The sequence below is a fragment of the Streptomyces sp. NPDC002817 genome (genome assembly GCF_053592055.1).
Genome location: NZ_JBSFUY010000001.1, coordinates 453919 through 511589, shown reverse-complemented (window position 1 = coordinate 511589; position 57671 = coordinate 453919). Strand labels below are relative to the sequence as shown.

Annotated in this window: 48 protein-coding genes and 1 pseudogene (2 of these 49 only partly in view); 23 read left to right on the top strand and 26 right to left on the bottom strand. The window is 71.2% G+C overall.

The features are described 5' to 3' along the window. Nucleotides 1–715: the beginning of an FGGY-family carbohydrate kinase gene (locus ACWD3I_RS02255; RefSeq protein ID WP_365394379.1), read on the bottom strand. 719 nt of this gene lie to the left of the window's left edge; 715 of the gene's 1434 nt are visible here — the first part of the coding sequence; its start codon is at nt 713–715; its stop codon lies off the left edge, out of view. A 164-nt stretch (nt 716–879) separates the two neighbouring features. Between ACWD3I_RS02255 and ACWD3I_RS02250 the strand changes: the two genes are divergently transcribed. The 11 genes from ACWD3I_RS02250 (at nt 880) to ACWD3I_RS02200 (ending at nt 11035) form a co-directional block, all read left to right on the top strand. Then, nucleotides 880–2301 carry an ABC transporter substrate-binding protein gene (locus ACWD3I_RS02250; RefSeq protein WP_365394378.1) on the top strand — a complete coding sequence of 474 codons (1422 nt, stop codon included), beginning with the start codon at nt 880–882 and terminating at the stop codon, nt 2299–2301. Between the two features lie 2 nt (nt 2302–2303). Beyond that, entirely contained in the window at nt 2304–3182 is an 879-nt protein-coding gene (locus tag ACWD3I_RS02245) for a carbohydrate ABC transporter permease (RefSeq protein ID WP_365394377.1), read from the top strand. Further along, entirely contained in the window at nt 3179–4009 is an 831-nt protein-coding gene (locus tag ACWD3I_RS02240; protein WP_365394376.1) for a carbohydrate ABC transporter permease, read from the top strand. Before ACWD3I_RS02245 ends, ACWD3I_RS02240 begins: the two co-directional genes overlap by 4 nt. Beyond that, entirely contained in the window at nt 4006–5091 is a 1086-nt protein-coding gene (locus ACWD3I_RS02235; RefSeq protein ID WP_365394375.1) for an ABC transporter ATP-binding protein, read from the top strand. Before ACWD3I_RS02240 ends, ACWD3I_RS02235 begins: the two co-directional genes overlap by 4 nt. Further along, nucleotides 5088–5918: a DeoR/GlpR family DNA-binding transcription regulator gene (locus ACWD3I_RS02230; RefSeq protein ID WP_365394374.1), complete on the top strand. Its 831-nt coding sequence runs from the start codon at nt 5088–5090 to the stop codon at nt 5916–5918. Before ACWD3I_RS02235 ends, ACWD3I_RS02230 begins: the two co-directional genes overlap by 4 nt. After that, nucleotides 5896–6969, top strand: a complete 1074-nt coding sequence (locus tag ACWD3I_RS02225; protein ID WP_365394373.1) for an ABC transporter ATP-binding protein — start codon at nt 5896–5898, stop codon at nt 6967–6969. The genes ACWD3I_RS02230 and ACWD3I_RS02225 overlap by 23 nt, the downstream gene beginning before the upstream one ends. Continuing rightward, nucleotides 6966–7997, top strand: coding sequence for a 2-hydroxyacid dehydrogenase (locus ACWD3I_RS02220; RefSeq protein ID WP_365394372.1), 1032 nt, complete (start codon nt 6966–6968; stop codon nt 7995–7997). Before ACWD3I_RS02225 ends, ACWD3I_RS02220 begins: the two co-directional genes overlap by 4 nt. 17 nt (nt 7998–8014) lie before the next feature. Beyond that, entirely contained in the window at nt 8015–9442 is a 1428-nt protein-coding gene (locus ACWD3I_RS02215) for an FGGY-family carbohydrate kinase (RefSeq protein WP_365394371.1), read from the top strand. A gap of 26 nt (nt 9443–9468) precedes the next feature. Further along, entirely contained in the window at nt 9469–10515 is a 1047-nt protein-coding gene (locus tag ACWD3I_RS02210) for a glycerophosphodiester phosphodiesterase family protein (protein ID WP_365394370.1), read from the top strand. Beyond that, entirely contained in the window at nt 10515–10745 is a 231-nt protein-coding gene (locus ACWD3I_RS02205; RefSeq protein ID WP_365394369.1) for a hypothetical protein, read from the top strand. The genes ACWD3I_RS02210 and ACWD3I_RS02205 overlap by 1 nt, the downstream gene beginning before the upstream one ends. A 68-nt stretch (nt 10746–10813) precedes the next feature. Beyond that, entirely contained in the window at nt 10814–11035 is a 222-nt protein-coding gene (locus ACWD3I_RS02200) for a hypothetical protein (protein ID WP_327717117.1), read from the top strand. 9 nt (nt 11036–11044) lie between these two features. Here ACWD3I_RS02200 and ACWD3I_RS02195 read toward each other — a convergent pair whose 3' ends face one another. Beyond that, nucleotides 11045–11701 (bottom strand): mycothiol-dependent nitroreductase Rv2466c family protein, encoded by a 657-nt coding sequence (locus ACWD3I_RS02195; RefSeq protein ID WP_365394368.1) that lies wholly within the window; start codon nt 11699–11701, stop codon nt 11045–11047. A 157-nt stretch (nt 11702–11858) separates the two neighbouring features. Between ACWD3I_RS02195 and pepN (ACWD3I_RS02190) the strand changes: the two genes are divergently transcribed. Together pepN (ACWD3I_RS02190) and ACWD3I_RS02185 are read left to right on the top strand one after the other, a co-directional pair. Next, complete coding sequence (gene pepN / locus ACWD3I_RS02190) at nt 11859–14432, top strand: aminopeptidase N (RefSeq protein WP_365394367.1); 2574 nt, start codon at nt 11859–11861, stop codon at nt 14430–14432. 235 nt (nt 14433–14667) lie between these two features. Continuing rightward, nucleotides 14668–15714 (top strand): hypothetical protein, encoded by a 1047-nt coding sequence (locus ACWD3I_RS02185; protein ID WP_266892365.1) that lies wholly within the window; start codon nt 14668–14670, stop codon nt 15712–15714. A gap of 93 nt (nt 15715–15807) precedes the next feature. Here the strand turns inward: ACWD3I_RS02185 and ACWD3I_RS02180 are convergent, their stop codons facing one another. The 6 genes from ACWD3I_RS02180 to ACWD3I_RS02155 form a co-directional block, all read right to left on the bottom strand. After that, nucleotides 15808–16284, bottom strand: a complete 477-nt coding sequence (locus tag ACWD3I_RS02180) for a hypothetical protein (protein ID WP_451084009.1) — start codon at nt 16282–16284, stop codon at nt 15808–15810. A 99-nt stretch (nt 16285–16383) separates the two neighbouring features. Then, the gene (locus ACWD3I_RS02175) at nt 16384–17529 is read right to left on the bottom strand and encodes a serine hydrolase domain-containing protein (RefSeq protein WP_365394365.1); all 1146 of its coding nucleotides are present in this window, start codon (nt 17527–17529) and stop codon (nt 16384–16386) included. Nucleotides 17530–17624: 95 nt separating this feature from the next. After that, complete coding sequence (locus ACWD3I_RS02170; RefSeq protein ID WP_365394364.1) at nt 17625–19388, bottom strand: TIGR03767 family metallophosphoesterase; 1764 nt, start codon at nt 19386–19388, stop codon at nt 17625–17627. A gap of 232 nt (nt 19389–19620) precedes the next feature. After that, entirely contained in the window at nt 19621–20067 is a 447-nt protein-coding gene (locus tag ACWD3I_RS02165; protein WP_365394363.1) for an NUDIX hydrolase, read from the bottom strand. Nucleotides 20068–20076: 9 nt separating this feature from the next. After that, complete coding sequence (locus ACWD3I_RS02160) at nt 20077–20973, bottom strand: pyridoxamine 5'-phosphate oxidase family protein (RefSeq protein WP_365394362.1); 897 nt, start codon at nt 20971–20973, stop codon at nt 20077–20079. Nucleotides 20974–20975: 2 nt separating this feature from the next. Further along, nucleotides 20976–21419 (bottom strand): VOC family protein, encoded by a 444-nt coding sequence (locus tag ACWD3I_RS02155; RefSeq protein WP_365394361.1) that lies wholly within the window; start codon nt 21417–21419, stop codon nt 20976–20978. A 108-nt stretch (nt 21420–21527) separates the two neighbouring features. Here ACWD3I_RS02155 and ACWD3I_RS02150 point away from each other — a divergent pair, with 108 nt between their 5' ends. Continuing rightward, the gene (locus ACWD3I_RS02150; RefSeq protein WP_365394360.1) at nt 21528–22055 is read left to right on the top strand and encodes a CGNR zinc finger domain-containing protein; all 528 of its coding nucleotides are present in this window, start codon (nt 21528–21530) and stop codon (nt 22053–22055) included. A gap of 239 nt (nt 22056–22294) precedes the next feature. Further along, the gene (locus ACWD3I_RS02145; protein ID WP_365394359.1) at nt 22295–25612 is read left to right on the top strand and encodes a S8 family serine peptidase; all 3318 of its coding nucleotides are present in this window, start codon (nt 22295–22297) and stop codon (nt 25610–25612) included. A gap of 68 nt (nt 25613–25680) precedes the next feature. Here the strand turns inward: ACWD3I_RS02145 and ACWD3I_RS02140 are convergent, their stop codons facing one another. Beyond that, nucleotides 25681–26427 (bottom strand): hypothetical protein, encoded by a 747-nt coding sequence (locus tag ACWD3I_RS02140; RefSeq protein ID WP_365394358.1) that lies wholly within the window; start codon nt 26425–26427, stop codon nt 25681–25683. 1 nt (nt 26428) lies between these two features. After that, nucleotides 26429–26974 carry a sigma-70 family RNA polymerase sigma factor gene (locus ACWD3I_RS02135; RefSeq protein ID WP_266892345.1) on the bottom strand — a complete coding sequence of 182 codons (546 nt, stop codon included), beginning with the start codon at nt 26972–26974 and terminating at the stop codon, nt 26429–26431. A 106-nt stretch (nt 26975–27080) separates the two neighbouring features. On the opposite strand from ACWD3I_RS02135, the gene ACWD3I_RS02130 reads away from it, so the two are divergent. Both ACWD3I_RS02130 and ACWD3I_RS02125 read left to right on the top strand, forming a co-directional pair. Continuing rightward, nucleotides 27081–29141, top strand: coding sequence for a TerD family protein (locus ACWD3I_RS02130; protein ID WP_365394357.1), 2061 nt, complete (start codon nt 27081–27083; stop codon nt 29139–29141). Between the two features lie 106 nt (nt 29142–29247). Beyond that, nucleotides 29248–30264: an aspartate-semialdehyde dehydrogenase gene (locus ACWD3I_RS02125; protein WP_365394356.1), complete on the top strand. Its 1017-nt coding sequence runs from the start codon at nt 29248–29250 to the stop codon at nt 30262–30264. Here ACWD3I_RS02125 and ACWD3I_RS02120 read toward each other — a convergent pair. Next, nucleotides 30261–30737, bottom strand: a complete 477-nt coding sequence (locus ACWD3I_RS02120) for a DUF1203 domain-containing protein (protein WP_365394355.1) — start codon at nt 30735–30737, stop codon at nt 30261–30263. The genes ACWD3I_RS02125 and ACWD3I_RS02120 overlap by 4 nt on opposite strands. Nucleotides 30738–30858: 121 nt before the next feature. Between ACWD3I_RS02120 and pepN (ACWD3I_RS02115) the strand changes: the two genes are divergently transcribed. Continuing rightward, complete coding sequence (pepN, locus tag ACWD3I_RS02115; RefSeq protein ID WP_365394354.1) at nt 30859–33432, top strand: aminopeptidase N; 2574 nt, start codon at nt 30859–30861, stop codon at nt 33430–33432. A 198-nt stretch (nt 33433–33630) separates the two neighbouring features. Here pepN (ACWD3I_RS02115) and ACWD3I_RS02110 read toward each other — a convergent pair whose 3' ends face one another. From ACWD3I_RS02110 to ACWD3I_RS02095, 4 genes are all read right to left on the bottom strand, one after another. Then, nucleotides 33631–34539 (bottom strand): LysR family transcriptional regulator, encoded by a 909-nt coding sequence (locus ACWD3I_RS02110; RefSeq protein WP_365394353.1) that lies wholly within the window; start codon nt 34537–34539, stop codon nt 33631–33633. A gap of 10 nt (nt 34540–34549) precedes the next feature. Beyond that, the gene (locus ACWD3I_RS02105; protein ID WP_365394352.1) at nt 34550–35449 is read right to left on the bottom strand and encodes a DMT family transporter; all 900 of its coding nucleotides are present in this window, start codon (nt 35447–35449) and stop codon (nt 34550–34552) included. A 35-nt stretch (nt 35450–35484) separates the two neighbouring features. Further along, nucleotides 35485–36426 carry an EamA family transporter gene (locus ACWD3I_RS02100; protein WP_365394351.1) on the bottom strand — a complete coding sequence of 314 codons (942 nt, stop codon included), beginning with the start codon at nt 36424–36426 and terminating at the stop codon, nt 35485–35487. A gap of 85 nt (nt 36427–36511) precedes the next feature. After that, on the bottom strand, nt 36512–37822 hold the full coding sequence (locus ACWD3I_RS02095) for an MFS transporter (RefSeq protein WP_365394350.1): 1311 nt from the start codon (nt 37820–37822) through the stop codon (nt 36512–36514). A gap of 145 nt (nt 37823–37967) precedes the next feature. Between ACWD3I_RS02095 and ACWD3I_RS02090 the strand changes: the two genes are divergently transcribed. Next, entirely contained in the window at nt 37968–38489 is a 522-nt protein-coding gene (locus tag ACWD3I_RS02090) for a MarR family winged helix-turn-helix transcriptional regulator (protein WP_365394349.1), read from the top strand. A gap of 147 nt (nt 38490–38636) precedes the next feature. Here the strand turns inward: ACWD3I_RS02090 and ACWD3I_RS02085 are convergent, their stop codons facing one another. After that, on the bottom strand, nt 38637–40088 hold the full coding sequence (locus ACWD3I_RS02085) for an FAD-dependent monooxygenase (protein WP_365394348.1): 1452 nt from the start codon (nt 40086–40088) through the stop codon (nt 38637–38639). A gap of 141 nt (nt 40089–40229) precedes the next feature. On the opposite strand from ACWD3I_RS02085, the gene ACWD3I_RS02080 reads away from it, so the two are divergent. Continuing rightward, nucleotides 40230–40838, top strand: a complete 609-nt coding sequence (locus ACWD3I_RS02080) for a TetR/AcrR family transcriptional regulator (protein ID WP_365394347.1) — start codon at nt 40230–40232, stop codon at nt 40836–40838. Nucleotides 40839–40972: 134 nt separating this feature from the next. On the opposite strand, the gene ACWD3I_RS02075 is transcribed toward ACWD3I_RS02080, so the two are convergent. From ACWD3I_RS02075 to ACWD3I_RS02030, 10 genes and pseudogenes are all read right to left on the bottom strand, one after another. Then, nucleotides 40973–41248: a hypothetical protein gene (locus tag ACWD3I_RS02075; protein WP_365394346.1), complete on the bottom strand. Its 276-nt coding sequence runs from the start codon at nt 41246–41248 to the stop codon at nt 40973–40975. 98 nt (nt 41249–41346) lie between these two features. Continuing rightward, nucleotides 41347–43434 carry a 4-alpha-glucanotransferase gene (gene malQ / locus ACWD3I_RS02070; protein WP_365394345.1) on the bottom strand — a complete coding sequence of 696 codons (2088 nt, stop codon included), beginning with the start codon at nt 43432–43434 and terminating at the stop codon, nt 41347–41349. After that, entirely contained in the window at nt 43435–43632 is a 198-nt protein-coding gene (locus tag ACWD3I_RS02065; protein WP_365394401.1) for a hypothetical protein, read from the bottom strand. Nucleotides 43633–43861: 229 nt separating this feature from the next. Next, the gene (locus tag ACWD3I_RS02060) at nt 43862–45133 is read right to left on the bottom strand and encodes an MFS transporter (RefSeq protein WP_365394344.1); all 1272 of its coding nucleotides are present in this window, start codon (nt 45131–45133) and stop codon (nt 43862–43864) included. A 29-nt stretch (nt 45134–45162) separates the two neighbouring features. After that, the gene (locus ACWD3I_RS02055; protein ID WP_365394343.1) at nt 45163–46422 is read right to left on the bottom strand and encodes an ATP-grasp domain-containing protein; all 1260 of its coding nucleotides are present in this window, start codon (nt 46420–46422) and stop codon (nt 45163–45165) included. Between the two features lie 63 nt (nt 46423–46485). Then, nucleotides 46486–47754 carry an ATP-grasp domain-containing protein gene (locus ACWD3I_RS02050; protein ID WP_365394342.1) on the bottom strand — a complete coding sequence of 423 codons (1269 nt, stop codon included), beginning with the start codon at nt 47752–47754 and terminating at the stop codon, nt 46486–46488. After that, nucleotides 47751–48992 (bottom strand): cysteine synthase, encoded by a 1242-nt coding sequence (locus ACWD3I_RS02045; protein ID WP_451084023.1) that lies wholly within the window; start codon nt 48990–48992, stop codon nt 47751–47753. Before ACWD3I_RS02045 ends, ACWD3I_RS02050 begins: the two co-directional genes overlap by 4 nt. Nucleotides 48993–48995: 3 nt before the next feature. Beyond that, nucleotides 48996–49619: pseudogene (locus tag ACWD3I_RS02040) on the bottom strand (ATP-grasp domain-containing protein); the annotation flags it as partial. Nucleotides 49620–50073: 454 nt separating this feature from the next. Next, complete coding sequence (gene epsC / locus ACWD3I_RS02035) at nt 50074–50682, bottom strand: serine O-acetyltransferase EpsC (protein WP_266892313.1); 609 nt, start codon at nt 50680–50682, stop codon at nt 50074–50076. A gap of 61 nt (nt 50683–50743) precedes the next feature. Next, nucleotides 50744–54772 carry an amino acid adenylation domain-containing protein gene (locus tag ACWD3I_RS02030; RefSeq protein WP_365394341.1) on the bottom strand — a complete coding sequence of 1343 codons (4029 nt, stop codon included), beginning with the start codon at nt 54770–54772 and terminating at the stop codon, nt 50744–50746. Nucleotides 54773–55422: 650 nt separating this feature from the next. On the opposite strand from ACWD3I_RS02030, the gene ACWD3I_RS02025 reads away from it, so the two are divergent. The 3 genes from ACWD3I_RS02025 to ACWD3I_RS02015 form a co-directional block, all read left to right on the top strand. Beyond that, on the top strand, nt 55423–55956 hold the full coding sequence (locus ACWD3I_RS02025) for a PadR family transcriptional regulator (RefSeq protein WP_365394340.1): 534 nt from the start codon (nt 55423–55425) through the stop codon (nt 55954–55956). Next, nucleotides 55953–56639, top strand: a complete 687-nt coding sequence (locus ACWD3I_RS02020) for an ABC transporter ATP-binding protein (RefSeq protein WP_365394339.1) — start codon at nt 55953–55955, stop codon at nt 56637–56639. Before ACWD3I_RS02025 ends, ACWD3I_RS02020 begins: the two co-directional genes overlap by 4 nt. A gap of 173 nt (nt 56640–56812) precedes the next feature. Continuing rightward, nucleotides 56813–57671, top strand: the 5' portion of a protein-coding gene (locus ACWD3I_RS02015) for an ABC transporter permease (RefSeq protein WP_365394338.1). Its footprint extends 563 nt past the window's final position; only the first 859 of its 1422 coding nucleotides appear in the window; it begins with the start codon at nt 56813–56815; its stop codon lies beyond the right edge, outside the window.

Genomic DNA, 57671 nt, shown 5'->3' with positions numbered 1-57671 from the left:
TGCCGAGCACGGAGTTCCAGGAGCCCTCGCGCAGGGCGCCGGACGCGATCTGGGCCGCGCAGCCGTCGGTCATGCCGGCGATCACGGGGGTACCGGCGGGGATGCCGGTGACCTCCGCGGCTGCCGGACAGACCTCGCCGAGCAGGGTGCCGGGGCGGACGACGTCCGGCAGTCCGGGGGCGCCGGGGACGTCGGGCCAGGCGTCGGCCGCCACGTCGTAGGCCGTCTTGAGGGCGTGGCTGGAGTCGGTGGGGACGGGGTGGCCGATCAGGCGGGCGGTGATGAGGTCGGGCTGGTGGGTGACGGTTCCCCGCCCGTGGGTGCGGGCCAGCCACAGCGCCTTCGGCAGCCCCCAGCTGTTCTGCACCGCGAGGCCCGCCGACCGCAGCCGCTCCGCCTCCGCCCAGGCCCGGCCGTCGTCGTACATCAGCGCGGGGGTCACGGGCCGCCCGGCGGGGTCCGTCAGCAGTACGGTCCCGGAAGTGCCGCACACCGCGAGGCCCGCGATGCGCCGAGAGCCGTTCCCGAGCGCCGCACCGGACGCCGTGCACACCGCCGCCCACCACTCCCCCGGATCCTGCTCGTGCCGCGGCCCGTCGCGCCGGCTTTCCAGCGGGGCCGTACCACCGCCCAGGACCGCTCCGTCGGCGCCGACGACCAGGACCCGCACGCTCTGCGTACCGAGGTCGATCCCGAGCCATGCCTCCTGCGACATCCCGGCCTCCCGCACATCGCAAACCGTGAACTTCTCACTCTGCCCTGAGATTTACCCGTGCGCGAGGGATTGACGGCCATCTTCCGCCGTTACACCCTCTGTTATCGAGTCGACTCGACGTGTGAGCAGAGCACACCGGACCCAGCCCCACCTGGAGGTCACGGATGGACACGCACGCGCACGACCGCCGACGTTTCCTCGCGCTCGGCGCCGCCCTGGCCGCCGCCCCCGTCCTGTCCGCCTGCGGTGCCGGTTTCGGCGGGGACGACGACAAGGGGGACGGCTCGGCCGCGGACGACGTCACCGGCTCCTTCGACTGGAAGCGCGAGAAGGACACGACCGTCAAGGCACTGCTCAACAAGCACCCGTACACGGACGCGCTCATCGCCGACCTCAAGGCCTTCACCGAGAAGACCGGCATCAAGGTCGAGTACGACGTCTTCCCCGAGGACAACTACTTCGACAAGCTCACCGTGGACCTGTCCGCCGGCCGCGCCTCGTACGACGTCTTCATGCTCGGCGCGTACATGGTGTGGCAGTACGGGCCACCGGGCTGGCTGGAGGATCTCGGGCCCTGGATGCGCAACTCCGCGGCCACCGGCACCGAATGGGACCAGGCCGACTTCTTCCCCAACCTGCTCCAGGCCGACCAGTGGTCGCTGAAGGCCGGTGCTCCGCTCGGGCAGGGCGGGCAGTACGCGCTGCCGTGGGGGTGGGAGACGAACGTCGTCGCCTACAACACCGAGGTGTTCAAGAAGCTCGGCCTGCGACCCGCCGAGACCTTCGACGAGCTGCGCGAGACGGCACAGGCCATCAAGGACAGGGCGCCCGGCGCCGGGTTCGACGGCATGTACGGGATCGCCGTACGCGGCTCCCGCAGCTGGGCCACCATCCACCCCGGCTTCATGACCATGTACGCCCGCAACGGCCTGCACGACTTCACGGTCAGCGGTGAGAAGCTCACGCCCGCCATGAACAGCCCGAAGGCGATCGCGTTCACCGAGGACTGGGCCGGCATGGTCAAGCAGGGCGGTCCGCCGTCCTGGACCTCGTACACCTGGTACCAGTGCTCCAGCGACCTCGGTGCGAAGAAGGCCGGGATGCTGTTCGACGCGGACACGGCCGCGTACTTCCAGGCCGTGAAGGGCGCCAGCCCGGCCTCCGGGAAGATCGCCTTCCATCCGGGACCGAAGGGGCCGGGCGGCTCCCTCGCCACCAACATGTGGATCTGGTCGCTCGGTATGAACGCCAAGAGCAAGAAGAAGAGCGCCAGTTGGCTCTTCCTCCAGTGGGCCACCGGCAAGGAACACCTGCGCAGGAGCGCGATCACGCACAACCACATCGACCCGGTACGGAAGTCGGTCGCCGACGACGCCGCGTACAAGGACAAGATGAAGAGCCTGCCCGGCTTCATCGAGACCTTCGAGACCGTGGTCGACCAGACGAAGATCCAGTTCACTCCGCAGGCGCAGTTCTTCGACGCCACCACCAGCTGGGCCGCGGCCCTCCAGGAGATCTACGGCGGCAAGAACGCCGAGTCGGTGCTGAACGGTCTGGCGGGCGACCTCGCCGACAAGGTGGACTAGCCATGCGGCTCGCCCTGCGCCCGTACTTTCTGATCGTCCCCGCCCTGCTTCTGACCTGCGGGATCCTCTATCCCTTCGGACTCGGGCTGTACTACACGCTCTTCGACTTCTCGGCGAGCAAACCCCAGCCCGACATGGTGCGGTTCGAGAACTACCAGACCGTCTTCACCCAGGACGCCTTCTGGAACTCGGCCTGGGTGACCGTGCTGTACGCGGTCGGCGCGGCCGCCGCCGAGACGTTCCTCGGGGTCGCCGTCGCCCTGCTGCTGCACCGCTCGTCGCTCGTCGGCCGGGTGCTGGAGAAGATCCTGATCCTGCCCCTGATGATCGCCCCCGTGATCGCGGCGATCATCTGGAAGCTGATGCTGCAACCGTCGGTGGGGGTGATCAACTACCTGCTGAAACCGGTGGGGTTGGGCGGAGTGCAGTGGACGGACACCCCGACCGGCGCGCTGCTGTCGTCGATCGCCGTGGACGTGTGGGTCTACACCCCGTTCGTCGCGATCCTCGCCCTCGCCGGGCTGCGGTCGCTGCCGGCCTCCCCCTTCGAGGCGGCGGCCGTCGACGGGGCGAGCTGGTGGTACACCTTCCGCCGGCTCACCCTGCCGATGCTGTGGCCGTACGTCCTGGTCGCGGTGATCTTCCGGTTCATGGACTCGCTGAAGGTGTTCGACATCATCTACGCCCTCACCGAGGGCGGCCCGGGCGACTCGACGGTCGTCCTGCAGATCAGGGCGTATCTGGAGGCGATCCGCTTCCAGCGGTACTCCTTCGGGATCAGCTACACGATCGTGCTGTGGGCCGTGGTGTACCTGGCCGCGATGGTGCTCGTGCGCCATCTCGGGAAGATCCAGCGGAAGGCGGCGGAGGTCCACAAATGACCGTGCGCAAGCGCCTGTCGGGCTGGCTGGCGGATGCCACCCTCATCCTCTACTTCGTCTTCGCGCTCTTCCCGATCGCCTGGATGCTGATCCTGTCGCTGAAGCCCACGAACGAGCTCTTCAGCACCTACTTCTCCTTCTCCCCCACCCTCGACGGCTACCGCACGGTCCTCGGCGACAGCGAGGGCATCCCGTTCGTGCGGTTCTTCGTCAACAGCCTGGTGGTGTCGCTGGGGGCGGTGCTGCTGTCGCTGCTGGTCGGACTCCCGGCGGCGTACGCGTCGGCGCGGTGGCGGTTCAAGGGCTCCGAGAACCTGATGTTCACCCTGCTGTCGTTCCGGTTCGCACCCGAACTGACCGTGATCATCCCGCTGTTCGTGCTGTACCAGAAGCTCGGGCTCTTCGACACGTACGTCGGCATGATCTGGGTGCTCCAACTGGTCACCCTCCCTCTGATCGTGTGGATCATGCGGTCCTACTTCGCCGATCTCACCCCGGAGCTGGAACAGGCGGCCCTGCTGGACGGCTACACCCGCAAACAGGCCTTCTTCAAGGTGGCGCTCCCCCTGGTCAAGCCGGGGGTGGCGGCCGTGTCGCTGCTCGCCTTCATCTTCGCCTGGAACAACTTCGTCTTCCCACTGATCCTCACCTCCAACGAGGCCCAGACGGTGACCGTCGGCGCCCTGTCCTTCCTCGGCGGCGACCGTCCCAAGTACAACCTCACGGCAGCGGCGGCCCTGGTCTCCGTCGTACCGCCGCTGCTGCTCGCCCTGACCATCCAGCGGTATCTGGTGCGGGGGCTGTCGTTCGGGGCGGTGAAGTCTTGATCGGGCTGCGGGGGATCAGGAAGACGTACGGGAAGGTCACGGCGCTCGACGGGCTCGAACTGGAGGTCCGGGAGGGCGAGTTCTTCTGCCTGCTCGGTCCGTCGGGGGCCGGGAAGACCACGACGTTGAAGACCGTCGCGGGGTTGGAGTTCCCCGACGCCGGGACGGTCGACATCGACGGCAAGGACATGCGGGACGTCGAGCCGTACGACCGTGGTGTCGCGATGTGCTTCGAGAGCTACGCCCTCTATCCGCACAAGTCGGCGTACGACAACCTCGCCTCCCCGCTCCGCTCGCCCCGACACCGGCTGCCGGCCGCCGAGGCCCGCGAGCGGATCGGTGCGATCGCCGAACTCCTGGGGATCAGTGGCCTATTGGATCGACCAGTCGGCCAGTTGTCCAATGGTCAGCGACAGCGCGTCGCCCTCGGTCGCGTGCTGGTCCGGCCCGCACGCGCCTTCCTGTTGGATGAGCCACTCAGCCACCTCGACGCCAAACTCCGCCAGCAGATGCGGGCCGAGCTGAAGGCCATCGGGGCGGTGCAGCGCACGACCACCCTCTACGTCACCCACGACTCCGTCGAAGCCCTGGCGCTCGGGGACCGGATCGGGGTGATCCGGGAGGGGCGGATCGTGCAGACGGGGACGAGGGAGGAGATCTGGTACCGGCCCCACGACACGGAGGTGGCGCGGGCGTTCGGGCGGCCCCGGATCAATCTGCTGCCGGGGACCGTGACCGAGGACGGGGGTTTCCGGTCGGCGGACGGGAAGGTCGAGCTGCCGCTGTCGGCGAAGGCCCCGGCGGGGACCGACGTCCTCGTCGGCGTCCGCCCCAGGGACATCGCCCTGAACGGCCAGGGCCTCGAACTCACCGGCACCGTCTACGTCACCGAGGTTCTCGGCCGGGCCGTCGAGGTCACCGTCCGCCTCGGCGAGCAGTACGTGTCTCTGGTGGCGCCCCGGGCCGACACCACCGGACTGCGTCCCGACGATCCGGTACGGCTGACGGTCCGGCCTGAGAACCTGCTGCTGTTCGAGGCCGACCGGCCGGAACGCCCAGGACGACGGATCGGGAAACGATGAGTGCCGGCAACACACAGCAGGGCCCCGCGGCCCGCCAGTCCGCCATGGCCGAGCAGGTCCTCGCCGACGGCTCGGCGACCGCGGCGGAGCTCGCCGAGCGGTTCGGGGTGAGTCTGATGACGATCCACCGGGACCTCGACGAGCTCGAACGGCAGGGGATCGTCCGGAAGTTCAGGGGTGGTGTGACCGCTCAGCCGTCCGGGGTCTTCGAGTCCAACGTGCAGTACCGCCTGAAGACCATGCGGGCGGAGAAGGCCGCCGTCGCCGACCACGCGCACAAGCTGATAGAGCCCGGCATGGCGATCATGCTGGACGACTCCACCTCCACCCTGGAGATAGCCCGCAGACTCCGCCTGGGCGAGATCACCCCGCTCACCGTCGTCACCAACTTCCTGGAGGCGCTCAACCTCCTGTCCGACCAGCGCGGTATCCATCTGATGGCCCTCGGCGGCGACTACGACCCCCTGCACTCCTCCTTCCTCGGCGTCTCCTGCGTCGAGGCGGTCCAGTCCCTGCGCGTGGACGTCTGCTTCGCGTCCACGTCGGCCGTGCACGGGGGGTACGCCTACCACCAGGAGCAGCACATCGTGTCGGTGAAGCGGGCGATGCTCGACTCGGCCGCCCGCAACGTCCTGCTGATCGACCACACCAAGCTCGCCCGGACCGCCCTGCACCGCGTCGCCCCCCTCTCCCGCTTCGACCTGGTGCTGGTCGACGACGGGGCGCCGGCGGACGCGCTGCGGGACCTGGACGAGCACAAGGTCCGGTACGAGGTCTGTGCGACGAACGCGACGAGGGGCGGCGATGACCCAGCTGGAGCTACGTGAGCTGCGCAAGACGTACCGTTCACGGGGACGCCCGGCCGTGGACGCCGTACGGGGCATCGATCTCGCCCTGCGGTCCGGGGAGTTGCTCGGGCTGCTGGGCCCGTCCGGGTGCGGCAAGTCCACCACGCTGCGGATGATCGCCGGTCTGGAGACGGTGACCGGCGGGGACATCCTGGTGGACGGGCGGTCGGTGATCCAGAGCCCCGCGCAGGCCCGCAACATGGGCGTCGCCTTCGAGAACTACGCGCTGTATCCGCCGCTGACGGTGGCGGAGAACCTGGCGTTCGGGCTGAAGGCGCGGCGCCGCGCCGCCCGCGGGGACGTCTCCCGGAAGGTGGCGGACATCGCCGAACGGGTCGGCCTGACCGGCCTTCTCGACGCCCGCCCGGCCGGCCTGTCCAGCGGCCAGAAGCAGCGCGTGTCCCTCGCCCGCGCCCTGATCCGCGAACCGGACGTCCTGCTCCTGGACGAGCCTCTCTCCCATCTGGACGCGGCCCAGCGCGACACCACGCGCCGTGAACTCAAGCGCATCCAGCGGGACCTGGGCCATACGACCATCCTCGTCACCCACGACCAGGAGGAGGCCCTCTCGCTCGCCGACCGGATCGCCGTGATGAGGGACGGTGTGATCCGGCAGCTGGGCACGCCGTACGAGATCTACGACAGCCCCGCCAACGTCTTCGTGGCCGACTTCGTCGGCGAGCCCGCGATCAACCTGCTGAAGGGCGTCGCGACCGACGACGGCCGGGCCCGTCTCTCGGAGTCGGTGCGGATCGCGCTCCCGGTGCCGGTGGCGGCGGGCCGGGAGGTGGTGGTCGGGATCCGCCCGGAGGATCTGCGGCTGACCGGGGGCGAGGGCCTGTCCGCGCGGGTCGTGGCCCATGAGCCCCTTCTGGAGTCGGGCATCGCGACGCTGGCCCTGGAGGGCGTGGAGCTGGTCGTCCTCACCGACCCGGAGGTGCGGCTGGCCCACGGCGACGACGTCCGTGTCACCGCCGACCCGGACCTCACCCATGTCTTCGACGCCAAGACGGGAGACTCCCTGCGATGAGCGAGATCCTGCGGATCACGGCAGCCGGCGACCACTTCGTCCTGCCGGGCCTGATCGCCCGCGCGGTGACCGACGAGGTCGGCGAACAGTCCGTGGAGATACGTGAGTTGACACTCGGCTGGCCTCGGGAGCCGTTCGGGCCGGTCGCGGAGGTCATGGAGGCGAGCGACGCCGAGGAGGAGCTGATCGAGGCGCTGTCCGGTGCGGAGGTGCTGGTCACGCAGATGGGCCCGGTCACCGAACGGGTCCTGGCCGCCTCGCCCTCACTGCGCCTGGTGGTCGTCTGCCGGGGCGGTCCGGTCAACGTCAACCTGGAGGCGGCCAAGGCGTACGACGTCCGCGTCTGCTTCACCCCCGGGCGCAACGCCGCCGCCACCGCGGAGTTCACCGTGGGCCTGCTGCTGGCCGCCCTCCGGCGTATCCCCCAGGCCCACCACCTCCTGGCTGGGCAAGGGAGTTGGGAGGGGTCGACGTACTACACCTACGAGAACAGCGGACTGGAACTGGAGGACCTCCCCGTCGGGCTCGTCGGCTACGGCGCGGTGGGCAGCCGGGTCGCCCGGGTGCTCTGCGCCTTCGGCGCGCAGGTCATGGTCCACGACCCCTACGTCCGCGGCGAGATCCACGGTCTGCGGGTGCCGTCCCTCGACGAACTCCTGCGCAGGTCCCGCGTGATCACCCTGCACGCCCGTCTGACCGAGGAGACCCGGGGCCTGATCGGGGCCCGTGAACTGGCCCTGCTCCCGCCGGGCGCGGTCGTGGTCAACGCGGCCCGCGGGCCCCTCCTGGACGAGGAGGCGCTGTGCGACGCGCTGGAGAGCGGGCGGTTGTCGGCGGCGGCGCTGGACACGTACGCGAGGGAACCGGTGCCGCCCGACTCACGGCTGCTGGGGCTGGCGGACCGGGTGGTGATGACCCCGCATCTGGGCGGGGCCTCGCGCGCGGTGGCGGAGAAGGCGGCACGGATCGCCGCGGAGGAAGTGGGCCGCTGGCTGCGCGGGGAACCACCGGCGCACTGTCTGACCTGAGGCACGAGGAGGCGCTCATGTACGTGGGTATCGATGTGGGCACGTCCATGGTGAAGGCCGCCGCCTTCGACGGCTCGGGACGTGAACTGGCCGTCGCCGCACGCCCGGTGGGCCTCGCGCTGCACGGCGGTTTCGTCGAGCAGGACATGGACGAGGTGTACGGGGCGGTCGTCGCCGTCCTGGAGGAGGTGACCTCGCGCGCGCCCGGGCCCGTGGAGCTGGCCGGGCTCACCGGGCAGGGCGACGGGGTGTGGCTGGTCGACGCGGAGGGCCGTCCGGTGCGGTCGGCGGCGTCCTGGATGGACGGCCGGGCCCACGAGCTGGTCGACCGGTGGCTGGCTGACGGCACGTTCGAGACGGTGTTCCGGCGGACGGGCAGCGCCATGTTCCCGGGCTGTCCGGGCCCACTGCTGGCCTGGCTGGACAGCCACGACCCGAAGTCGCTGGACGCGGCGTCGGCGGCCGTCTACTGCAAGGACATGGTGTTCCAGCGGCTGACGGGGGAGGCCCGGGCGACGACGGACGTGTCGGACGCGTCGATGCCCTTCCTGGACCCTCGCTCGCGCACCTACGACAACCGGGTCGTGGAGCTGCTGGGCCTGACCCACCGGCGCGGTCTGCTGGCCCCGGTCAGCGACCCGGTCGCCACGGCCGAGGCGCGCGGCGAGGGCCTGCCGGCCGGCACCCGTGTCGCCGACGGCCCCTACGACCTGCCCGCCTGCGCACTGGGCGCCGGCGTGACCGCACCCGGCGACGGTCTGCTGATCGTGGGCACGTGTCTGGCCAGCCTCGTCGCCACCGGCGACGTGGACCTGACCGGTGAGCCGGCCGGTCTGTACATCTGCACCGACCGCCCGGGCCACTGGCTGCGCGCCATGCCGGCGATGGTCGGCACGGCGGCCCTGGACTGGGTGCTGTCGACGACGGGCGTCCGGCACGAGGAGGTCGACGGCCTGCTCGCACAGACGCCGCCGGGCGCGAACGGGGTCCGTGTCCTGCCGTACTTCGCTCCCTCGGGCGAGCGCGCGCCCTTCGTCGAACCCCGGCTGCGTGCCGAACTCACCGGTGTCTCCCTGGAGTCGACGCGAGCCGACCTGATCCGGGCCACCTGTGAGGGCATCGGTTACGCGGCCCGGCACTGTCTGGAGGCGGCGGGTCTGACCGGTTCCCTCGCCGTGTGCGGCGGCGGCACCCGCAGCCCCGCCTGGATGCGGCTGCTGTCCGACGTACTGGGCCGCCCGCTGCGGGTCGTCGAGGGCGAGGTGGGGGCGCGGGGCGCGGTGCTCGCGGCTGCCGAGCGGTACGGGGTGGAGCTGGACACGGAGGTGTGGACCCGGCCGACGTCGGTGGTGGAGCCGGACGCCGAGCGGGTGGCGTTCTACGCGAAGGGGCACGAGGAGCATCTGGCGCGGCTGACGGCGGCCCGCGATCGGGCGCGCCACTGAATCGCCGTACGGGAATGGGGAGTTGCATGACCGACATAAGACGTCGATCCGTCCTGCTCGCGGCCGCCGCCACCCCGGTGGCCGCGGCCGTGCCCGCACACGCGGCGGTTCCCGAAAGGGGGCGGCCCCTGGTGATCGGGCACCGGGGAGCCGCCGGCTGGCGCCCCGAACACACCGCCGCCTCCTACACGTACGCGGTCCGGGCCGGTGCCGACTGGATCGAACCGGACCTGGTGCCGACGAAGGACCATGTGCTGGTGGTCCGGCACGAGAACGAGATCTCGCAGACGACGGACGTGGCCTCGCACCCGGAGTTCGGGGACCGTCGTACGACGAAGACGGTGGACGGGCGGTCGGTGACCGGCTGGTTCACCGAGGACTTCACGCTGGCCGAGCTGAAGACGCTGTGGGCGGTGGAGCGTCTGCCGCTGGTCCGCAACCGCAACACGGTCTTCGACGGCCGGGAGCGGATCCTCACCTTTCAGGAGGTGGTGGACCTGGCGCGGAAGCTGTCGCGGTCGTCCGGCCGCACGGTCGCCGTCTTCCCCGAGACCAAGCACCCGACGTACTTCCGCTCGATCGGACTGGAGCTGGAGCCGCGGCTGGCGGCCCTGATCCGCCGCAACCGCCTCGGGCCGCGCGAGTGCGTCGTCCAGTCCTTCGAGCCGACGAGCCTGCGGCGGATGACGGGGCTCGGCGTGCCGCTGTGGCAGGCGCTGGGGACGACGGGAGGGCCCTACGACCTGGTCTCGGCCGGTGATCCGACGACGTACGCGGACATGATGACCCCGGCGGGGCTGGCACGGATCGCGCGGTACGCGGCGTGGATCGGGCCGGACAAGTCGTCGGTCGCCGCGTCGGCGCTGCTGGCGGACGCGCACGCGGCGGGGCTGAGGGTGGGGCCGTACACCTTCCGCGCGGAGAACCAGTTCCTGCCCGCGGCCTTCCGGCGCGGAAGCGGAGCGAACGATTTCGGGGACGCGTTCGCGGAGTACGCGCTGTACTACGGGCTGGGAGTCGACGCCGTGGTGACGGACTTCCCGGATCTGGCGGTGATCGCGAGGAGGGGTTGATGGGGACACGCAAGTTGGCCTGCCCGACCTGCGGGACCATGGAGGACTTCCGGCTTCTCACCGAGGCGGAGAGGACGGCGGTGCGCGAGGACAAGGGCGCCCGGTACCGGGTGGACAACCTGTGGCGCTGCACCGCCGAGGGCTGTCTGTCGTACTACCGCCACCTCAACAAGAACGACGGCGGCCGCCTCCCCGAGAAGTTCCGCGAGGAGAAGGCCGCCGAGGACTGACGGATTCCGGGCTCACGCCCCCCGGGGCGGCGGGCCTACGCTCCCCTTCCGACCAGGGGGAGGTCCGTATGTCCGACTACATCCACTGCCCCACATGCCCCAAGGGCAAGGCGTATTCGTTCCGCAAGGTCAACAAGGCGGAGGAGAAGTACATCGAGTCGCTGCGCGGGAAGAAGGAGGCCCCCGGCTACTTCCGGTGCGAGGGCGGCACCGCGGCGGGGCAGTGCCGGTGGGTCCAGCCGCGGTGGAACCAGTCGAAGGGCTTCAGTCTTCCCGCGAGTTTCGGCTGACCGCGCCGGTCACAGGTTGCTGAAGTCCGGGCCCTTGGTCCGCGTGCGCTTGATCTCGTAGAAGCCCGGCACCGACGCGACCGCGAGCGTGCCGTCCCAGAGCCTCGCCGCGTCGTCGCCCTTGGGGGCCGGGGTGACGACCGGGCCGAAGAAGGCGATCTGCTCGCCGTCGGGGCCCGGGACGGCGATGACCGGGGTGCCGACCTCCTGGCCGACCTTGTCGATGCCCTCCTTGTGGGAGGCGCGCAGCTCGGCGTCGAACTCGAAGTCCTCCTGGTCGGCGTAGTCGATCAGGTCGGCGGGCAGACCGGCGTCCGCCAGTGCGCCGGCTATGGCCTCGAGGGTCGGGCCCTCGCCGTTGTTGTGGAAGCGGGTGCCGAGCGCGGTGTAGAGCGGGCCGAGGACGTCCGCGCCGTGCTTCTGCCAGGCCGCGGTCGCCACCCGTACCGGCTTCCACGCCTTGGTCGCCAGCATCTCCCGGTACTCCTCGGGCAGCTGGTCGATCTTGTCCTCGTTCAGCACGGCCAGGCTCATGATGTGCCAGCGCACCTCGATGTCCCGGACCTTCTCCACCTCCAGGACCCAGCGGGAGGTCATCCAGGCCCAGGGGCACAGGGGGTCGAACCAGAAGTCGACGGGCGTCTTCGCGGAGCTGGTCTCGGACATGCGTCTCCTAAGGAAAGTGTTCGAACGAAGAGGGAACGCCGTCCGTATCCCGCCCCATTCCCGCTGCCGCCCGTCATTCCCCGCTGCCGCGCGTCAGGGGCACATGGCAGGATCGGTGCTGTCCACATACCGAACACCACCCGAGGGAGTACCGCCCGTGCCCGGTGAGAATCTGTCCCGTGACGAGGCCCGGGAGCGGGCCGCCCTGCTGTCCGTCGACGGGTACGACGTGTCCCTCGACGTCCGCTCCGCCGTGGGCGGCGAGGACGAGGCGCCGCGCACCTTCCGGTCCGTGACCACGATCCGCTTCCGGTGCAGCGAGCCCGGCGCGACCGGCTTCGCGGACCTGATCGCGCCGAGTGTGACGGCCGTCTCACTCAACGGCAAGGACCTGGACCCGAGCGAGGTCTTCGACGGCTCCCGGATCGCCCTGGAGGACCTGGCCGCCGACAACGAGCTGATCGTCGACGCCCAGTGCGCCTACTCCCGCACCGGCGAAGGCCTGCACCGCTTCGTCGACCCCGAGGACGGCGAGGTCTACCTCTACACGCAGTACGAGCCGGCCGACTCCCGCCGCGTCTTCGCCAACTTCGAGCAGCCGGACCTCAAGGCCCCCTTCCGCTTCGAGGTGCGGGCGCCGGAGGCCTGGACGGTGTGGAGCAACGGGGCCGGGGAGCTGTCCGAGGGCGTGTGGCGCTTCGCGGAGACGAAGCCGATCTCGACGTACATCACCTGTGTCGTGGCGGGTCCGTACCACTACGTGACGGACTCCTACTCCCGCGAACTGGGCGACGGTACGACGCTGGAGATCCCCCTCGGCGCCCTGTGCCGCAAGGGACTGGCGAAGCACTTCGACGCCGACGACGTCTTCCTGATCACCAAGCAGGGCCTGGACTTCTTCCACGAGCACTTCGACTACCCGTACCCCTTCGGGAAGTACGACCAGGCGTTCGTGCCCGAGTACAACCTGGGCGCGATGGAGAACCCGGGCCTGGTGACCTTCCGCGAGGAGTACATCTTCCGCGGCAAGGTGACGCGGGCGTCCTACGAGGCGCGGGCCAACGTCATCCTGCACGAGATGGCGCACATGTGGTTCGGCGACCTCGTCACCATGGTGTGGTGGGACGACCTGTGGCTGAAGGAGTCCTTCGCGGACTTCATGGGCACGTTCGCCAACGTCGGCGCGACCCGCTTCGAGGACGCCTGGATCACCTTCGCCAACCGCCGCAAGGCCTGGGCGTACCGCGCCGACCAGCTGCCGTCGACGCATCCGATCACGGCGGACATCCGCGACCTCCAGGACGCCAAGCTCAACTTCGACGGCATCACCTACGCCAAGGGCGCCTCGGTCCTGAAGCAGCTCGGGGCGTACGTCGGCCAGGACGCGTTCCTCGAGGGCGCGCGGCGCTACTTCAAGCGGCACGCGTACGGCAACACCCGCCTCGGTGACCTGCTGTCGGTCCTCGAGGAGACCAGTGGCCGGGACATGGCGGCGTGGTCGCGGTCGTGGCTCCAGACGGCCGGGGTCAACTCACTGACCCCGCAGGTGCTGTTGAACCCCGAGGGCCTGGTGGACGAGGTCGCCGTGGTCCAGGAGGCTGCCGAGTCCCACCCCGAACTGCGCCCGCACCGGGTGGCGGTGGGTCTGTACCGCAAGGGCGCGGACGGGGCGGTCGAGCGGTACGCGCGCGTGGAGGTGGACGTAGAGGGTCCGAGGACGGTCGTGGCGGAGCTGGCGGGTGCGCAGGCGCCGGAGCTCGTGCTGGTCAACGACGACGACCTGACGTACTGCAAGACGCGGTTCGACTCGGGCTCCCTGGAGACCCTCAAGGGGCATCTGGGGAACATCGCCGACCCTCTCGCCCGGGCCCTGTGCTGGTCGGCGCTGTGGAACATGACGAGGGACGCGCTGCTGCCCGCCCGGGACTTCGTGGACCTGGTGCTGCGGTTCGCGGGCCGGGAGTCGGACATCGGTGTGCTGCAGATGCTGCACGCGTGGGCGAACTCCTCGCTGGTCAACTACGTGGCCCCGGAGTGGGGTCCGACGGGCGAGCGGCTGCTGGCCGAGGGCGCGCTGAAGGAGTTGCGGCTGGCGGAGCCGGGCAGTGAGCACCAGTTGGCGTGGGCGCGGTTCTTCGCGACGGCGGCGTCCGGTGCGGCCGATCTCCAGCTGCTCCAGGGTCTGCTGGAGGGAACGGCGAAGATCGACGGCCTGGAGGTGGACCAGGAGCTGCGCTGGGCGTTCCTGGAGCCGCTGGCCGCGCACGGGGTGGCGGACGAGTCGGCGCTCGCGGCCGAACTGGCCCGCGACGACACGGCGTCGGGCAAGCGCCACCAGGTCCGCTGTCTGGCGGCCCGCCCGTCGGCCGCGGTGAAGGCGCAGGCGTGGGCGCAGGTGGTCGAGTCCGACGCCCTCTCGAACGCACTGGTCGGGGCCACGATCTCGGGCTGGAACCAGTCCTCGCAGCGGGAGTTGCTGGCGCCGTACGCGTCGAAGTACTTCGAGGTGATCGAGCGGGTGTGGACGGACCGCTCGATCCAGATCGCCATGGACGTGGTCGGCGGCCTGTTCCCGTCGCTCCAGCAGTCGCAGGCGACGGTGGAGGCGACGGACGCATGGCTGGCGGCGCACGAGGAAGCCGCCCCGGCCCTTCGCCGTCTGGTGCTGGAGGCGAGGGACGACCTGGCACGGGCGTTGCGCGGGCAGGAGTGCGACGCGACGGCGGGCTGAACCGTCGCGCTGCCGCCGATCCCTACCGATCTCTGCCCTGAGCTTGGGCTCTTGGTAGCCGTTACGAAATTCAGGCAATAGCGGCCGTAACCCCTGGTCCAACCCATTCGGACCAGGGGTTTTCGCTGCCTACTCGGCACCCGAACACCCGTCCTTTAGTACCGCCTTGTCCGCATTCGTCGACAGGCACGTAACAGGGGTTAGGAATCAGATCAACGGCGGGAATCCCCGCTGCATGAACCACAACACCCCGGTCCCCCCGCTCTCCCCCCGCCCGGTCCGCCACCTCTCGGAGGTGCACCGCCGGGTGATGACGGCCGCGCAGTTGAGGTCGCACGGCGTCTCGTCGTCCGAGACGAACGAGCAGTGCCGCCCCGGCGGCCCCTGGCAGCAGCTCCTGCCGGGCGTGATCCTGCTCCACCCGGGCCCGCCGACCAGCGAGGAGCGCCTGCACGCGGTCCTGATGTACACGGCGAAGGAGCGCCCGGCGGGGGTCCCGGCCCAGCCCGGAGCCGAGCAGCCGCACGCCCCGACGTACGCGGAGGCGATGCTCACCGGCCTCGCGGCCCTGACGCTGCACGGCTTCACGTCGGCGCCCCCGCTGATGTCGCTGGACAAGCTGGACGTCCTGGTCCCGCGCCTGCGCCGACTGCGCTCGACGGGCTGCGCCCGCATCGTCCGTACGACGTCCATGCCGGCCCCGCAACAGGTCACGGGCCTCCCGGTGGCCCCGGTGCCCCGCGCCCTGGCCGACGCGGTGGCGGAACTGTCGGACGCGGGAGTGGTACGCCGTCTGCTCACGGAAGCGGTCCGGGGCGGCCACTGCGAACCGGCTGCGGTGGTCCGTGAGTTGAACAACGCGAAGCTGCTGAGCCGCCCGCACGTGGTGGACGCGGTGGACTCCCTGCTCGCGGAGGGCCGGGCGATCGCGGAGGACCGCCTGTACCGCATGGTCCGCGAACACGGCCTGCCGGACCCGGTGTGGAACGTCGACCTTCGCCTCCCCGGCGGCCCTCACCTGGGCGGCCTGGACGCGTACTGGCCGGAGCAGGCGGTGGCCGTGGAACTGGACACCCGGGCGCCCCGCCAGGACGAGGACGCCCTGTGGTCCGAGTACGCCCGCAAGCGCGAACACCTGGAGCGCCTCGGCATCACGGTCGTCCACATCACCCCGAAGAAGCTCCGCGAGGCGGCGGAACAGCAGGCGGCGGTGGTCCGTACGGCGCTCATGGCGTCGGGCGACCGCGATCCGGCGGCGTATGTCGTGGTGCTGCCCCGGTAGTGACGGACCGGGGCGGGATCAGGAGGGGAGAGGAGGGGCCGCCGATCGGAGGGGGATCGGCGGCCCCTCCTCACGCCTGCGACCGCCTACCGCCTACCGCTTGCCGACGTGCGGCATCCTCGGCGCGGCGGCATCCCGGTGCCATCTCCTGTGCACCCAGAGCCGCTCACCGGCCAGTTCGGTCCGCGCCCACAGGCCGGACAGCGGGCCCATTCCCGTCCCCCACGGCAACCGTGCCAGCACGCGCGTCGGCTTCACACCCCCGAACCGCCCGTACTCCAGCACGACAACACCCCGGTCGGTCATCAACACCACACGCCGGCTGATGAACACGGTGGCGAGAAAGGCCCCGGCCATCGCCCCCAGAACACTCCAGAGCAGCTCGAAAACACCCGGCCCGCCCCATGCGGCGACGAGGAAACGCGCCCCGATGAGCCCGCTCAGAAAGAAGACGTTCTGCAACCAGGGATTGAGCCCACCCTGCGCCAGCACCACGTGCCGGACCTGCTCACCGGGCTCCAGGAACCCCTGCGACCGCCGAACGACCCGACCAACCAGACCCAACGCCACGATATGCCGCCTCGAAGACCCCATGAATATCGAGCGGATCTTCGACTTTCCACTGAACCGTTGTCAATGACAGACCTGGCAAAGTCAGGGCCCGGCGCCTCAGCCCTGCTTGCCGCAGAACTCCGCCTCGATCACCGCGTCGCTGTCCCCCGACCAGTCCCCGTTGAAGTTGAAGGCGAGCGAGTGGCGGCCGTCCTTCGTGGTCACCGCCACCGAGTTCGAGCCGTGGATGCCGCCGTCGTGGCCCCAGACATGGACGCCGCAGGACAGCTTGCGGTCGATGAGGCCGAGGCCGTAGCCGGCGTTCGGGTATTCCCCGGCCGTCACCGTGGTCTTCATCTCCTTGAGCTGCTCGGGCGGGAGCAGCCGGCCCTTCAGCAGGGCCGAGTAGAAGCGGTTCAGGTCGGAGGAGTCCGAGATCATCTCGCCCGCCGCCGAGGCCAGCGAGGGGTTCAGCTCGGTGACGTCGTACGTCGGTCCCGTCGCCGTCTCGGCGAGCTTGGAGTAGGCACGGCTGCTGGGCCGCGGGACGGTGACCCGGGTGCCGGGGACGGAGGTGGCGTTCAGGGACAGGGGCTCCACGATCCGTCGGCGGACCTCGTCCCCGTACGGCCTGCCGGTGACCTTCTCGATCACCATGCCCGCCAGGACGTAGTTGGTGTTGGAGTAGTTCCAGGACGTGCCCGGCGCGAAGTCCGGCTTGTGGGTCATCGCGATGGCCACCAGGTCCGCCGGCGCCTTCGTGTCGAAGCGGTGCTCGAAGAAGCCGTCCTTGAGGAAGTACGTCCTGCCGAAGTCCTCGTCGGCGGTGTAGTTGAAGATGCCGCTGGTGTGGTTGAGGAGCTGGCGCAGGGTGATCCCGCGGCCGTCGTGGCCGTTGCCCCGAACCGTGCCCGGCAGCCACTTCGCCACCTTGTCGTCCAGCGACAGCCGGCCCTCCGCCTCCAGTTGCAGCACCACCGTCGACACGAAGGTCTTGGTGATGCTGCCGACGCGGAAGCGGTCGTGGACCGAACGCGGCTGGTCCGTCCGGAGGTTGCCCACACCGGCGGTCGTGGCCCAGACGCTGTGTCCGGTCCTCGCCGTCGCCGTCACCCCGGGTACGCCGTCCTTCACCGCGGCCTCGATCGCCTCGCGGGTCGCCTCGTGGTCACCTCTGGCGGGTGCCGCCGCGAACGCGGGGCCCGCGAGGGCCAGTGACAGCGCCACGGCCGTCGCCGCCACGAGAGTCGTCCGTACGGTCATGTCTCTCCCCTTTGTGCTCTTCGTCGAGCGTGGTCGGGAGGTGAGACACGGCCGAGATCGCCGAGGTTGAGCCGGGTGCGCCGGTTGAGTGGGTTTCAGCCCTTCTTCAGAACCAGCTCGGTGTTGCGGTCGCCCGTCGTGCCCGCCAGGTCCGTGCGGCCGCCGGGGGCGTTGTAGGAGAGCTCGCGGTAGAGGGCCGACAGGCCCGTCTGGGAGAGGTCGGCGAAGTCCGTGCGGTGCGGGGCCGAGGACTCGACGCAGGTGGTGAAGAGGGAGATCGTGCCGTCCTTGTTGTCCACCAGCTCGACGACGCGGGCGAGTTGGGGGTAGTCGACGTGGGAGGCGGTGGAGATCTCCCAGAAGGAACGCCCGTTGCCGACGGCGTGCGGGGTGATCTCGTTGCGGTGGATGTGGCCGTTCACCCAGGCGAGGACGTTGCGGTGACGGCCGAGCAGGGTGACGACCTCGGCACCGGTGTGGCGGCGCTCGCCGGGGCGGGCCGGGTCGGGGCGAGTGTTGTCCATCGACTTGCTGGTGTGGTGGCTGAAGACGACGGCGTACGAGTCCTTGTTGTCCTTCAGCGTCTTGTCCAGCCACTTCATCTGGGCCGTGCCGACGGACCCCTCGTAGTGGCCGCCCGCGTCGGTGGTGTCGAGACTGATGCCGATGACGTCCTCGGCGATGCGGAAGGAGTAGTACTGGGTGCCCGCGTCGAGGTTGGCGGTGGAGTAGCCGTGGCCGACCGGGCCGAGACCGCGGTACGCCGGGTCCAGGTGGGCCTGCACGTACTCGCGCGGGGTGAACGGTGCCCGCAGCTCGTCCGGTGTCACCGAGCGCATGTCACGGGCGTGGGCCTTGAGGAGGTCGCGGAAGCCGACGCCCTTCGGGTCCTTTGCCTTCTTGATGGCGTCCTGGAGCTTCTTGGCCTCGGCCGCGGGCAGGCTCATCAGCTTCTTGCCGCCGACGGCGTACTCGGTGAGCCAGGAGTCGCCGTGGGAGGCGTAGCAGCCGAGCGGCATGGAGTCGTGGTTGCCGACCGTGGAGTACCAGGGAAGGTTCAGGCCGGGGCTGTTCAGCTCGCGGATCGCGGCGGCGAGGAAGCCGTCGAGGTGCGGGAAGCCGCGCTGCTTGTCGGCGTCGCGGACGGTGGTGTCGGGCTGCCAGTACTGCTTGATCCCGCTGTTCTGGACGCCTTCGTACTGCCGGGGGTCACCCGTGTTGGCGGTGACGCGGCCGCCGCTCATGACCTTCAGGAACCACTCCAGCTCGGACTTGGCATTGTTGTCCGTGTTGTCGCCGGTGGTCATGGCGAAGTGCAGCGGCGCGCCGGTGACGGGAGCGCCGCGCAGCGCGTTGATCCGCTCCACGAGCGCGATCGCCCCGTGCACGGTCAGCGCCTCCTGCGGCCGCCAGGCGTGCACGTCGGTCGAGCGGAGGTACTCCAGGCGCAGTGGGTGCTGGGCGTCGATCAGGTGCAGATCGGTGAGCTGGACGAACGCGGCGAGCGCGGTACGGCGGCCCGCGCGGCCCGCCTTCGGTGCGGCGAGCTCGCTGCGCACCACCCGCTCCCAGCCGGGACCGTCACCGAGGCGGCGGAAACCGGAGGCGGTACGGGCGGCGGCGACGGTGGCGACAGTCGTGCCCCGGGTGTACGGGGCGAGCGGGACGGCGGGGGCCTGCCGGGACTGGGCGACGGGCGCCCCCTCCGCAGCGGTGCCGGTGGTGGTGGCGGCCTGGCTGTCGGTGGGCCGCAGGGCGTAACCGACACCCGCGGAGACGGCTGCGGCGCCGGTGGCTGCGAGGACGGTACGGCGGTTGACCGCCAGGGCGGAGGTGACGACAGAGCGTGTGCGCGACATGGCGCGGTCTCCCCGAGTGCGAACGCGTCGGCAGTGGTCGCGGGGGGCTCGCTGTCGCGAACAACCCGCTCGCTCTGGATCGTTGGCACCGGGAATGACCTGCGCGTGAACGAGACCGCAACGGGCAACACCGATCACCGTACGTGGATCTTGGGCCACCCTCCGCGCCCACGACCGCTCCTCGAACGGCCGGGAGGCGGTCACTCCGTGTTCATTTTCGCGGGTACGACCGCTATACCGCCCGCCCCGCCGCCGGCCGCTCGCGCCACAGCCGCAGCCCGATGTCGACCAGTGGCACCCGGTTCAGTTCGGCCACCGCGTCCAGGTCGTGCCAGGCGGCCATGTCGGTGGAGCCGCCGATCTCGTGGCGGAGCTCACCGCCGGTGATCCGGCCCTCGTAGACGAGCCGGAGCGCGTGGTGGTCGACGACCCGGCCGAAGCGGCGGGTGGAGATGTGGCGGCGAGTGTGCACACCCAGCAGTCCGGTGATCTCGATGGCGTAGCCCGTCTCCTCGTCCACCTCCCGCAGGACGGTGTCGTACGGGTCCTCCCCGTGTTCCATCCCGCCGCCCGGCAGGGTCCACTCCGGCCTGCCGTCGTCGCCGATCCAGCGGGCGAGCAGGAGTTTGCCGTCACGGACACACATGGCGTAGGCCGCCACCCTCAGCTTCTTCCGCATGTACGGAAGTTAGCCCGCCGGCTCCGGATTCGCGGGCGAGTATTCGGGCGCCGACCAGCGCAGGGGCACCGCCGAGGGCGTCTCCACGACCTCCCGCACCGTGAATCGGACCCGGCGCCGCGTCCCGGGATCGCCCCCGAACTCGGTCCGCGCCTCGCCCGTCAGCTGCAGTGTCGTCCCGCTCGTCCAGTCCAGGAACAGCAGCCCGGCCCTCGGGTCCGCCGCGAGGTTCCCCAGGGTGAGGAACATGGCGTTGCCCGGGTAGTCCCGCCAGCTCAGCTCGTGTGGGGAATCGACCCGCACGAAGCCGGGGTTGCCGCCCCGATGGCTGGCCTCGGCAGCGGTGCCGGAGTGCACGGTCGCCATGAAGAACGTGTCGGCCGAGGAGATGAACTCCGCTTGCCCCGGCTCCAGTTCACCTCCCCGTACCGCAACTCCCCTTTCCCGGTCGCCCACCACCTCGTACGACTCTCTCCTCTGAAGGTATTTCGGGCAGTTGGCGAACACCTTCTCCGCCTCCACCGCGAATCCCCGTGCCGTCGGCCGGAGTCGGCCGTTCAGGCGCATACGGCGGCGGGTGCGGGGGTCGAGGGCGATCGTGCCGACGGGTGTGCCGGGCGTGGCGAGGGCGGTGGCGAGCGGGTCGGTCTCCGGGACCCCGCCGGCCACCGACATCCGGTGGGGGCCGGTGGCCCGGACGAACCCCGGCGTTCCGGAGAGCGGCGATGCCCAGACCCGGCCCGTCGACGGGTCTGCGGCGCCCAGGACCAGGAGCGGCTGGAGTTCCAGGAAGGCCGCCGCGACCGGCTTGACGCCCTCGCCGATCGCCCGCCCCACGTGGTCCGCCTGCTCCCGCACCCCGACCCGGTCCTGCACGGTCCGTGCGCCCGCGTGATAGACGCCCATGTCTAGAAGAAGCCGCAGGTGGGGGCCGACTCGACCGGTGCCGGCGCACCCTCCGCGCCGCTCGGCACGGAGATCTCCAGGCGGGTGCCGTCCGGGTCGTGGAAGAAGATGCCGCCCGAGGCCGCGCCCTCGCGATGGGCGACGACCCCCTCGTAGGCGAAGTCCACGCCGTACGTCCGCAGCGCCCGTTCGTACTCCCTGACCCGCTCGATCGAGTCCGCCTCGAAGGCGAGGTGGTGCAGTCCGGCGCGGTCGCCCTCGAAACCCTTGCCGGCCTGCTGCCAGAGCGTGAGGACAAGGCTGTCGCCGTCCCCCAGGAAGGCGTACCGCCGGCCCTCCTCCTTGCCCTCGCCGATCAGGGCGAAGCCCAGGACGTCGCGGTAGAAGGCGAGGGAGCGGTCGAGCTCGGTGACGTTCAGGCCGATGTGGCCGGTGCGCAAGGTCATGGCTGTCCCCTTCAGCTGATCTAACCTGTCAAAACAACATTAAGGGTTATAGGCGGCCGGCGCAACCAGTCACGTACTCTTGAGCGGTTAGCACGGAAGGAGTCCCACATGTCCACCGACCCCCGCCCCCTCACCGGCGAGCCCCTCGCGCTCGACCTGCTCAACACGCGGTGGATGCGGGAAGGGGCCGTGCAGGATCTGCTGAGCGACATCGACGGGCTGGCGGTGTGGCTCGGAGCCAACGCGCTCGACGGGCGGTTCGAGGCGGATGCGCTGACTCTGCGGCATGCGCTCCAGGCGCGGGACGCGCTGCGCGAGGCCGTCCACGAAGCCGCCGCGGCGCCGCTCGACGCCGTCCTGGAGCACGGCCGGATCCGGGCCACCCTCACCACCGAAGGACCCGGCGAGGTGCCTGAGTTCCACGACCGCACCTGGGGACCCGCCTGGCTCGCCGCACGCAACTACCTGGAGCTCCTCACCGCCGCGCCCGACCGGATCCGCGGCTGCGCCCACGAGGCGTGCATCCTGCACTTCTTCGACACCTCGCGGAACGGCACGCGCCGCTGGTGCTCGATGGCGGCCTGCGGAAACCGGGCGAAGGCGTCGCGGCACTACGCGCGCACCAAGGAAAGTTGAGAGCTGTACCAGAGAAACCTGAGAGATGGCAGGGCGAGTTGTCCCTTTGGTCGCTCATATACCTAAAGGGGATCGCGGGTTTTCCCCATACGCCCATATCGATTCGGTCAACTCTCCCTAAACATCCTTCCCATGCGTAAAGCTGTGCGATCGTCCGGGGTCGCATTTCCGGACCTTCGCGGTCAGGACCGATCGGCCCCGGCCGCTACCGCACGTTCCTTTACCTACAAGGGATGCCGATGACCCTCACCCCCCAGCGCGAACCGATATCGGGCGGCGCGAGACGCGTGGTGCGTATAGCCGTGGCCGCCGGTCTCGTGGCCGCGCTCTCCGCGGCCGGGCCGATTCCCATGGCCGTCGCCGCTGCCGACGCGCCCGCCGCGGCCGACCCGGGCGTCAAGTCCGCCCACGACAAGCTCGGTTCGGACGACGCGGACCTGCTCGCCGAGGCGAAGGCCGACGGCGACAAGAACGTCTCGATGATGATCGCGACCGCTCCGGGGCAGACCGAGCAGGTCGCCAAGCAGCTGGACGCCGTGGCCGGCGGCCTCGTGGGCCGCACCTTCGACAAGGTCGGCTACGTCCGCGCCACCGTCCCCACCGCGAAGGCGGACTCGGCCATCGCCGCCGCCGTCAAGCTCTCCTCCGTGCACGGCATCGACCTGCGCCAGGAGATCCCGCTGGACGACCCGACGCCGAGCGCGGACACCGCCAAGGGCGCAGCCGCGAGCAAGGCGGCCACGCCCGCGGCGCCCGGCAAGAAGACCCCTGCCGAGAACCCGTACAACCCGTCCTTCGAGACGGGCGCCGTCGACTTCGTGGAGGACCACCCGAAGGCGGACGGCCGCGGGATCACCATCGGCATCCTCGACTCGGGCATCGACCTCGCCCACCCGTCGCTGCAGAAGACCACCACCGGTGAGCGCAAGGTCGTCGACTGGGTCACCGCCACCGACCCGGTCTCCGACGGCGACCTCTCCTGGCGGCGGATGACCGCCTCCGTGGCGGGCCCGACGTTCTCGGCGACCCCCGCGGGCGGCGCCGCCGAGACCTTCAAGGCGCCGGACGGCTCGTACAAGTTCAACTACTTCTACGAGTCCGTGACCTCCGGCGGCGACCAGCTGGGCGACGTCAACCGTGACGGCGACACCACCGATGCCTGGGGCGTCCTGTACGACGCCGCGGCCGGCACGATGCGCGTCGACCTCGACGACGACCAGGACTTCACCGACGAAGAGGCCCTGAAGCCGTACAAGGACGGCCACCAGATCGCCTACTTCGGCACGGACAACCCGGCGACCGAGGTCTCCGAGCGCATCCCGTTCGTCGCCGAGATCCGCAAGGACGTCGTCTACAACGGCTCCGGCGCCAAGGCCGACTACGTCAACATCGGCATGATCTCCAGTGAGCACGGCACGCACGTCGCCGGCATCACCGCCGCGAACAGCCTGTTCGGCGGCAAGATGAACGGTGCCGCCCCGGGCGCCAAGCTGGTGTCGTCCCGCGCCTGTGTGTTCGGCCCGGGCTGCACGAACATCGCGCTCACCGAGGGCATGATCGACCTCGTCGCCAACCGTGGTGTCGACATCGTCAACATGTCCATCGGCGGTCTGCCCGCGCTCAACGACGGCAACAACGCGCGCTCCGAGCTCTACACGCGCCTCATCGACACCTACGGCGTCCAGCTGGTCATCTCGGCCGGCAACTCCGGCCCGGGTGCCAACACCATCGGCGACCCCGGTCTGGCCGACAAGGTGATCTCCGTCGGCGCCTCGGTCTCCAAGGCGACGTGGTACTCCAACTACGGCTCGACCGTGTCCAAGTCGTACGCGATGATGCCGTTCTCCTCGCGCGGCCCGCGTGAGGACGGCGGCTTCACGCCGACCCTGGTCGCCCCGGGTGCCGCGATCAACACGATCCAGACCTGGCTGCCGGGCGCCCCGGTCGCCGAGGCGGGCTACTCGCTGCCGGCCGGCTACGGCATGCTCCAGGGCACCTCGATGGCGTCCCCGCAGGCCGCGGGCGCCTCGGCGCTGCTGCTGTCGGCCGCCAAGGCCAAGGGCATCGCGCTCACCCCGAAGACCCTGCGCACGGCGCTGACCTCGACCGCCGACCACATCAAGGGTGTGCAGGCGTACGAGGAGGGCGCGGGCCTCATGAACATCGAGGACGCCTGGGACTCCATCAAGGACGGCGCGACCGCCCACGACTACACCGTCAAGGCGCCGGTCGACACCGCGATCGACCAGTTCCTGAAGACGCCGGGCTTCGGCACCGGCATCTACGACCGTGAGGGCGGCCTGAAGGCCGGGGTCAAGAAGTCGTACGAGGTCACCATCACCCGTACGTCCGGCGCCGACAAGGCGATCCGTCACGAGCTCCACCTCGAGAACAACGCCTCCGGCACCTTCTCGATCGTCGGCTCGGACGAGGTCAAGCTGGAGCTCAACAAGCCGGTCACCGTCAAGATCGCCGCGAAGGCGCCGACCGCCGGTCTCAAGAGCGCGATCCTCGAGGTCGACGACCCGAGGACCGAGGGCATCGACAAGCAGATCCTGAACACGGTCGTGGTCTCGACGCCGCTGAAGTACACCTACTCGGCGTCGAACACCGTCCAGCGCAACGGCTCGCAGCACTACTTCGTGACCGTCCCCGAGGGCGCCAAGTCCCTCGAGGTCGCCATCGGCGGGCTGAAGGGCCAGAGCCAGACCCGGTTCATGTCGATCCACCCGTACGGCGTGTCCGCGGAGAACTCCGCGTTCGCCGGTACTCCGTTCTGCTACAACAACTACCTCGACGGCAACGGCTGCCGCCCCGACGTGCGGTCGTACCCGACCCCGACGCCGGGCGTGTGGGAGATCGAGATCGAGTCGCGCCGTACGTCGCCGCTGCTCGACAACCCGTACAAGCTGGACGTCACCGTCCTCGGCGCCGCCTTCGACCCGGAGGTCGTGACCGTGCCCGAGGCCAAGGTCGGCACCCCGACCGCCGCCTCCTGGAAGGTGACGAACAACTTCGCCGCGCTCGACGGCAAGCTCGTCGGCGGCCCGCTCGGCTCGGCCAAGTCGGCCCGCCCGACCATCGCCGAAGGCGACACCCAGGTCACCACCGTCGAGGTCCCCGAGGGTGCCAAGTCGCTGGACGTCGCCATCGGCAACGTCTCCGACGCGGCCGCCGACCTCGACCTGGTCGTCCTGGACGGCAACGGCGAGGAGGCCGGTTCCTCGGCCGACGGTGACTCGGAGGAGTCCGTCTCGGTGGCGAACCCCGCCGCCGGTACGTACACCATCCAGGTCATCGGCTACGCGGTCCCGGCCGGTTCGACGGCCTACGACTACCAGGACGTGTTCTTCTCCGCCGCCCTGGGCGCCGTCACGGTCGACGACTCGGTCGCGGTGAAGCTGGGTACGGGTGGCACCGCGGACGTCTCCGCGGACGTCACCGCCCTGGCGGCCGCTCCTGAGGGCCGTGAGTTCTTCGGTCAGGTCCAGCTGGTGAACGCTCGCGGCACGGTCGCGGGCATCGGCAGCGTGACGATCGAGAAGGTCACCCCGTAGGTTGCGGGTACGACAAGGGAGGGGCGGGCGTCCATCGGGCGCCCGCCCCTTCGTCGTGCCCGCCCCCGTCAGCAGGTCAGCTTGCGCGACTCCGGCAACGAGGCCTTGATCCACGCCCGTTCACGGGCGACCGCCTCCTCGCCGACCACCCAGTGGTCGGGCACCGCGTCGCCCTTCGCGACCCCGAACAGCACCTGGTCGCCCTTGACGAGACCGCGGCCGAAGGTGTCCTCGATGACGTAGGTGAGGGTGTCCGGCTGCTGCCCGTCCTGCTTGTAGTAGCGGCTCACCTCCACGGTGATCCGCAACTGCACCCCGTCCACGAGCCGTTCGACCGAGGTGACCTTGCCTTCGACCACGAGACGGGTGCAGGCGAGATAGTGCGGGCTGCCGAAGCGGGTGCCCGCGTCGGCGTCGGCCTCGGCCCCGGACTTCTGGGCGCTGGCCCCGCTGTCGTCCGACCCGGACATGGCGCTGGGCCCGCCCGTGACGATCAGCCAGCCCAGACCGGCGACCACGGAGGCCGCCGCGGCCACCGCGAGGCCACCGAGGGCGAGTTTGGGGACCCATCGGCGGACGCGTGAGGGACCCACCCGAGCCGGCTTCGGGGCCGGGACCGGAACGGGGACCGGGGCCGGGACCGGTTCGGCGAGGGCTTGGCCGATGACGCCCAGTTGCTCGCGCAGCAGCGTCAGGTCGGCGCTCGCCGACCGGTGTTCGGCCATGAAGACGGCGTCCCCGCGGGCTTCCTCGGACAGTGGTTCGTCGGTGATCGCGGCCATCAGCGCGTCGATGCCGTCGTGTTCGGCGGTCACGTCACACCACCTCACCCTCGTGCAGGCGGGCGCGCAGTGCGCGGACCGCCGTGTGCAGCCTGCTCTTGACCGTGCCCTCGGGGACGCCGAGCTCGTGCGCGATGTCGCGCACCGGCAGGTCGGCGAAGAAACGCAGGACGAGGACCTGGCGTTGGGAGTCGGGCAGTTCGTCGAGGCCCTGGGCGACGGCGAGGGAGAGCACGCTGGTGTCCTCGCCCGAGGGGTGCTCCAACTGGCGCAGGGAGGCCAGGCGTTCGCCGATCCGCTCCTGGCGGCGCTTGGCGCGGTGCCAGTCCATGGCGAGGTTGGAGGCGACGACGGCCGCCCACGCGGAGACGTCGCGCGGCGCCTCGTACCCCTTCGCCGCCCGCTCCAGCAACCGCAGGCGGACCTGCTGCACCCCGTCCGGCAGGTCCGCCTGCGGTACGCCGCCGAGCGCGAGCACGGCCCGCACCCGACGTTCCTGAGCCGCGTCGAGGGGGTCGTCCGGCCCGTCATGGACACCGTCCCCCTGGCCGCGACGGGCCTTTCTGCGCAGCACAGCCACCCCTCCCCTAGCCGCGTTTCCTCTATGACGCCGGTGGGGGCGGAAACGTTCGGCCCCATTCCCGGAATTCTTTCTTCACATGATCTTCACTGTCACCATGTGCCCCATGACGCACATCGCGAAGGGGGCCAACGCCCCTGTTCCCGCCGGTCTTCTGAGGGTTGCCGTCTGCCGCCGCAAGGTGCCGGGGACGCCCGTCGTGGACGTCTCGGCGCTGCTCCTCGACGCGGCGGGCAAGGTACGCGGCGACGCCGACCTCGTCTTCCACAACCAGCCCGCCCATCCGTCCGGGGCGGTACGGCATCTCGGCACCGGTGACGGTGCGGACCAGCTCGCCGAGTGGCTGGAGCTGGATCTGCCCCGGGTGGAGCCGGCGGTCCAGCGGGTGCTGATCGCCGCGTCGTGCGACGACGGCACGTTCGGGGCGGTGCCCGGGCTCGCGGTGCAGACCGTGGCGGCGGACGGTTCGATCGTCGTGCACTACGACGTGACGGACGCGGGCGGCGAGACGGCCTTCGTGCTCGGGGAGTTCTACCGGCGCAACGGGGAGTGGAAGTTCCGGGCGGTGGGGCAGGGGTGGGACTCGGGGCTCGCGGGGCTGGCGACGGACTTCGGGATCGTGGTGGCGGAGCCAGTGCCGATCCCGGTGGCGGCTCCGATGGCTCCGATGGCTCCGGTGCCGAACCCGGTCGTCACGAAGGAGGGCGTGCCACCGACCGCCACGCTCATATCGGCTCCCGTCCCGGCCTGGTCCCCCGCCCCCCTGGGACCCGACTTCGCCCCGCACACCCAGAGCGGCCGCGGGAACGGCGTGGTCTCCGTGGACATGCCGCTGCCGCCCAGCCCGGTGATCGTGGAGGCACGGGTCCGGGGTGACGAATGGCTCTGCGTCGAGACGCTGAACCGGCGCAACAAGGACGAGGAGACGGCCTTCAACACCACCCTGCGCGACTTCCACGGCCGCGCCCTGGTGCAGCCCCCGCGCGACCGTCCGCTGCGGATGAAGGTCAACTACGACGGCGACTGGACGATCACGGTCCTGCCGCTGTCGGCGGCCCGTGCGCTGGGCACGCAGACACTCAAGGGGCGCGGGCCGGACGTCGTCTCCTACCTGGGCACCATGGCCGATGTGAAGGTCCGCTTCGACGGCGGCGCCGACCGCGGCGAATGGTTCGTGCTGAACTGCCACGAGGCCGAGCGCTTCGACGACCTCGACGACCACGAGCTGCTGTGCAACGAGACCGGAAAGCTCAAGCAGACCGTCCCGGTCCCCGACGGCCCGCTGCTGCTGGTGATCGAGCACGGCGACGGGGACTGGGAGCTCACCGCCAAGCCCCTGCCCGTCCGCGACCCGTCCGCCGGCCGGAGGACCGGCTCCTACCAGGGCCGCGGCGAGAACACGGTCACGCTGGCCAACCCCCGGCCCGGGCGCCCCGCGCTGGTCCGGTACGACTTCCCGGGCGCCAGGGCCAACTACTCGCTCGAGGTGAAGACCGTCGACGAGTACGGCGACGAGGACGACTGGCTCAACGGCCACGACCGCGGCACCCGTGGCACGGCGGTGCTCTTCGCCGACGGCAGGGCCGAGCAGACCGTACGGGTCCGCTGTGCGGGCGAGTGGACGCTCAGGCTGCTGCCCGAGGAGGAGGCACCCCTGCTCACCGGTGCGACCGAGGGCACGGGGAGCGCGGTCCTGCGCTACCAGGGGCCGCCCATGCCGATGACGGTGCAGCGGACCTCCCGCGGCGACAACGAGCCCCTGAGCGCGTGGTCCCTGAACCACCCGTACGGAAAGTCGGCGCTGATCGCCGACACCCTCGGCCGCCGCCGTCCCGGCCTCGGCCCGGTGTGGGTCGACCCGGGCGGCACCTGCTTCCTCACGGTCCGCGCCGCCGAGGGCACGAAGTGGCGCCTGGATCCGGCCCCGCTCGACGCGGCCCCCGTGCTCGGCGCCCGGACCCCGGGCGACCGGTATGGAGTCGTACGTCACATCGGGCCCGAGGCCGAGCTGGTGGTCGTCGGAACCGCCATGATCCACGTCTTCGAACTCGACGAAAATCTGTTCCCGCACCGGAAACTCACCGCATCTTCCGGCCCACACCGCGTTTCGAGCACGTTCCTCCATGTCAGGTCGCTCGGCGAGTGGACGCTCGAACTGCGCCCCTGACAGGAATGCCGTCCCATTCCTCGGGCAAAGGATTGGACACGACGGCCCGGATGAGACGCATGATGGAAACGTCCAGGCCACGTAAACGCCACGCAAAGGAGTCGCTGTGAGGGTCGGAATCGTCGGAGCCACCGGTCAGGTCGGCACGGTCATGCGCAGGATCCTCAAGGAGCGCGCCTTCCCGGTCACAGAGCTGCGCCTGTTCGCCTCGGCCCGCTCCGCGGGTTCGGTCCTGGACGGCGTGACGATCGAGGACGCTTCGACGGCGGACTACACGGGCCTGGACATCGTGCTGTTCTCCGCGGGCGGCGCGACCTCGAAGGCGCTGGCCGAGAAGGTCGCCTCGCAGGGCGCCGTGGTGATCGACAACTCCTCGGCCTGGCGCAAGGACCCCGAGGTCCCCCTGGTCGTCTCCGAGGTGAACCCGCACGCCATCGCGGACCGCCCCAAGGGCATCATCGCCAACCCGAACTGCACCACGATGGCCGCGATGCCGGTCCTGAAGGTGCTGGACACGGAGGCGGGCCTGCAGACGCTGATCGCCACGACCTACCAGGCGGTGTCCGGCTCGGGCCTCGCGGGCGTGGCCGAGCTGCACGGTCAGGTGCAGAAGGTCGCCGCCGACGCGGACAAGCTCACCCACGACGGCGGGGCGGTCGAGTTCCCCGAGCCGCAGGTCTACAAGCGCCCCATCGCCTTCAACGTCCTGCCCTTCGCGGGCAACCTCGTCGAGGACGGCCTGAACGAGACGGACGAGGAGCAGAAGCTCCGCAACGAGTCCCGCAAGATCCTGGAGCTCCCCGAGCTGAAGGTCTCCGGCACCTGCGTGCGGGTCCCGGTCTTCTCCGGCCACTCGCTCCAGGTCAACGCCCGCTTCGCCCGCCCGATCACCCCGGAGCGCGCGACGGAGCTCCTGGCGGGCGCCCCCGGCGTGACCCTCTCCGACATCCCGACCCCCCTCCAGGCCGCCGGCCAGGACGCCTCCTTCGTCGGCCGCATCCGCCGCGACGAGACGGTCGAGCACGGTCTCGCTCTCTTCATCTCCAACGACAACCTCCGCAAGGGTGCCGCGCTGAACGCGGTCCAGATCGCGGAGCTGGTGGCGGCGGAGCTCAAGGGCTAGGTGCTGGGCCTGCGCACCTCGTAGAGAAAACAGCCGTACTCGACGGCCCGGACGTGGACCAGCGCCACGGCCGGGTCGTCGAACGCGTTCCGGAAGGCGTCGTCGTCGGGGGCCCCGACCAGCTCTCCGCCCAGGATGTGCCCCTCGGCGGAGTAGCGGCGGACCGTCCGGTGGGCGTTGGCGAAGGGGTAGCCGTCGGGCTGTGGCCCCGCGCACTCCTCGGCATGGACGAAGACGGGGCCCTGCTCGTCGTACGCCCCCGGCTCGGCACCCGTCTCCGCGGCCCAACGGCGCAGCGGGGCGTAGGAGACGAGGGCGATCCGCTCGCCCGGCGCGCTGCGCCGCAGACAGCAGCGGAGCGGTGCCCCGCCCTCCTCGTCGGTCACGGGAACCAACTCGCGTCCCGCGTCGTCCGTGGACCGGAGCTCTTTCAGGATCTCGGGGGTGATGGGGCGTGCGGTGTAGGTGGTCATGTCTCCCACACTCGCGCGTGTCCGCCCCGGTCACCGGCGGGTTTTGGACATCGCGTTCGGTACGGGACCCGTGGAAGGATGGCCGAACCGCCGAACCCACACATAACGAGGAGATGACCGCGTGCCTGGCACAAACCTGACTCGCGAAGAGGCGCAACAGCGGGCGAACCTGCTCAGCGTCGACTCGTACGAGATCGATCTCGACCTCTCCGGCGCGCAAGAGGGCGGTACCTACCGGTCCGTGACCACGGTGCGCTTCGACGTCACTGAGAACGGCGCCGAGACCTTCATCGACCTGGTGGCCCCGGCCGTCCACGAGGTGACGCTCAACGGGGACCCGCTCGACCCTGCCGAGGTCTTCAAGGACTCCAGGATCGCCCTGCCGGGGCTGCTGGAGGGCCGCAACGTGCTCCGCGTGGTCGCGGACGCCGCGTACACCAACACCGGCGAGGGCCTGCACCGCTTCGTCGACCCCGTCGACCAGCAGGCCTACCTGTACACCCAGTTCGAGGTGCCGGACGCCCGCCGCGTCTTCGCCTCCTTCGAGCAGCCCGACCTGAAGGCCACCTTCCAGTTCACCGTGAAGGCCCCCTCGGGCTGGACCGTCATCTCCAACTCCCCGACGCCGGAGCCGAAGGACGACATCTGGGTCTTCGAGCCGACCCCGCGGATCTCGTCGTACATCACGGCGCTCATCGTCGGCCCGTACCACTCGGTCCACAGCGTGTACGAGAAGGACGGCCAGTCCGTCCCGCTCGGCATCTACTGCCGCCCCTCCCTCGCCGAGTTCCTCGACTCGGACGCGATCTTCGAGGTGACACGGCAGGGCTTCGACTGGTTCCAGGAGAAGTTCGACTACGCGTACCCGTTCAAGAAGTACGACCAGCTGTTCGTGCCGGAGTTCAACGCGGGCGCGATGGAGAACGCGGGCGCGGTCACCATCCGCGACCAGTACGTCTTCCGCTCGAAGGTCACCGACGCCGCGTACGAGATGCGTGCCGAGACGATCCTGCACGAGCTGGCCCACATGTGGTTCGGCGACCTGGTCACCATGGAGTGGTGGAACGACCTGTGGCTGAACGAGTCGTTCGCCACGTACACGTCGATCGCCTGCCAGGCGTACGCCCCGGACAGCCGCTGGCCGCACTCGTGGACGACGTTCGCCAACTCCATGAAGACATGGGCGTACCGCCAGGACCAGCTCCCGTCGACGCACCCGATCATGGCCGAGATCCGCGACCTCGACGACGTGCTGGTCAACTTCGACGGCATCACCTACGCCAAGGGCGCCTCCGTCCTCAAGCAGCTCGTCGCCTACGTCGGCATGGACGAGTTCTTCGGCGGCGTGCAGGCGTACTTCAAGCGCCACGCGTTCGGCAACACCCGGCTGTCCGACCTGCTGGGCGCGCTGGAGGAGACCTCCGGCCGTGACCTGAAGCACTGGTCGGAGAAGTGGCTCCAGACGGCCGGTATCAACATCCTGCGTCCCGAGATCGAGACGGACGAGCACGGCGTCATCACCTCCTTCGCGATCCGCCAGGAGGCCCCGGCACTCCCGGCCGGCGCGCAGGGCGAACCCACCCTCCGCCCGCACCGCATCGCGGTCGGTCTGTACGAACTGGACGACGACAGCGGCAAGCTGGTCCGCGACGAGCGCGTCGAGCTGGACGTGGACGGCGAGCTGACGGCCGTACCGCAGCTGGTGGGCAAGCGCCGTCCGGCGGTGGTCCTGCTCAACGACGACGACCTGTCGTACGCGAAGGTCCGTCTGGACGAGCAGTCGCTGGCCTTCGTGACGGAGCACCTGGGCGACTTCGAGTCCTCGCTGCCGCGCGCGCTGTGCTGGGCCTCGGCCTGGGACATGACCCGCGACGCCGAACTGGCCACCCGCGACTACCTCTCCCTCGTCCTGTCCGGCATCGGCAAGGAGTCGGACATCGGTGTCGTGCAGTCCCTGCACCGCCAGGTGAAGCTGGCGATCGAGCTGTACGCCGACCCGACCGCCCGCGAGGCCCTGCTGACGCGCTGGACGGACGCCACGCTGGCGCATCTGCGCTCGGCGGCCGCGGGCAGCGACCACCAGCTGGCGTGGGCGCGCGCGTTCGCGGCCACGGCCCGTACGCCGGAGCAGCTGGACCTCCTGGACGCCCTGCTGGAGGGCTCGCAGACGATCGAGGGCCTGGCCGTCGACACCGAGCTGCGCTGGGCGTTCGTGGAGCGCCTGGCGTCGGTCGGCCGTTTCGACGAGGCGGAGATCGCGGGCGAGTACGAGCGGGACAGGACGGCGGCCGGCGAGCGCCACGCGGCCACCGCCCGTGCCGCCCGCCCGACCGAGGAGGCCAAGGCCGAGGCCTGGGCCCAGGTCATCGAGTCCGACAAGCTCCCGAACGCGGTTCAGGAGGCCGTCATCGGAGGCTTCGTCCAGACCGGGCAGCGGGAGCTGCTGGCGTCGTACACGGACAAGTACTTCGAGGTGGTCAAGGGCATCTGGGACGCCCGCTCGCACGAGATCGCCCAGCAGATCGCGGTCGGCCTCTACCCGACGATCCAGGTCTCCCAGGAGACCCTGGACAAGACGGACGCCTGGCTGGCCTCCGCCGAGCCCAACGCGGCCCTGCGCCGCCTGGTCTCGGAGTCCCGCGCGGGCGTGGAGCGCGCGTTGAGGGCCCAGGCGGCGGACGCGGCGGCGTCGTAGTCGCCGGTACGACGATGAGGGGCGCCCGGTGAGCCATCGGGCGCCCCTTGCCGTACCGGGGCAGGGCCGCCGAGGGGGGTGGGGTGCGAGGCCGTGTCGCGAGTGCGGCCGAGTGGGGGCTGGTCGCGCAGGTCCCCGCGCCCCTCAGGTGCGTGCGGGCGGCGGCGATTACCACCTCCGTCCAGCCCCCGGCCCGGCTCACCACCGCGCAAGCCCACCGGCAATCCCCTCCAAAGCCGACAGCACCCTCCCCACCGCGACCCCCGCCTCGCTCCCCTTGCGCACCGCGGCCACCACATGCCGGACCGGCCGGTCCGCCCCCAGCTCCCGCATGAGCACCCCGTCCCGCCGCACCGCCGCCATCCGCGGCACCAGCGCCACTCCCATTCCCGCCTCGACCATCGCGAGGATCGCCGTCCACCCCGCCGCGGAATGCCCCTGTCGCGGGCTGAACCCGGCCGCCTCGCACGCCCCGCGTGTGATGTCGGACCAGGGCCCGCTTCCCCCGAAGATCCAGGACTCCCCGGCGAGATCGGCCAGCCGCAGCCGCTCCACGGCCGCCAGTTGATGCCCCCGCGGCAGCGCGACGTCCAGCGGGTCCGCGAGCAGCTCGACCCGTGTGAACCGGCCGTCCCCCACCTCCGGCGCCTGCGCGGCCAGGGACAGCGCGAGGTCGACCTCGCCGCCGGCCAGCAGCTCGTACGCCTCCCCGGCCTCCGCCTCGCGCACCCGCACGCTCACCCCCGGGTGCGTCGCCCGCAGGGCCCGTACGGCAGGCACCACCAGCGCGGGCACGGCGGTGGAGAAGGCGCCGACCCGCACCTCACCGACCTCGCCGTGCACGTACGCCGACAGTTCGGCGTCCGCCCGCTCCAGTTGCTCGAACACCGCCTCGGCGTGCCGCAGCACCAGCCGCGCCGCGTCCGTGAGCCGCACCCGCCGCCCCTGCGCCTCCAGCAACGGCACGCCCAACTGCCTGGCGAGGTTGGTCAGCTGCTGCGACACCGCGGACGGCGTCATCCGCAGCGCCTCGGCCGTCGCGGTCACGGTGCCCTGCTCCCGCAGCGTCCGCAGGATATGCAGTTTCCGGATGTCCCAGTCGAGCATGGCGGCCAACCTATCCGGCGGCACCCAGCATCACCCCGCCGAGGATCAGCGCCATGCACAGCGCCTGCGCCGCGGAGACCGTCTCGCCGAGGAGGGCCCAGGACAGCAGGGCCACGCAGAGGGGCTGGAGGTAGTACACGACTCCGGCCCGGGACGGACCGACGAGGGCGATGGCCCGGTTCCAGGCGAAGAAGGCGACGGCCGAGGAGAAGACACCGACGTACAGCAGGGGCAGCACCGTGCCGGCCGTCGGCTCGAACCCGCCCTGGACGGCGAGGCTCACCCCCTGCGCGGGCAGCAGCAGGACGGTGCCGAACAGAAAGGTCGTGAACAGGAAGGCCGTACCGCCGAGTTCCGCCGGCTTTCGGCGCAGCAGCGCGCTGTACGACCCGAAGCAGCAGGCCGCGGCGATCATCCACAGGTCACCCGCGGCGAACCCCGCCCCGCCCCCGACGAGCAGCACCACGCCCCCGCACGCCACCAGCAGCCCACCGGTCCGGCGCGCGCCCGGCCGTACGCCGCCCATGCGTTCGAACACCGCCATCAGCACCGGCGAAGCGGCCATGATCATGCCCATGTTGGCGGCCGAGGTGGTCGAACCGGCCTGGTTGACGAAGGTGTTGTAGACGGTCACCCCGAGCAGCGAGGCGAGCACCACGAATCCGAGATGCCGCCTGATCACCTTCCGCTGCCGCCACGCCTGTCGGACGCCGAAGGGGGCGACCGCGACGAGCGCGACGATCCAGCGCCAGAAGGCCTGCTGGACGGGCGGCACGCTGTCGTGCAGCGCACGGGAGGTGACGAAGCTGCCGGACCAGACGACGGTCGCGACGGCGGCGAGCAGAACCCCGAGGGCGGCGGCCCTCGGGGCGGAGGTCGTACGGGCGGTCCTTTCGAGGACGGCGGTCACTGGGGTCCTTCCACTGGGCGGTGATCTCGGTGGATCTACCGTCGCAGCGCCGCATCTGTCACGTCCATCGAATCTTTACGACCATTCCTTTCAGGAAAACTGAACGATCGACCGGCGGTGCGCGCCTCCCGCTGCCCCAGCTGCCCCGCCACCGTCGCCCCGAACGCCACCGCCATCCCCGCCAGTTGGACCGGCGTCAGCGCCTGTCCGAGCGCCGCCCAGCCGACGGTCGCGGCGGTCAGCGGGGAGAGCGGGCCGAGGAGGGTGACCTGCGTGGCGCTGAGCCGCCCGATCCCGCGGAACCAGAGCCAGTACGAGACCGCCGTGTTGGCCAGCGCCAGATAGAGGTAGCCGCCCACCGCCCGTCCGTCGAGCGCGGGCGGGGCGCCTTCGACCAGCAGCGCGAGCGGCGCGATGAGCAGCCCGCCCGCGGTCAGCTGCCACCCGGTGAGCGCGAGCGGACCCACTCCGTCGGGCCGCCCCCACCGCTTGGTCAGCACGGTCCCGGCGGACATCGAGGCGGCCGAGGCGAAGGCCGCCAGCACACCCACGAGGTCGAGCGCCCCGGCCGCCTTCAGTACGACGAGACTGACCCCGAACGCCGCGACGACCCCGGTGACCACACTCCGCGCGGTCGGCCGCTCCCCCAGCAGCAGCGCCGAAAGGCCCACGACGAGCAGCGGCCCCACCGATCCGACGACCGCGGCCATACCGCCGGGCAGCCGGTACGCCGACAGGAACAGCAGCGGGAAGAACGCACCGATGTTCAGCGCCCCGAGCACCGCCGCCTTCCACCACCAGGCCCCCTTCGGCAGCACCCGCGCCACCCCGAGCAGCAACAGCCCGGCGGGCAGAGCCCGCACCAGCCCGGTGAACAGGGGACGGTCGGCCGGGAGGAACTCGGTGGTGACGGCGTAGGTGGTGCCCCAGGAGACGGGAGCGAGGGCGGTGAGGAGGATGGTCGCGGACCGGGTCATCACAGTTCCCTTCGGGGTGGCGGGGTGGCGGGTGGCGGGATGGGGAAGCCTCGGGTGAACCTCTCGGGGGCGACGCCCCCGCTCGTCAGCGGCGGACGCCCTGCGCGGTGACCGTCCGCTCGGCGGTCTCCGCGCCCGCCGTCCGGACGACCGTCTCCGCGACGGGTCGTACCGCGTCCGCCGGCAGGTGCCGTTCCACGCGGAGCAGCAGTGCGGCGGCCACGGCGGAGGTGAGGACGAGGGCCGCCCAGGGCACTCGGCCGTCCACCGCGAGCAGTGCCGTGAACAGCGACGGCGCCACCGCCTTCGCCAGGGACCAGGACATCTGGTACGCCGCCAGATACCGGCCGCGCACGGCCGCGGGCGCCGCCGACACGGCGAGGACCTCGGCGGCGGGGCTGTGGATCAGCTCGCCGAGTGTGTAGACGACGACCACGGCGACCAGGGCCCCGCCCAGCAGCGGGCCGGAGTCCGGCCGCAGGGTGCCCAGCACGATCTGGGCGAGGAACGCCACCGCGAACAGTCCCGCGCCCAGCGCCGCGGCCCGGGTGCGCCTGGCACCGGCCCTGCGGACCCGCCCGCCGACGAACACCCCGGCGGCCGCGCACAGCACGGTGTTGATGGTGAACGCGGCGCCGGTGAGCACGGCGGGCCCGTGCAGCCACTCCACGATGAACAGCGGGAAGAGCACGGACAGGGCCGAATAGCTGAGCGCGTTCAGGAAGTTGGCGCCGGTGACGACCAGGAAGGGCCGGTCGGCCAGCACGAGCCGGTAGCCGGCCCCGCGTGCCGTGGCCCCGGCCGCCTCGTCCCGGCCGCGCACCGGCCGCAGGGGCAGCAGCAGCGGCGCGGCGAGGGCGAAGGACAGGGCGTTGCCCCAGGCCGCGTAGGTGTAGCCGGTGTTGCCGGCGAAGGCGATGACCAGCGTGGCCAGCAGGGCGCCCGCGCCGTTGCCGGCGTTCTGCAGCGCACGCGTGGCCGCCTGGAGCCGGTCGCGCCCGGCGCCGCGCGCCACCTCGCCGATGAGCGACGACTGCACGGCCGGGAAGGCACGGTCGGCGGCGGCCGTGACCAGGGCGACCGCGGCGAAGGCGGCGAGGGAGTGGGCGAAGGGGTAGAGCGCGAAACCGACGACCCGCACGCCGTACAGGGCGAGTTGGACGCGCTTCGCGCCGTACCGGTCGACGGCCGTGCCGGCCAGCGGGAGGGCGGCGATGCCCACGAGTCCGGTCACGGTGAGCACCAGGCCCACGACGGTGAAGGAGAGACCGGTGACGTAGTGGAAGAACACCAGGGTGAAGGGGACGTACATGCCCGTGCCGATGCCGTTGACCGCGGCGGCGACGGGCAGGGCCCACTCCCCCGGTATGCGCTCGGTCTTCTCCGCTTTCCCCATGACGTCCCCTAGAGAAGTGACGTGCGGTGGCACGCCAGAAAGTAACTTGCTCGAAAGCAGCTTAGCGCTAAGCAACTTTTCCGCAAGCCACTTTCCCGTAAGCTACTTTCTTGCGGCCGACCGGCTCCCGGCGGATACTCGACCCATGAACGCCACGCCGCAGCGGCCCTCCGGAGATCTCGTCGACGCGATCATCGAGCAGTGGGGCACCGTGCGGCCCGACCTCGACACCCGGGCGATGGAGGTCTTCGGGCGGATCTTCCGGCTGTCACGGGCCATGGGCGACCGGATGGAGAAGGCGTACGCCCCCTACGGGATCTCCCGCGGCGAGTTCGACGTCCTGGCCACCCTGCGCCGCGCCGGCGAGCCCTACGCCCTCTCCCCCCGTCAGCTCTCCGCGACGCTGATGCTCACGACGGGCGGCATGACCGGCCGGCTCGACAAACTGGAGCGCGCGGGCCTGCTCCGCCGCTCCCCCGACCCGCACGACCGCCGGGGCCTCCAAGTCACCCTCACCGACAAGGGGTTGACCGTCCTCGACGAGGCGGTCGGCGCCGGCCTCGCCACCGAGACGCAGGCGTTGTCCGTCCTCGACGACGAACAGGCCGGCCAACTGGCCGACCTGCTGCGCCAGTTGCTGGCAGGAACCCAGACGCCGCCGCACTGAGCGCTCCGCCGGCCGCACGGCGACGAACCCACGGACAGGCGGACCCGAACGCGCCCGCGCGACGGAGCGACCGCACGCCGACACGGCCCGGCGCCCCTCCACCGGGTGGGGCGGCACCGGACTCCTCTCGGGCCGCCCCGTCCCCCTTCACCCGACGGCGGCGGCGACCGCCTCCTCGATCACCGCGGCGTCCGGCGCGTCCGCCGCCCAGGCCACGTATCCGTCGGGGCGCACCAGGACGGTCGTACGACGGCCGCTCGCCCAGCGCTCCACGGTCAGCCGGTCCTTGCGGGTGCCCGGGTCCGCGTACGCCTGAGGGTCCGGGGCGATCAGGACGAACCCGCCGCCGCGCAGGGCCTCGTACAGGCGGCCGCTCTCCAGGGCGACGTCGGGGACGCGGGTGCCGGTGAGGCGGTGGGCGCCGCGGGGGGCGGGGTACTTGTAGCCGATGCCGGAGATCTGGCCCAGGGCCTTGCGCCGGGCGGGACCGACCGCGTTGCCGACGGCGGAGACGAGGGTGCGGACGGCGCGCAGTGCCGGGCTCTGCGCGCGGGCCAGCCGGACGAGTCCGCCGCTGCTGCGCAGCACCGCCTTGCCGACCGGGTGCCGCTCGCTCTCGTACGTGTCGAGGAGCCCGCCGGGCGCCCACCCCTGCACGGCCGCGGCGAGCTTCCAGCTCAGGTTGGCCGCGTCCTGGAGGCCGGTGTTCATGCCCTGGCCGCCGGCCGGGGAGTGGATGTGCGCGGCGTCGCCGGCGAGGAAGACCCGGCCGACCCGGTACCGCGGTGCCTGGCGCTCGTCGCTGTGGAAGCGGGAGAGCCAGCGGGCGTCGTGCATGCCGTAGTCGGCGCCCAGGGCGCGGCGGGTGACGTCCTTGACCTCGTCGAGGTCGATCGGGACGTCGTCGGGGACCTCGTGGTGGCGGTCCCAGCCCATGACCCGGTACCAGCCGTCGCCGAAGGAGGCGATCATCGCGAAGCAGTCGCCCGCGCCGTTGACGGTGAGCACGTCCTCGGGCCGCTCGGCGAGCCGTACGTCCGCGAGGAACAGCGACTTGATGACGGAGACCCCGGGGAAGTCCAGGCCGATCGCCGTGCGTACGGCGCTGTGGTGTCCGTCGGCGCCGACGACATAGGCCGCGCGGCGGGTGGCGACCGTCCCGTCCGCGCCCCGCACCTCCAGCTCCACCCCGTCGGCGTCCTGCCGCAGCCCCACGACCTCGCTCTCGTACGCGAACTCGACCCCGGCCTCCCTCGCCCGCCGCTCCAGCAGCCGCTCGACCTCGTACTGCGGGGTGATGAGCATGAACGGGAAGCGGGACTCCAGCGTGGTCAGGTCGAGCGTGAGGCGGTCGAAGGCCCGCAGGCCGGTGATGGTGTCGCCGGTGGCGAGCAGCTGGTCGGCGAGGCCCCGGGCGTCGAGCTGCTCCAGGGTGCGGGCGTGCACACCGAAGGCGCGGGAGAGGTTGCTGATCTCGTGGGGGCGCTTTTCGAGGAGGGTGACGGGGACTCCCGCGGTGGCGAGGTCGCCGGCGAGGAGCAGGCCGGTGGGGCCGGAGCCGACGACGATCACGGTGCGGTGGGTGGCGGTGCCGTTCATGGTGGCCTCCTGTTGCCAACGCTTGTTTGCCGACGCTTGTTGACGAAGCTAGCGAGGACCCTGAAGGGAGTCAACAGGCGTTGGCAAACATTTGTTGGCGAACACTTGTTGGCAAACAGACGTTGGCCTACGCTCGTGGATATGAACGGCAGCAACAGCGACACCACGACCACGCCTCCCGGCCCCGGTCCCGGCGCCACCCGCCGCTCCGAAGCCACCCGCGGCGCGATCCTCACCGCGGCCCGCGAACGCTTCGCCGCCGACGGCTACGAGCGGGCCACCATCCGCGCGATCGCCAGGGACGCGGGCATCGATCCGTCCATGGTGATGCGCTACTACGGCAACAAGGAGGGCCTCTTCGCGGCGGCGGTCGCCATCGACCTGCGGCTGCCGGACGTGGGCGCGCTGCCCGCCGAGGACGTCGGGCGGGCCCTCGTCACGCACTTCCTGGCCATCTGGGAGCAGAACGAGGTGCTCACGGCGCTGCTGCGGGTGGGCGCGACGAACGCGGCCGGGGCCGAGCGGATGCAGGGCATCTTCCGGGAGCAGTTGCTGCCGATCGCCGAGCGGGCGTGCCCGGACCCGCAGCAGGTCGCGGCGCGGGCCGCGCTCGTGTCGTCGCAGCTGCTGGGCCTCGCGCTGACCCGTTATGTGCTGCGGATCCCGTCCGCGGTGGCGCTGGCGCCCGAGGAGATCGTGGCGTGGCTGGCGCCGACGGTGCAGCGGTATCTGACCGCGCCGAGCCCCTGAGCGGCCGCGCGGGAGAACACACCGAGGGCGCCGGCCTCGCCCACGTACGGCTTGGTGCGCGTACGTGCGGCGGGGTCGGCGCCCTCGGGAACGTGCGGTGAGCGGTCAGGCCGTGGTGCCGGCCCCCGGCTCGGTCAGGCTCCGGCCTTCGCCTTCACAGGAACCTTGGTCTTGGCCTTCGGCTCACGGTCCGTGGACTTGTCCAGGACCAACACCAGACCGGCGATGACCGCGAAGATCGCGAGCGGGGCCACGACGTAGAGACCCAGCGTCTCCATGACGCTCAGGCCCGGACCGGGGTCGTCGCCGTCGTCGCGGGTGACTGCGAGCGCGGGAGACGTCATGAGCAGCATCATCAGCGTCGTACCGGCAGCCAGGGCACCGGCGCGCAGGGCGTTCTTCTTGTCCACGATCCCAAAAGTATCGAATGCCTTATGGCCCCGCGCGCCCGGGGTGCCATACGTGGGCGACGAGAGGGGGGACGGGACGGTTCCGCCTATCCCCCGCATCAGCCCGGCCCGACCGCGCGAGGCCCGCGCAGTACCTCCACCAGACCGTGCAGGCGCGGCGAGCCCGCCAGCCCCTCCAGCGTCACCGGCCTCCCCTCCGCGTCCGCGATCGGCAGGCGCCAGTTCGGGTACTGGTCCCATGTGCCCGGCAGGTTCTGGGGCCGTCGGTCGCCCACCGCGTCCGGTAGCCACACCCCCACCAGCCTCGCCGGCGTGCGCAGCAGAAACCGGTGCACGGCCTGGATCTCGGCCTCCTCCGTCGATGTGCTGTGGCCGCCGCCGGTGCCGTGCAGCAATCCCAGTCGTGCCAGTACCTCCAGCCACTCCCCGGTGTCCGCCGCCGCCTCCGTCCGTTCCTCCGCCAGCTCCCGGGTCAGCAGGCCCAGCCGGTAGCGGAGTTCGACGTGTTCGCCCGTCAGACGGGCCGCGGTGGAGGGCAGGTCGTGGGTGGTCGCGGTGGCGAGGCAGTCGGCGCGCCAGCGTTCCGGCGGCAGGGGCCGGCCGTCGCCCTCCCAGTCCCGCTCGAACCAGAGCACCGACGTACCGAGCACCCCGCGTTCGCGCAGCGTCTCGCGCACCCCGGGCTCCACCGTGCCCAGGTCCTCGCCGATCACCACCGCCCCGGCCCGCGAGGCCTCCAGAACCAGGATCGCGAGCATGGCCTCGGCGTCGTAGCGGATGTAGGTGCCCTCGGTCGGCGGGTGTCCCTGCGGGACCCACCAGAGGCGGAACAGGCCCATCACATGGTCGATGCGCAGGGCACCGGCGTAGCGGAAGAGGGCTTTCAGCAGGCGTCGGTAGGGGGCGTAGCCCGATTCGGCCAGGCGGTCCGGGCGCCACGGCGGCAGTCCCCAGTCCTGGCCGCGCGCGTTGAAGGCGTCCGGCGGTGCGCCGACCGACATCCCGGCCGCGAAGTAGTCCTGCTGCGCCCAGGCGTCGGCGCCCCCGGGGTGCACGCCCACCGCGAGGTCGTGGACGATCCCGACCGGCATCCCGGCCTCCCGCGCCGCCCGCTGCGAGGCGACGAGCTGGGCGTCGGTGAGCCAGGCGAGCCGGCAGTGGAAGTCGACGCGGTCCATCAACTCGGCGCGGGCGCGGGCCGTTTCGGGCGAGCGGGGGTCCCGCAGTCCGGCCGGCCAGCGGCTCCAGTCCGAGCCGTGCACCTCCGCCAGCGCACACCACGTCGCGTGGTCCTCCAGGGCCTCGCCCTCCTCGGCGAGGAAGTCGACGTACGCGGCCCGCCGACCGGGGCCGAGCGGCACCTCGCGCACCAGCTCCAGCGCCTCCCGCTTGAGCTCCCACACGGCGTCCCGGTCGATCAACGCGCCCTTGTCCAGCACCGCTTCGCGCAGCCGCCCGGCCCGTTCGGCGAGCGAGCGCACCGCCTCGCGGTCGGTGACATGGGCGTACTCGGGCACGTCCTCGACCCGCAGATGCACCGGGTCCGGGAAGCGCCGCGAGGAGGGCCGGTACGGAGAGGGGTCCGTGGGGGCGCCCGGTACCGCCGCGTGCAACGGGTTGACCTGCACGAACCCGGCGCCGAGCGCCCGTCCGGCCCAGGCGGTCAGTTCGGTGAGGTCGCCGAGGTCGCCCATGCCCCAGGAGCGCTGGGAGAGCAGGGAGTAGAGCTGGACGAGGAGTCCGTACGAGCGTCCGGTGGCCGTGGGGAGCCGGGCGGGGGCGACGACCAGGTGGGACTCGGCCACCCGGCCGTCGGGCGCCGTGGCGGTCAACCGGTGGATGCCGGGCGGGAGTTGGTCGGCTCCGGCGCGGGTCTCGCCCTGTTCGGTCTCGATCCGCAGCCGAGTGCCCCTGGGCAGGTTCCCGAGGGCCGCGGGCGGGCTGCCGCTCCAGCAGACCACCGTCGGTGGCAGCAGCCGGTCGCGCAGCTCACGCTCGCGGGCGGCCAGCGCGGCCGCGGGGCGGCCGGTGTCGACGCCGAGGGCGGCCAGGGCGAGGGTGACGGCGGTGGCCGAGGCGGCGACCGTACGGTCCGGGGACGGGCTGTAGGAGGTGGCGACGCCATGCAGCTCGGCGAGGCGTGACAGGTCCTCGGAAGGCGGTTCGGCCGACCCCTGCGCCGCCATCTACGGCCTCGCGAGGTCCGGCTCGAAGACCGCGGACTCGCTGGTCAGGTGTGCGGCTTCGGCGAGCGGCGGCTCGCTGGTGAGGGGCTCCGCGTCGGGCAGCGGTGCCTCACTGGTCAGCGGGATCTCGGCGCAGGCGCCCTCCGCGCTGAACACGCAGAAGTGCGGCTCGGGTTCGAGGGACAGCGGCTGCGCCACGGGTTTGGAGCGGGGGTGTGCGGGAGCGACCACGAGGGGCCTCCTTGTCGAGTACGGCGACCTTGCGGGTTATCGCAGCTCTACCCAGTGGGCGCCGTGACAGACGTACGAATGGCTACAACGTGCATCTCCTCACATTCTGTTGTGCACGTCCCGATCCCGCCGCGGCCACGACGCGACCGGGCCCGGCGGAGGCGTCCGCCGGGCCTCGATCCGTGCAGCCGTACGGCTAGACCGCCTCGGCCGGCGTCGGCTCGGGCTCCGGCTGCGGCCTGCTGTCCGCCCGATTCTGCGCCCACCGGCACAGAAGCGGTGCCGCCAGACCGCAGACGGCGAACAGGGCGGCCAGGACGACCCAGCCCGTGGTGCCGGTCGTGACGACCACGCTGACCAGGATCGGCGCCGCGATCTGCTGGACGGCCACGCCGAGCCAGAAGACCGACAGATAGACGCCCTCCTCGTTGGGCGCCGCCAGCAGATAGGAGCCGCCCCAGCCGCCGGCGGACTGGAACAGCTCGCCGCCGGTCAGCGCGATCATGGCGAGCAGCAGCACGCCGACGGCCAGGACGACCGGCAGCTTCGGCGCCGCGACGAGCAGCACACAGCACAGCGCGAGGGAGAGCCCCGCCCGTGTCAGGGCGCGTGCCACGCCGGGCATGGTGTCCGTGTCCCGGCTGGCCCGCACCTGGAGGGCGACCGCGAGCACGGTGTTGACGGCGACCAGCGGGGCGATCACCGCGGACGGCACGTCGGTGTGCCCGACGATCCACAGCGGGATGCCGATGCTCAGCAGGGTCATGTGCATGGTGAGCACGGCGTTGATCCCCGTGAACGACAGGAACGGCACATCGCGCAGCACACTCACCGAGAACCGTCGGCGCAGGCTCTTCGCCGGCGCGCTGAGGATCGGCAGCCGGGCGGCCAGCATCGCGAGCACGGCGAACGAGGCGGCGTTGAGCAGCAGGATCGCCGCGTATCCCGCCCGGTTGTCGATGAGCAGCCCGATGCCGCCCAGCAGGGCGCCGACGGTGAAGCCGACGTTGCGCAGCGACCGCAGGATCGCGACGGCCCTGACCCGGTCCTCGGCCTTCGTCACCTGCCCGACCAGGGCCTGCGACATGGGCGCGGACGCCTTGTCGACCAGACCGAGCAGGCAGACCACGGTGAGGAACTGCCACAGGTTCTGGACGAACGGGTACGCCACGAACCAGGCGCAGCGCCACACGCTCAGCCAGACCAGGACCTTCTTGGGGCCGACCCGGTCGGCGAGGACGCCGATCGGGATCGCCGTGGCCAGGGCGATGGCGGCGGACACGGTCAGGCCGAGCCCGAGCTGGCCCTCCGACAGGCCGACGGACCGGGTGATGAAGGGCACGGAGACGGCCAGGAAGGCGCCGGTGCCGACGGCGTCGATCGACGTCAGCACGGCCAGCCGGATGCCGGCCGTCCCTCCCGGGACGGATCCGCGCCAGCCGCGGACGCGCTGCCAGAGGTCGGACATGTGCTTCCTCAATCAGTGGTGTTCCGGACTCAGCCGGTGGTGGCGATACGGACGGCCGCGTCCGCGTCCAGCACGCGTCGGCGTGTGGTGTCCGCGTCCGGCCCGGTGGCGATGACATGGCCTGCGCGGTCCCAGGAGGACGCCCACGGCCGGACCTCGTCGCCGGCCTCGACGCCCACTTCCACGACCTCGATGCCGGGCAGTTCCCGGGCCGCGTCCACGCCGGTGACCTCCGTGACGGTGCCCGGCTCGGCGGCCAGGAACCGGATCGCCGAGGTCTGCTCCGACACCTGGGGCAGTGTGACCGGACGTCCGGCCAGCAGGTCGATCAGGGTCAGCCTGATCCGGGTGCCGTAGGCCAGGTCGATGAGGTCGATCAGATGGTCGCCGGGGCAGCGGCCGGCGCATTCGACCAGCGTCGGACCGGACTCGGTGAGGATCCACTCGGCGTGCAGGATGCCGGTTTGGTACCCGGTCGCGGCCACCAGGGCCCGCATGGCCGTGGTGAACGCGGCCTGCGTGTCCTCGTCGAGCGGAGCGGGCAGCAGATGGCCGAGCTCGACCGGGTAGGGCCCCGGGATCACGGTCTTGGCCGTGACGTTCTGGAAGACGATCTCACCCCGCTGCACCAGCGCCTCGACGCTGAACTCGGGCCCCTGGAGGCGTTCCTCGGCCAGGTACCGCCACGCCAGCTCCCGGTCGGGCACCGACACCCGCTCGGTCGCGGAGGAGGTCCGCTCCCAGGCCTGTGCCGCGGTCTCGGCGTCGACCGAGTCCAGCAGCTGTACGCCGACGCTGGCCTGCCGGTTCGCCGGCTTGACCACGACCGGACCGTCGCCGGCGAACTCGAGGATGTCCTCGGGTCCGAACACCTCGCGCCAGCGCGGGTTGCGGACACCGGCGGCGCCGGAGACCTCACGCAGCCGGACCTTGTCCCGCAGCGCCTGCGCGGCCTGTTCGGTCGCGCCGGGCAGCCCGAGCTTCTCGGCCAGCGCGGCCGCCGCGGGCACCGCGTACTCCAGGCCCGGGACCACCGCGGCCACGGGGCGCACGGCCGTCAGTTCGGCCGCCAGGTCGAGGGCCTCGGTCGACTGGTGGTAGCTGGCCGGCACGACGCGGTCCACGCAGTCGAAGTGTGCCGCGGCGCCTGCCAGGTCCCGCTTGCGGAGGATGTCGGGTTCCTCGATCACCACGACCGACCCGCTGGGGACGTTGCCCTCGATCGCGTGCAGATAGGCCATGTTGAAGCCGATGAACACCACCTGGGCGTCGCCGGCGGGGGCGGTCATGACGAGCTCCTGAGTGCGGGTACGGACTGCATGGGCACTGCCTTCCTGCGGGGTGGGGGAGAGTCATACGGGCGTCCCGAGCACTCCGGCCCGGCCGTCCGCGCGTACGGGCGTTCCGTCGATGACGAGCTCGATGGCGGCGAGCACCTCCGCGACCCGGTCCCGGGCCTGCTCGGCGGTGGCGCCGGAGACGATGACGTGTCCGTGCCGGCTCTTGGAGTCGCGGACCTCCGCCAGCGTGTCGCCGGGGCTCGGCCGGAGGTTCAGCTCGTCGACGTACCCGAGCCCGGCGACCGTGTCGAGGCCGCGGATCTCGTCGACGTGGCCGGGTGGGAAGGCGAAGAACCGCACGACCGCCGTCGCGGTCGCCGCGGCGGGCCCGGCCGCGTTGCCCGCCAGGCCGGCGAAGATCGCCTGCTCGATGTCGAGGCCGGTGGCCAGCTCGATGAGGCGGGGGATCCGGTCCCCGCCGAGCCGGGCCTGCGACTCGACGACGCGGGGGCCGGCCTCGGTCCAGATCACCTCGGTGTGCGCGGGACCGAACCGGTACCCGCATGCGGTGAGCAGCTGGGTCGTCAGGTCCTCGACGGCCCGTCGGCGCTCCGGGGGCAGCGGCGCCGGATGGACGTGCCCCACCTCCACGAACAGCGGCGGCGCGCCGAGCAGCTTCTCGGTGATCCCGACGATCCGGTGCTCACCGTCCCGGCTCAGTGTCTCCACGCTGTACTCGGGACCGCGCAGATACTCCTCGACCAGGAACGGACCGTCGTAGCCGTACTGCTCGACGAGTGCCGTCCAGACCGCGAGATCCGCCTCCTCACGCCACAGGAACACACCCCGGCTGCCGGCCAGTGCGGTCGGCTTGACCACGGCCGGGCGGCCGATGCGCCGGACCGCGTCCGGTACCTCGCGCCGGGTCGCCACCGCCTCGAAGGACACCAGGGACAGTGCGCGTGCGGCGAGCAGGTCCCGCATGGCGTGCTTGTCGGTGAGGAGCCGGACGGCCTCTGCCGGGTTGACCTCGATGCGGAGTTCCTCGGCCACCTCGTAGGCGGCGGCCATCGTCTCCTCGCGGCCGATGTGGTAGATCACCGAGGCGCGGTGCTCCTCGGCCGCCTCACGGATGGTGCGGCGCAGCAGTTCCTCGTCCCGGAAGTCGGCCGTGACGAACACGTCCGCCAGTGCGCGTACGTCGTCCAGGTACTCCGGCGACTCCAGCCGCGGGTCCCAGATCGCGCCGACCCAGAACCCCTCGGCCTGTGCCTTGCGGACGAACTGGCGGTACGGCATCACCATCAGCAGGCGGGGCCGGTCGTCCACGGGCGCCGTCACCGGGTGCCCCCGGCCGCCTGCTCCTCGGCGACGCGGCTGAGCAGGCTCAGGTAGCGCTCGCCGGTGTCGGGCAGCAGGGTCACGATGCGCTTGCCCCGGTTCTCGGGACGGGCGGCCACGACACCGCAGGCGTGGACGACCGCGCCGGAGGAGACGCCGACGGTGAGGCCGGCGTGCACGGCGAGCCGCCGGGTGGTGTCGAGGGCGTCGGCGTCGGCGACCGCGATCACCTCGTCGATGAGGTCGCGTTCCGTGGTCGGTGCGATGAAGCCGCCGTTGAAGCCGGGGATGGTGTGGGTGCCGGGTTCGCCACCGGACAGCAGCGGCGATCCGGCCGGCTCGACGGCCACGATCCGTACGTCGGGGTTGCGCTCCAGCAGGTGACGTCCCGCGCCGCTGAGGGTGCCGCCGGTGCCCACTCCGCAGACGAAGACGTCGATACGGCCCTCGGCGTCGGCCCAGATCTCCGGGCCGGTCGACTCGTAGTGCGCCCGGGTGTTGTCGGGGTTGTCGTGCTGGCAGCAGAACCAGGAGCCGGGGGTCTGCTGGTGGAGTTCCGCGGCCTTGTCGACCGCCGCCTGGTAGCCGCCGGTGTGCGGGGTGCGCACCACCTCGGCGCCGAGCGACTGGAGCATGGCCACCCGCTCCTGGGTCGCGTTGTCGGGCAGCACGATGACGCAGCGGTAGCCGCGGGCGGCGGCGAGGGCGGCCAGCGAGATGCCGGTGTTGCCGGAGGTCGCCTCGATCACGGTGCCGTGGCCGGGGGTGAGCAGTCCGCGCTCCTCGGCGCCGCGCAGCATCGACAGTGCGGCCCGGTCCTTGCTGCTGGACCAGGGGTTGAACAGCTCCAGCTTCGCCAGGACCTCGGTCTCGGCCGGGACGCCGTCCAGGACACGGTCCACGGGGAGCCGCAGCAGCGGGGTGCGGCCGATCAGGTCGACGAGGGAGTCGGCGACCGGGCGGGCGGTGACCGGCTCGGTCCGGATGTCGATCTCCTCGACGGCGGCCTCGGCGGTCCGTGCCGCGAGCTGGGCGGTCTCGGCGATCACGAGGACATGGCCGGCGCGGTCGCCGTTGCGGCGCGGCTCGCGCAGCACGGCGCCGGGCTTCGGCTTGACGACGACCTCCTCCACACCGGGCAGCGCGGCGGCGCGTTCCTGGCCGGAGACCGACACCACCCGGCCCGGCCGGGCGACCAGGTAGCGGATGGCGGCACCGGCGACCGGCTGCTCGGGCACCACCCGGGCCGGCAGCGGCTGACCGAGGTACTGCTGGGCCACCAGCTCCAGGGACTTGATACCGAGGGCGCGGTCGACCAGGTAGGTGATCTTGCCGCCGGCGGGCCGGGGGTTGATCTCGATGAGCTTGGGACCGGAGTCGGTGACCTTGATCTCGACGTGGGCCATGCCCAGGTCGAACCCGCAGGCGCGCAGCGCCTCCACGGCCAGGTCGCCGATGGCGCGGACCATCTTGTCGGGCAGGCTGGAGGGGAAGCTGTGGGCCAGTTCGACGAAGTAGCCCTGGCCGATGACCGACTTGTCGGTGACCCCGAGGACCTCGTACCGGTCGCCGTCGGCGAGGACCTCCACGCTGACCTCGGGGCCGCTCAGGTACTCCTCGACCATCAGCTCGTGGTAGCGGCTCTGGCCGCGGGTGTTCTCCACCCGGGAGCGGATCAGCTCGACGTGCTCGGCGGCCTGTTCCGCGGTCTCCACCAGCCGGACGTCGGCGCTGCTGGTCTCGTCGGCCGGCTTGACCACGCAGGGCAGGCCGATCTCGGCCGCGGCGGCCGCCGCCTCGGCGGGGGTCTGCACCGTGCGGAACGCCGGTATCGCCACGCCGAGTTCGGCGCAGCGCCGGCGCATCAGCGCCTTGTTGCGGGCGGTGGCGACGCCGTCGACGCTGACGGTGGGGAGCCCGAGGAGGACGGCGACCTCGGCGGCCACGACCACGTCGTACTCGGCCAGGGTCAGGAACGCGTCGAAGGGGTGCTCGGCACCGGCCCGGTGCACCTGCGGCAGGAGTTCTTCGAGGATGTTCGTCTCGCAGTGGACGATCTCGTCGACGTACTTCTCGAAGTAGGCCGGACCGCCCGGCACTTCGAGGTACCGGTCCAGGTCGCGGGTGAAGAAGGTGACCCGGCAGTCGAGTTCCTTGATGATCTGCAGGCCCTCGAAGCCGGAACCGGAGAGGTTGCTCTCCAGTACACCGACGTGAATCATCTGTGCCTCCGATGGCGTGCCGACACGTGGTCGGGTTGAGATGCGGTGAACGTTGCGGGGTACTGCGACGAATGGGGTGGGGCCGGTGACCTGGGTGTCACCAGCACCCGGAGGTGGCCAGGGCGCGCAGCAGCTGGTCCGCGTCCTCGCGGTCCGCGGCCGAGGGCCGGGACACGATCTCGGCGGCGGGGGCCATCACGCGGGCCTTCGGGGGCACATCGCCCAGGACCAGCGCCCCGGCGCCGATCAGCGCGTCGTGGCCGACGGTGACCGGGCCTAGCACGATCGCGTTGGTGCCGAGGACCACGCGGTCGCCGACGACGGGGTGGCGGCGGGCGCCGGGTTCGCGCCGTCCGTCCTTCCACCAGCCGACGGCGCCGAGCGTGACCTGGTGGAAGATCGTGACGTCGTCGCCGACCTCGGCGGTCTCCCCGATGACCACGGCGGCCCCGTGGTCGATGAAGACGCGCCGGCCGAGCCGCGCGCCCGGGTGGATCTCGATGCCACCGGTGCAGGCGCGGGCCAGGTAGGCGAGGAGCCGGGCGCTCTGACGGTGCCCACGGGTGAACAGGACGTGGGCCACCCGGTGGGTCCACAGCGCCGGCAGCGCGGGGTGCAGCAGGGCCTCCGCGCGCGTGCGGATCGACGGGTCTCGCGCGACGATCACGGAGAGGTCCTCCCTCATCCTGGTGATCACTGTGCGCATCGCGGTCCTCCGTGGTTCATGTCCTGGTGGGGGTGGGCACCGTCGGATTCGGGCGCCGGGCTCAGTAGTTGGGGGCCTTGACCAGGTTTCCGGCGCCGTTCTCGATCTCCGGGACGTACACCCGCTCGTTCCAGACGTCCTGGGCCACCGGTTCGAGTGCGATCGAGACCGCGCCCTCGTCGACCGCGAAGGCGGCCTGGACGGCGCTGGTGATCGCGTCGACCAGGGCGGTGACCTGTTCGGCCTCGAGGTTGTTGGGGAAATGCTTGATGCTGACGTGCGGCACTCCGGTGACCTTTCTGGTGAGTCGTGCGGTCTTTATGGCGGTGACGAGTTCGTCTATTCCGTTCGCGCGCAGCAACTCGTAGTGGTCGGCCTCGAGTCGGTGGAGCGCGGGGGGTGTGGTGGTAAGCGCTTCACCGGAGTCGATGAACGATTCCTGGTCGCCGGTGGCCCGGAATACGGTGACCGGTGCGGCGACGGTGCGCTCGGCGAGTTCGCGGGGGTCGTACTCGAAGAGGAATGTCCGCCGCACCACGCCGACGATCCTGCGCACCCATTCACGGTCCAGGTGCTCGAACCGGTCGCTGACGAAGGCGACGAAGGATTCCTCGTCGTGTGTCGCGGCAAGGCATTCCTCGACCGCGGACTTCTCCAGGTTTCCGGCGAACACCGAATACAGGATGGAGACGAAGGTGGAGTCGTCGAAGGCGGTCGAGGTCCGGCCGGCCGCGTCACCGAGGAATTCCACGGGTGGTTTGCCGGGCGCGATGAGGATCACCTCGTCGACCTGCTCGCCCGCCAGCTCCAGCTGGTGGGCGGCCTCGAAGGCGAGCCGGGCCCCGAAGGAGTAGCCCCACAGGGTGTAGGGGCCGGTGGGCTGGACCTGCCGGAGGAGTTCGAGGTCCTCGGCGACCATCTCGGCGAACGTCTCGTACGGGGTCTCGTCCGCGTTGATGCCGTAGGACTGGACGCCGAGGAACGGCCGGTCCAGGTCGAGGCGCCCGGCCAGCAGCCGCAGGCTCATCGGGTAGCCGCCGAGACCGGGCCAGCAGAAGACCGGCCGGCGGCCGTCCGCGGCGCGCAGCCGCACCAGCCGGGAGGCCGCGGTGGCGGGCTCACGGTCGACGCGCCGGGCCAGTTCGGCGATGGTCGGCGCGTCGAACAGCACCTGGAGCGGCAGGGCTGCGCCCAGCTCCCGGTTGATCCGGTTGACCAGGGAGACCGCGGTCAGCGAATGGCCGCCGGAGGCGAAGAAGTTGTCTCGGATGGAGACCCGCTCCTGCTTCAGCACCTTCCCCCACAGTGCGGCGACGGCCTCCTCGGTGGGGGTGCGCGGCGGGACGACCGGTGCCTCGGTGTCGTCGACGGCGGCCTTGTCCAGCTCGCGCAGGGCCTGGTGGTCGACCTTGCCGTTGGGGGTGAGCGGGAAGACGTCGAGGACGCTGACCCGGTTGGGCACCATGTACGGCGGCAGGGCCGCGGCGAGGTTGTCCTTGATGATCTCGGCGGGACCCCGCATGTGCACGGAGTCCTCCTTCATGCCCTCACTGAGCCGCTGCTGGGCGCTGATACGGCCGCCGACGGCGAAGTAGGACGCGGTGTCCGGGCCGAGGCCGACGAGGTCCGCCATGCGCCGGGCCGAGGGCAGCGGGTTGCCGGTCTCGGAGCTGTACCCGGAGGACATCAGCCCCAGGTCGAGGCCGTTCATCTGGAGGCGCTGGAGCTCCCGGCCGAGGTCGACATAGCGCTGCCACGCCTCGGGCGCGCTGCCGATGATGCTGACCCCGAAGCTCGAACGCGCGTAGACCTCCTGGTTGATGGCGATGACGTCCTGCTTGCGGACCAACTCGCCGGACACCCTCACCAGTTCGCCGGCGTCGTAGCGGTACTGGCCGTCGGCGAGATCGGCGACGCGGCCCGGATGGGCCTGCACATACAGGTCGACCGCGGTGGGCTCGGTCCCGGCGGCGGCCGTGCGGATCTCGTACGAGGCCAGGTAGTAGTCCTCGTCCGGGCAGCGCAGGGCGTCCTTGACCGCCGGCTCCGCCGGGCGCGCGGAGATCCGCAGTCCGTAGGCGGGCAGGACGTGGTCGAAGAGGCCGACCATGTGACCGGCTTCGAACTGGAGGACTTCCTGGATGTTGTTGCGGTAGACGGGCTCGATGGCCGAGCGGCGCCCGATGAAGTGGGCCCGCAGTCTCGGCTCCCCGGCGGGGGCCGGGCCGATCAGCGTGAGCCGGTGTTCGACCGGGTGGTAGTAGTAGTGGCCCGCCTCCAGGCCCGCGATGCCGGACAGCTCCAGGTAGAGCTGGGTGGCGTACAGGGATCCGGGTGAGGCGTAGCCGTACTTGGACAGCAGCCGCTCGCCGCTGGTGAACTGGCCGAACCAGCGCAGCAGCGTGCCGAGTTCGGTCAGGGTCAGAGTGTCCGGGTCACGGGGCGCGGCCACGTGATCCGTCGCGGGGGCGAGCAGGCGCAGGAGGTCCTGCCGGGTGACGTCGCCGCCCTCGTAGAAGCGGTACGTCTTGCGGGCGAACACCGTGCGCCGCTGCTCGGCCGTCGCGGTGCGCCCGGACAGCTCGACGAACGGGAGGCCGTACTCCTGACGGACGCCCAGATCCGCGAGCTGTGCCTTGAGTTGGAGCTTGCTCTGCTTGGACTGGTGGTGGGCGCCGTGGTTGCCCTGGTCCATGACCGCGGCCCGGTGGGGATCGAGTTCGATGAAGGCGATGAGGTTGGCGCCGACCCGCGTGTCGTCGCGGACCACGACCGCGGCCCTCTTGACCCAGTCGTGCTTCTCGATCGACACCTTGATTTCGTCCAGCTCGACCCGGAAGCCGCGCAGCTTGACCTGGCTGTCGGTGCGGCCGAGGAACTGCACGGTGCCGTCGTCGTTCCAGCGGGTCAGGTCGCCGGTGCGGTAGAGGCGGGTGGAGTCCGGGTCGGTGGCGAACGGGTTGGGGATGAACCGTTCGGCCGTCATGTCGGGGTTGTTGAGGTAGCCGCGGGCGAGCTGCCGCCCGGCTATGTGGAGTTCACCCGACTCGCCGGGCGCGACGGGCCGCCGGGCGGTGTCGAGGATGTGGAAGCTCATGCCGTGCACGGGCCGGCCGATGGAGAGGTGGTCGGGTCCGTGCTGGACGGTCGCGCGGTCCACGGTGAGGGACGAGGCGTTGATCGTGGTCTCGCTCGGGCCGTAGAGGTTGACCAGTTCGGCGTCCGGCAGCGCGTCGAGCAGTTCGATCGCCAGGCTCTTGGTGAGCGCCTCGCCGCCGCTGAAGAGCTGGGTGAGCGAGGTGCACTGCGTCAGCCGTCCGGAGTCGACGAGCGCCTGGAGCAGGGTCGGCACGCCCTGGAGCGTGGTGACCCGGTGCGTCTGGATCAGGTCGAGGAGCCCGCTGGGGTCGGCGTAGACGCCTCGTTCGCTCATGACCACGCTGCTGCCGCAGGCCGGGGCGAGGATCTCCCACTGGGCGGCGTCGAAGCTCAGCGGGGTCTTCTGCAGCACCGTCCGGCGTTCGTCCAGGCCCTGTTCACCGGCCAGCCAGCGCATCTGGCTGACGATGCTGCGGTGTTCGATGCCGATGCCCTTCGGGTTGCCCGTGCTCCCGGAGGTGTAGATGACATACGCGAGGGTGTCGCCGTGCGGGGGCGCCGGCGGACCGGTGACGGTGTCCCGGGAGGCCTGCGCTCCGGCGACGGTGACGATCCGCGTGTGCGCGGGAGTGAGCGCGGCCAGCCGGGAGACCAGGGACTCGTCCGTGAGGATGAGCTTGGTCCGGGAGTCCGCGATCATGTAGCGGACGCGCTCGTCCGGGTACTCCGGCGACAGCGGCAGGTAGGGAGCGCCCGAGTACAGGACGCCCCAGACGCTCGCCATGAGGTCGACGGACGGATCCATGAAGATCCCGACGGGTTCGTCCGTCGTCGCACCGAGCCGACACAGATGGTCGGCCAGGGTCTCGGCGCGGTCACCGAGCTGCTGGAAGGTCAGGCGCTGCGTGCCGCACGAGACGGCGGTCCGGTCGGCTCGGGTGAGCGCGGCCGCGCGCAGCATGTCTGGCAGGGACAATTCCTCGGACCCCATGGTTTTCGCCATCATCCTCGAACCTGGAATTGGTCACTTTGTGAGTGCGTTGGAAAAAGGCAAAGAAATGGCATGGCCATGCCAAGGGTGAGGCAAAACCATGTCATTGTCGGCAGCCGGAGCCGACCGTCGATCAGCGCGCGGGAAAAGCCCCTGTCTCAGAACGAGAAGGGCGCGGCAGAAGACGGTTCTCTGGCTTTACGTCAGACAGAAAGCGCTTGAACTGGGATGAACGGTCGCCGACGGTCGAGGAAACTCTCTGCGACCACGGGGCGCCACTTAGGCGCTCAGACCGTCTCAGCACATCGCGAACAGAAGCTCAGTGCTCTACCACTGGGTTTCGCGAACATACCTTTCAATACCCCCCGATTGATGGGTCGACTGGTTGGCGCCGACCGTGATCATCATGCGATCGGTGCTTACTTTAAATCGAGTCGACCCCCGTTGTAAAACCCTGATTTCGTCACAGAGCGCGACTCTTGGCCGAATCCCGATGCCTGATCGGACGTCATATGGGGGCACTTCGGGGACAGTTCGGGCAGCCCCCGGCCGGGGGCAGTGGCCGGTTCCAGCCACCGCTGACCGGTCGCCCATGACCGATAACCGACCACTATTCACCCAGTACATGTAGCGAGTGCATAATGATCGCCATGAGCACCCGCCACATCCTGCTGGGGCTGCTCGCCACGGGGCCGAGCCATGGCTACGACCTCAAGCGACGCCACGACGAACGCTTCCCGCAGGCCCGTCCGCTGGCCTACGGGCAGGTCTACACAACCCTTCAACGACTGGTCCGCGACGGACTCGCCGAGGTCGAGGGCACCGACTCGGACGGCGGACCGGAGCGCACGATGTACCGCTCCACCGCCGACGGACAGCGAGAACTCGCCACGTGGGCCGGGGAGATCACCCCGCCCGCGCCCTTCGTGACCAACGAGATCTTCGCCAAGGTCGTCGTCGCGATCCTCGCCGACGGCGACCCGGAGGCCTATCTCAGCGCCCAACGCACCGCCCACATGGCGCGGATGCGTGAACTCACGCAGGTCAAGACGGGCAAGGGCGCGGATCTCGCGACCGTGCTCTCGGCGGACTACGCCCTCAACCACCTCGACGCCGACCTCCGTTGGATGACCACCACGGCGGGCCGGCTGACCACCCTGACCGCGGAGGTCGACACAGCATGAGCAACGAAGTGCCGCTGCTGGCGGCCCGTGACCTGATCAAGGCGCACGGCAGGACCGAGGCCCTGCGCGGCGCCTCGGTCGAGCTGCGGGCCGGCGAGATCCTGGCCGTCACCGGCGCCAGCGGCAGCGGGAAGTCGACGCTGCTGCACTGCCTGGCGGGCATCGTCCGCCCGGACGGCGGCTCGGTCTCCTACGCCGGTGAGCGGCTCGACACCCTGCCCGAGAAGCGGCTGAGCGAACTGCGCCGGACCGAGTTCGGGGTGGTCTTCCAGTTCGGCCAGCTGATCCCCGAGCTGACCGCGCTCGACAACGTCGCCCTGCCGCTGATGCTGGCGGGCGCCACCCGGGGGGACGCCCACGAGAAGGCCGGTGAGTGGCTGGAGCGCTTCGGGGTGCGCGGGCAGGAAGGGCTGCGGCCCGGCGAGATGAGCGGCGGCCAGGCCCAGCGGACCTCGCTGGCCCGGGCCCTGGTCACCGGGCCGAAGGTGGTCTTCGCCGACGAGCCCACCGGCGCGCTGGACTCACTCGCCGGCGAGCAGGTGATGACGGCCCTGGTCCACACGGCCCGCGACCAGGGCACCGCGGTCCTCCTCATCACCCACGACGCCCAGGTGGCGGCCTACGCGGACCGCGAGGCCCGCCTGAACGACGGCCGCGTGGCACCGGCGGGGGTGACGGTGTGACGACCGGACCGCACACCGGAAGCGACGGCACAGGATCCGTGGACGCCGCCCCGGGCACCGGGCCCGGCGGACCCACCGGGAACACCGACACCCGACCCTCACGGACCGAGCCGAGCGGTCGGCCCGACGGCACGCGATCCGGCCGGCACAGCGACCCGACCAGAGACGGCAGTATGCGATCCCCGCGCACCGACCCCACCACCCGGCCCGGCGGCAAGGGCTCTCTGCGTGCCGATCTTCGCCTCGCCTGGCTGCTCACCCGCGGTTCCGACCGGCGGGAGTGGTGGCGGGTCGGGCTCACGGCGGTGGGCGCGGGGCTCGCGACCGGGTTCGCGCTGGCTGCGGTGAGTCTCGCCGCGCTCCAGGGCCGCTACGACGTGTCCGTGGGCGCGGGTCTCCTCGACGACCCCGGCACCCGCTCCGGCGTCATCGTCGTCCTGCTGCTCCTGCTGGTCCCCGTCCTCGGCTTCCTCGGTCAGTGCGCCCGCGTCGGGGCCGTGCACCGCGACCGGCGACTGGCCGGGCTGCGGCTGGCGGGGGCCTCGGCCGGACAGGTGCGGCGGATCGCGGCACTGGAGACCGGGCCGGCCTGTCTGCTCGGCTCGCTGCTCGCCACGGTCGCCTCGGTCGTGGCACTGCTGGGCCGGTGGCAGCACCCGACCTGGCTCGCCTGGGCCGGGATCACGCTGGTCGCCCTCGGTGTGCCGGTGCTCGGCGCCGCGGCGGGTGTGCTGGCGCTGCGCCGGGTGGTGGCCTCGCCGCTCGGCTGGGTCCGCCGGGTGCGGCCGGGGTCGGGGCGCGGGTTCTGGGCGCTGTTCGCGGGCGGGGTGGCGGTCGTGGCCGCGGTGGCGCTGGCCGCCGTGTCCAGCACGTCCTCCCAGATGCCGGACGGCGGTCTGACGTACGCGAACGGACCGCTGATCGTGGCCGGGGCCCTTCTTCTGGTCGGCGCGGCCGCGGTGGGGATCGTGGGCGCGGTGGCCACGCTGACGGGCCGGTGGCTGGCCCGCCGGGCCCGGACCGCGGCCACGC

Coding starts and splice junctions, on each gene's coding strand:
- ACWD3I_RS02250 (WP_365394378.1), top strand. CDS start 880: ATGGACACGCACGCGCACGACCGCCGACGTTTCCTCGCGCTCGGCGCC.
- ACWD3I_RS02245 (WP_365394377.1), top strand. CDS start 2,304: ATGCGGCTCGCCCTGCGCCCGTACTTTCTGATCGTCCCCGCCCTGCTT.
- ACWD3I_RS02240 (WP_365394376.1), top strand. CDS start 3,179: ATGACCGTGCGCAAGCGCCTGTCGGGCTGGCTGGCGGATGCCACCCTC.
- ACWD3I_RS02230 (WP_365394374.1), top strand. CDS start 5,088: ATGAGTGCCGGCAACACACAGCAGGGCCCCGCGGCCCGCCAGTCCGCC.
- ACWD3I_RS02225 (WP_365394373.1), top strand. CDS start 5,896: ATGACCCAGCTGGAGCTACGTGAGCTGCGCAAGACGTACCGTTCACGG.
- ACWD3I_RS02220 (WP_365394372.1), top strand. CDS start 6,966: ATGAGCGAGATCCTGCGGATCACGGCAGCCGGCGACCACTTCGTCCTG.
- ACWD3I_RS02215 (WP_365394371.1), top strand. CDS start 8,015: ATGTACGTGGGTATCGATGTGGGCACGTCCATGGTGAAGGCCGCCGCC.
- ACWD3I_RS02210 (WP_365394370.1), top strand. CDS start 9,469: ATGACCGACATAAGACGTCGATCCGTCCTGCTCGCGGCCGCCGCCACC.
- ACWD3I_RS02205 (WP_365394369.1), top strand. CDS start 10,515: ATGGGGACACGCAAGTTGGCCTGCCCGACCTGCGGGACCATGGAGGAC.
- ACWD3I_RS02200 (WP_327717117.1), top strand. CDS start 10,814: ATGTCCGACTACATCCACTGCCCCACATGCCCCAAGGGCAAGGCGTAT.
- ACWD3I_RS02195 (WP_365394368.1), bottom strand. CDS start 11,701: ATGTCCGAGACCAGCTCCGCGAAGACGCCCGTCGACTTCTGGTTCGAC.
- ACWD3I_RS02185 (WP_266892365.1), top strand. CDS start 14,668: ATGAACCACAACACCCCGGTCCCCCCGCTCTCCCCCCGCCCGGTCCGC.
- ACWD3I_RS02175 (WP_365394365.1), bottom strand. CDS start 17,529: ATGACCGTACGGACGACTCTCGTGGCGGCGACGGCCGTGGCGCTGTCA.
- ACWD3I_RS02170 (WP_365394364.1), bottom strand. CDS start 19,388: ATGTCGCGCACACGCTCTGTCGTCACCTCCGCCCTGGCGGTCAACCGC.
- ACWD3I_RS02165 (WP_365394363.1), bottom strand. CDS start 20,067: ATGCGGAAGAAGCTGAGGGTGGCGGCCTACGCCATGTGTGTCCGTGAC.
- ACWD3I_RS02160 (WP_365394362.1), bottom strand. CDS start 20,973: ATGGGCGTCTATCACGCGGGCGCACGGACCGTGCAGGACCGGGTCGGG.
- ACWD3I_RS02155 (WP_365394361.1), bottom strand. CDS start 21,419: ATGACCTTGCGCACCGGCCACATCGGCCTGAACGTCACCGAGCTCGAC.
- ACWD3I_RS02150 (WP_365394360.1), top strand. CDS start 21,528: ATGTCCACCGACCCCCGCCCCCTCACCGGCGAGCCCCTCGCGCTCGAC.
- ACWD3I_RS02145 (WP_365394359.1), top strand. CDS start 22,295: ATGACCCTCACCCCCCAGCGCGAACCGATATCGGGCGGCGCGAGACGC.
- ACWD3I_RS02130 (WP_365394357.1), top strand. CDS start 27,081: ATGACGCACATCGCGAAGGGGGCCAACGCCCCTGTTCCCGCCGGTCTT.
- ACWD3I_RS02120 (WP_365394355.1), bottom strand. CDS start 30,737: ATGACCACCTACACCGCACGCCCCATCACCCCCGAGATCCTGAAAGAG.
- ACWD3I_RS02110 (WP_365394353.1), bottom strand. CDS start 34,539: ATGCTCGACTGGGACATCCGGAAACTGCATATCCTGCGGACGCTGCGG.
- ACWD3I_RS02100 (WP_365394351.1), bottom strand. CDS start 36,426: ATGACCCGGTCCGCGACCATCCTCCTCACCGCCCTCGCTCCCGTCTCC.
- ACWD3I_RS02095 (WP_365394350.1), bottom strand. CDS start 37,822: ATGGGGAAAGCGGAGAAGACCGAGCGCATACCGGGGGAGTGGGCCCTG.
- ACWD3I_RS02090 (WP_365394349.1), top strand. CDS start 37,968: ATGAACGCCACGCCGCAGCGGCCCTCCGGAGATCTCGTCGACGCGATC.
- ACWD3I_RS02085 (WP_365394348.1), bottom strand. CDS start 40,088: ATGAACGGCACCGCCACCCACCGCACCGTGATCGTCGTCGGCTCCGGC.
- ACWD3I_RS02080 (WP_365394347.1), top strand. CDS start 40,230: ATGAACGGCAGCAACAGCGACACCACGACCACGCCTCCCGGCCCCGGT.
- malQ (WP_365394345.1), bottom strand. CDS start 43,434: ATGGCGGCGCAGGGGTCGGCCGAACCGCCTTCCGAGGACCTGTCACGC.
- ACWD3I_RS02060 (WP_365394344.1), bottom strand. CDS start 45,133: ATGTCCGACCTCTGGCAGCGCGTCCGCGGCTGGCGCGGATCCGTCCCG.
- ACWD3I_RS02055 (WP_365394343.1), bottom strand. CDS start 46,422: ATGACCGCCCCCGCCGGCGACGCCCAGGTGGTGTTCATCGGCTTCAAC.
- epsC (WP_266892313.1), bottom strand. CDS start 50,682: ATGCGCACAGTGATCACCAGGATGAGGGAGGACCTCTCCGTGATCGTC.
- ACWD3I_RS02030 (WP_365394341.1), bottom strand. CDS start 54,772: ATGGGGTCCGAGGAATTGTCCCTGCCAGACATGCTGCGCGCGGCCGCG.
- ACWD3I_RS02025 (WP_365394340.1), top strand. CDS start 55,423: ATGAGCACCCGCCACATCCTGCTGGGGCTGCTCGCCACGGGGCCGAGC.
- ACWD3I_RS02020 (WP_365394339.1), top strand. CDS start 55,953: ATGAGCAACGAAGTGCCGCTGCTGGCGGCCCGTGACCTGATCAAGGCG.